The sequence below is a fragment of the Desulfobacter curvatus DSM 3379 genome (genome assembly GCF_000373985.1).
Classification (GTDB): Bacteria; Desulfobacterota; Desulfobacteria; order Desulfobacterales; family Desulfobacteraceae; genus Desulfobacter; species Desulfobacter curvatus.
This window is the reverse complement of record NZ_KB893073.1, coordinates 1-45218: the sequence shown is the minus strand read 5'-3', so window position 1 is coordinate 45218 and position 45218 is coordinate 1. Positions and strand designations below refer to the sequence as shown.

The window sequence follows — 45218 nt, the reverse complement described above, 5'->3', positions numbered from 1 at the left end:
TCAAACTTTTTGCGATGCTGAAAATTTTTCTCATGAGGTTGTTAATCTGAGTAAAGGTGGCAGAGTTAAAGGAGCTTTCCACCTCCAAAATGTCAATGCCTATCACAGCCGATTTAAAGGCTGGCTGCACCGATTCCACGGAGTTGCTACGAAATATTTACAAAATTATCTTGGATGGCGGCGTTCACTTGAGCAGCGCCCAGGTATATTGCCAGAATCTTTGCTGAGTATCTCATTGGAGCAATTTCAACTATTAAAGGGAACATAGCCTTTTTAATTAGCAGCCGTCTATTCAATCACTTCTATTTCAACTCTCCGGTTCATCATTCGCCCCCATACCGTATCGTTGCTTTCAATGGGGTCCTGACCACCTCTGCCCTGGATTTTCATCTGATAGCTTCCAACCCCCAGCCCCAGAAGAAAGCTTTTTACGATATTAGCCCTGAATTCGGATAATTTTATATTATACGTGCCATTTTCCATCGCATCCGTATACCCGGTGATGAGAATTTTTGAATCCGGATGAGCAACCAGGGACTTTGAAATTGTTTCAAGCTTTTTGAGGTCTTTTTCAATAATAGCATCGCCGTTATGCTTAAACCGGACTGTGATTTTATCCTTTGGAAATGGGGGTGGGGAGGTATTTAATTCAGGTGATGGATCGGTTTCCGGGGTTTCAATAGCAAACATGAGCTCTTCCGGATTTTCAGCCTGGTCCTGGACTATGGTCCTTGACGTGGGCGGAGCATGGTTGTCCGGGCGCTCGGGATTTCGGACAATGGGCTGATTTTTTGGCGGGCGCGTTTGATCTGTTTGTTGTCCTTTTATGATTTCCTGTTTTGGGATAACTGGCTGTTTTACCATGGAAAGTATGGAAAAAAAATGGTCAGGGAACATAACACACCAGGCAAAAATTAAAAAGAAGATTAAAATTACCAGCTTGTCCCATGAAAATAGTTGTTTTTGTGGTTGTTGAACTGGGAGAACCGGCTGCTGCCTATATGGTTGTTGGGCAAAAGTCTGGGCACGCAGGTCATCCAGGGGATTTTTTTTATTGTCATGGCGGGTGGTGGGCTCAAATGATCCATTGATGTTACGGTTGCTGATATGGGCAGGAATTTTCAGTTCTTTTGCGCATTCCCTTACAATGCTTGCATCAATAATCCGCTGTTCCCTGACAAATCCGGACAGCAGGGCATGATCGCATAAGATATTGATGCGCCTTGGAAATCCGCCTGAATAGAAAAAAATTTCCTGAACTGCATCCCAGTCAAACAGCCGCTCCTGTGTGCCCGCAATCTTGAGCCGGTGGCGGATGTATTTATCCACCTCTTCCGGGGTCAAAGGATCCAGGTTGTAGTTGAGGGTCATTCGCTGGAGGACCGCTCGGTTCTGGGGCCTGTTCAAAATTTCATTGAATTCGTTTTGTCCGATAAAAAAAATATTGATCAGTTTTGCATCCGGTTTTTCAATATTTGACAGCAGGCGGATCTCTTCAAGCATTTCCTGGGTGAGCAGTTGGGCTTCGTCAATAATAAGCAGCACCTTTTTATTTTTCTCATTGGCGCTGAGTAGGAAATTTTTAAAATGGGCAAGAAACGCACCCTTGGATGTAAATTCCCTGTCCATTCCGAAGGATGCGGCAATATAATTAAAAAAATCAAGTTTGATCAAGCTCGGATCCGGCACAGATGTGTAGATGATATCTTGTTCAAGGTTCTGGATTAATGCGTTGATCAGGGATGTTTTGCCTGTTCCCACATCCCCGGTTAAAAGCAGAAATCCCTTGTTGTCCAGAATGCCGTATTGCAGTGTTGCAAGAGCTTCCTGATGCTTTTCCCCGAACCACATGAATGCGGGATCGCAACTGATTTTAAAAGGGGATGACTTAAGATTGTAGAATTCATTGTACATTTATAAATTATGGAGATATTCCATATCCCTGGTTTGGGTCTGTTTTGTTCCGATCACCACCACCTGGGTTTTATTGGGATGATTCATGAAATAGAGCCTGCCGTTATATGCAAACAATACTTCAAAGCAGGTGGTTTTATGCTTCTTGCCTGAAAATACCTTTCGTTTTACAATCACCGATCCCGGGTCTTGATCCAGCTGGTGAATTGTTTCTTCCGCCTTGATCTGTTGGTCTTCGGTCAGGGTCATAAATCCGTCCAAGGCTTTTCTGCTCATTTCAATATGCTTGTATAGGGTTTTAAAACGTTTGGATATAAAATCAAAATCCCCCCTCTTGGATTTTCCCGCGCTTTTCTTCCGTTCATACTTATCAAGGTTTGATTTGAGTTCATCTATCTCAACGTCCCGCCGCTCCTTTAATTCAATATATGTATTGAGTTGGTCTTCAAGGGCGATGATTTCATTAAACATTTCATCTTCATTTGTCTTTGCTTTTTTTTGTTCCGATTGGTATTTTTTATCTAATTGTTTTATATTTTTAAACAACTCCGCCCGTTCCCGCTTCAGGTCTTCCTCCAGCTTCTCATGGCGCATCTCATTTTTTTTTAAATCCTGGATCAAAGCGTTTTTAGTGTCTCTTTCCTGTTTAGCCCGTTTGCTGCCCTGTCTATAAAACACAAAAAAGATCAAAAGAGAAATACCGGAGTAGAGAGCAAATATACAGTTCGCAAGAAATGAACCATGATCAAGATGCAGTACAGCATGAACCTTGAGTCCGGAATTAAGAATTGAAAAGTTTTTATCTGCAACCGCCTGGGCATCGTAATAGCCCGGTGAATCCTCCTGAAATCCATCTGTTCCCAGGTAGATGGGATAAATAATTTTCCCCCGGCCCTCTGTCACCTGTACTTCCAGGTCAAGTTTAGCCATCCGGATCAGGGCGTCCCCATTTAAAATGGCCTGGATATTTTTTGCTATCTGGTCTTCAATGTGGACCGATCCGTTTAAAAGATCACTGGAATTTCCGATAAACTCGTTTTCTAACTTTAAAAGATATCTTTTTTCCAGGTAATCATGGCAGCCGGCAAGGGTAATCATATACAAAACCGGGATGATAACCAGGCAGAATACAACAACTTTAAATGGAAAATGTTTCATAATGTCAAAAGGAACTGCCCCGCTGCATCAAACAGAGGTCAATGGTCGGCCGAAGGAATGGTTATATCGTAGTAACCTTCTTGTTTTTCAGCCTTGTTGTACTCTATGCCGGCACCTAAGCGGTTTTTTATCAGGAAAAAATCAGGCCCCAGGTCTGATGGGTTTGAAACCGATTCAGAGTCCCGGTAAATTATGCACAGATGATCCTGAACAAGTGATGCATTTATATGTATGACCGGATTTGAATTGCCGGATATGGAACTTAGGATCAGTTTTTCAAATAAAGAAAAAAGCGGATCATAATCACATATAAATGGATTTTCGTCAGACTTGTCAAAGGATAAATGCAGCCTTACATCTTCAAACCGGTTTTCAAGCTGCTTGAATAGACGTTCAATATCGAGTATGCCGGGCTGGAACGTTTCCCGGTTTTCACCATAAAGGGCCTCAATCATATCAGATTCAAAGGCCTGAAGCTTGGCACTTAATTCATCCGACACAACCATGACATCCGTATTCTCTTTATCCAGAGAGCCCACGGTTAAGACACCTTGTTGCTCCTTTATCCAGATTCCTTTTCTGAATATCTCGGTTTCTTGTTTAGCGCCCATATTTTTCCCGTCCATTTGTTGATGAAGTTATGTGAGGATTTAAATTTGGAAACTACAGACTAAAGAGTACCTTCAAAGGCGGAAAATCGCAAGATATTTTGGCTGTTTTATTCCCGTATCTGTTTGGAAAAATGAAAAATTGCATTTTGAGCCCGGCAATGGATCAGTAGCTGTTTAAAGCAACAGTGTCTGGCCAGCATGGCATCTGAATCGGGAATGATTGAGAAAAAGGCTTGACTGCCTATGATGATAAGTTTTTTCCCAGCCCGGGTCATGGCCACATTGAGGCGGTTGGGGCTATTTAAAAAATCGCTGACCAGATGATCCGGGTCCGAGGCAGTGAGACCGAAGATGATGACGTCCCGCTCGGCACCTTGGATTCGTTCCACTGTGTCAACAAGGGGAAGGCGGGTAGGGGAATGATGGCTTGTCATGATTTTCCCCAGCCGCTGGAGGATGGCGTTGTTCTGGGCCCGGTGGGGGGTGATGATGGCCATTTGGTCCGGGGAAAGACCGTGCCCCAGGATCAGGCGGCCGGCCAGGGCGGCAATGAGATCAGCCTCCACATCCGATTGCTGGGCACATCCCTGGTGATCCGTTAAGATCAGCGAAACAGGCTGTTCCGGATTCAGAATGTCGCCGAGTACCGGGTCGTCCCCTGTTGGATTGTATGTTTCGTCCGGCTCATCCAGGCAAAGCCGTGCATTTTCCACTGAAGGGTCCGGGCAAAGCTGGTTGTGGTACCAGGTTTTGGATGGGAATAGGCAGATTTCCTTGTTCATCCGGTAGGTGGTGTCCAGGGTGACCTGGCAATCTTCAGGATACAGGTTCCGGATATTGGCGAGAATGGAATTGTTCAGGCGCAGTTGGTTGCCATTTTCATCAGGGGCATGGAGATCATAATTTCCCATGACAATGGGGGGAAGCTGGTGGACATCGCCCAGGAAGAGAAAATTCCCCCGGCCGTAAATGAGACTGAGCAGGGCCTGGGGCACCGGGATCTGGGATGCTTCGTCAAAAATTATCCAGTCCAGGGCCAGGGGAAAGCCTTTGTCCTTGCTGTGGAACAGAGAATAAAATCCGTATCCGGTAGCGCCTAAAATCAGCCAAGACCGGGTGGGCAGATCCCGGGCCTCTTTTGTATATTCCACTGTCATGGCAGCATCGCCGGGATTGAATGTTTTCGATTCCGGCGTGTTGTCCTCTCCCCATTTCACGCATTGGCCCGGAAAATCACCCGGTAGATACTGGTTGACCAGTTGGACCACTTTTTTCAATACCGTGTCAATGGCCTGGTGGGTGAGGGCGCTGATGCCTATGCGCAGAGGCTTTCCGGCTTCATGGGCTTTAAGAATCAGGGCGATGATGATCCATCCCAGCAGATGGGTTTTCCCCGTGCCGGGCGGGCCCTGGATCATAGCGGTGCGGTATTGGAATGGAAGCCTTAAGGCTTGCTGCTGAGAGGGGTTGAGACCGTGGTTGGCTTGAGCGAGCCATTTTTCCACCCAGGCCTCTGATGCCGGTGTCTGCCTTTCCATGTCTGCCCCGGCAAGAAGCTGTCGAAGGTGGAAATATCTGTCTTCTGAAAATAGGGTCTGGGAAGCGTGGATCAGTTTTTCTCGGTTCCAGTCGTCCATATCTTCTTCAAGGGAGTAGAATAAATTTTTATTGAGATTTATTTTGCCGGACCGGGAAAGCAGCCCAATGTCACCGGCGTCTATATCATATTCCACAATGATCACTGGGAATCCATTCTGGAGGTCGGCCATGCCATGGGGCACCAGCTTGAGGAAATCCCCCTGGCGGAATTTGGCCGGCTGGGTCTGGTCTGTGGGCCGGAAAATATTGATAAAGCGCCCGAAGCTGTCCAGTCTGGTCTGGTGGAATTTCAGGTATCCCAGGGACCTGAACCGCAGCATCCGCTCTTCCAGGGGCTGTTCCTGAAGCATCATGATATCTGCCTCTTTCAGGCGTTGTTCCTCCTGGATAAATGTTGTATAGGGCCGGGCCTTGTTGTCTCCAGGATTGTCTGACGGCCATTCCTTGATCCATTGGCTGTCTAATTGGAACATGGCGACCTGGTACAGCTCTACCATGAGTTCAAGGCATTTTTTTACTTCGGCTGCAGCCTGATCTATATCGCTGATGAATCCGCTGTTGTGGTGGAACAGAGTCGGTGGCGGTGGCGGGGCAGGGGCGGTCCGGCATTTGAAGATGCGGCCCAGGGTGTACAAGGATGCTGTGCCCGGCGCGGGCATATAAAAATGGGCGGTCAGGACCTTTTGTATATCCGTCCAGGAGGAGGGCTGGGTTTGGCCGAGGAATTCCCAGGACGGGTTTTGTGTCTCCCCGATCCATTGATTCAGGACAATGGGTGTCTGGGAGCCAAAATGGAAGAGATGGGGCCCCTGGCCGGCATGGATGCTTTCTACCCACAACCGCGGCAATTCCTTTAAAAATGCTTGCCGAACTGCCTGTCGCTCCGTTTCGGTTTCCATAGTCCATACATTTGATTCAACCGTTGTCCGGCCATCCGTATCCAGGACTTGCCACCCTAGGACCCGGGGCAGCCCATCCAGGGGACCTTTTTCCAGGTGGATAAAGATTCGTCTGGACAGGTTGACCGGAAACAGGTGGGTCTTTTTTTTGTGGCAGCGGATACATTTGGCTAAAAAGGCATCACACCATCCCAATAATTTTTTCTGTTGTCCTGGAGAAAGCTGATTGGTCTCTTTTTCAAGGGCCCCGGGGAGTTTTTCAAGGGTAGTGCAGCCCATCTGCTGTAGGGCAGCCAGCTCGCCTTTGGTCAATTTTGGCAGGAACCGAATATCTTCATGGGCCAGGGCATGGTGGTAGCAGCCGTGGAATCCGGAACAGGCCGTACACAGACTTTGAAGCCTGTAACCCGCATGGGTAGGTAGACCGGAAAGCACACGGCCAAGGTGGTGCAGGAGGGTAGGCAAGGCGGCCATGTAAGGAATTAAATCAAATTCATGGATCTGATACTGTGCTGTTTCCCGGATGCCGCCTAATGGCGGTGGAGTGATGATGAACCCTTTGCGGGAGACCCGGGCAGGCAGCTTGCAGCGGTCAATAATTTGTTCCAGTGCCAGGGCATAGAAGGCCACCTGCCATTTATGGTGGTATCCGGGGTTTTGGCTGCGTTTGATATCTCCGGCTTCAATGATTGTCTGTCCACCTTTGCCCGGGGATAGTTTCAGAAGATCGGGGATGCCGGTACCTGTGATGTGGGGAAATTGATGGATGGGCGATTCAGTCTTGAGATAGCTCTGGGACAGCCAGATTGGCCGGGTTTTTTCCGGATTACGGTTGAGTTGCGAGATTGTTTCTTCCAGCAGCTTAACGGAAGGAGCCCACCGGGGTTCACCGGCTGCTGCTTGTTCCGGGACCGCCAGGCGGTTCCCTTGTTGTTCAAGGGCGGCCAGCACCGCCTGTTCATGTTGGATGCCCTGTTCCCGGGCAAGGGCCATGACATCGTCCTGCGTTGTTACAGGATGAGCCAAGCCAAGGTATGACAGACAGAACCTGCGGTCACACTGGCCGTGGAAAATATAATCACTGATCATGGTAGCGGTTAGAGCGCGGGCGTCGGTGCAGCCTGGATCAATGCAGGGTGCCTGCCATATGGGGGATAAAAAAGGCGAATCTTCCGGCGTTTTTGTCGTCTGTTTTTCTTGGAACAAAAGCGCTGCGCCGGCTTCCATTTCAGAGTCCGGAGATTCATCGGCAGCCATGGGCAAGGGGCCGGAAAGGTCGGCCAGATCCCCGGAAACAATATCCGAACCCAATTCAAGATACCGTACAAAGGTATCTGCCACACGTTGATCAAAGAGGAAATCCGCCACCTCTTCCACCATCTGTTTTTTTGGCAAGGTCCGCCAGAAAATACTCAAAGGAATCAGGCTGCGCAGCACCCTGAAATGGGCGGATACCCAGGTATGGAATGCCTTTTTTGTAACAGGCAGATTCAGTTTTTGAAAATCAATCCAGCAAGCGCATTCCACCCCGGTCTCGCTGGTGGCTACCTCCAGGTCGTCATCCTGGAAATGCTCCCGGACGGCCCATTCCAGCACCAGGTTGCCGGCAGATCCCAGAAAGGTGCGAAAATGAAACCTTGCCCGGGTCCCCGGAACCACTTCAATGCCATTGGCCAGCTTCACCCGGTTTTCAGAATATGACAGTTCCCGGCGGAATAAATTTTTGGTCCGGGCCAGGAGACCACTGTCCCGGGGCAGTGTGCCGGTGCCCAGTATCCGCCCCATGGCCTGGGCCGTTTCCCAGGAGACATGTGCACCTAAGCCCACCCAGACCAGGTCCTTATCATCCTTTTCCATGGCCGGCCGGGCCGTGACCTTGCCAGGATCTCCTTCTTCAATTTTCAGGATTTTAAGGCGCCGGCCCGACAGATAGACCCGGTCCCCTACCTCCATCTGGTCCACAATGGATTGGGGAATGTCGGCAATGGATTCCATATCCACTTCAAGGATGTATTCCTTTTCGCTTTCCGGAAAGTTTCCCCAGATTTTGTATTCCATAAAATGATTCCGGTACTGCCATCCGCCCCGGATCAGGCCGGGGCGCCGGGTTCGTCTGAGCCAGCCCTTTTTTTCAAGGGTCTTGAAAATATCCGGCAGCAGGCCTTCGCGGTTCGGAAACAGGGCTTTCAGGGCATTAAGGGAAATTTCCTTTTTTTCATAGAGGCAGGAAATGACCTGCTGGCTCAACACGCTGGGTAAGGCTTTGGGGGGCGGGGCCTCGATTTTTCCCTGGCGGCCCAGTTCCAGCAGGGCAAGAAATCGGATCACCTGGTTGCCGGCCGATTCCCCGGTGGTGATGCCCCAGAAATTAATGGATTGCCCCCGGCGGTTGGCCCGGCCGATACGCTGGAGAAAGGCCGACACCGAGCCCGGGGGCTGGTAAAGAATCACCGCATCCACATCCCCCACATCAATGCCTAGCTCCAGGGTGGAGGTGGCAATGCACAGGGCATGGGGATTTTTTCGGAACCGGTTTTCCGCTTTTTTCCGTTCCTTTGCCTTAAGATTGGAGTAATGCAGCTCTGTGACATTTTTAAACACCCCGTTGCGCCGGATAATGCCTGACAGCCGGTCACAGGCCGACCGGCTGTTGCAGAAAATAAGCATTTTTCGGTACCCCCATTCCCGGTACAGATCATTGAGCAGGGCGGGCAGTTCGGTGTCCTCTTTTTTCAAATGAAGAATCCGGGCCTGAATCTGCCGGTCCGCATCGTTTGAGATGGCGGTGGCATTGGACCTGAAATTGAAAAATTTCATGACCTCGGGTATACCGGCAATGGTGGCGGACATGGCTATTTTTTGTATGGATCTGCCGGTCCTACGTTCCAGCCGGGTGAACAGATAGACCAGGTGTCTGCCCCGGTACTGGTGGACCAGGGGATGGACTTCGTCGATGATCACGGTGCCCACCCGGGCCAGAAAAGCCTTGAGGTTGGTGTTGCCGCTGCCCAGCATTACATCCAGGGATTCCGGGGTGGTGAACATGATGTCCGGCCGCTGGGTACCGCCTTTTTTGATATCCCCGGTGCGGATGGCCAGGATCAGGTTCAGCCGTTCGGTGATGATGGGCTCAAACCGGCGCATGAGGTCCTTGGCCAGGGCCCGGGTGGGAATGATGTATAGGACGCCGTGGGCCCGGTTCGAGGTGATGACCCGTTCCAGGGCCGGGGCCAGTACAGCCTCGCTTTTGCCCGATCCGGTGGCGGCCTGGACAACGAGGTCCCGGCCTTTAAGGATTGGAGAGATGGCTTCAAGCTGAACCGGCCGCAGACCGGCAAAGGCCCCGTAAAAGGGACGGAAGGTGTTGGGGAGCCTTAAAAGAGGGTCGGGCAGGGGGGCTGATGGCAGATCAAGGTCCTGGAGCATAGGGCTCAGCAGGAGTCTTTCTGCTGTTTCAGGTCCAACTGGTTGACCAGAAGCCTTAATTTCGTCCTGGATTCCGCCCCTTTGTTTTGGGATAGGACCAGCTTCATTTCCTGGGCCAGTTCAGCGGTATCCGGCTCCCATCCGTAGGCCCTGCCGTGGAGGATTTTGAGCTTGCCCGTAAGTGTCTCCCATTCACCGGGTGACAGGTTCTGGAGAGGATGGATATTAATTTTTTCCCAGGCGTTGTGATAATTGCGGGCAAAGCAGGGAATGTCTTCGGTCGGCTGGTCTGTTTTTCGCCGTCCGCCGGGCCTGCGGGTCCGGTCCCAGGGCTCGCTTTCAACCAGGGTGAAGAAATCATGGGTAAAGGCAAATACCGGGTAAAATCCCTGTGTCTGTTTTTCCGGGCACAAGATTTCATGGAGGAGCTCATAGCTTTTGCTGCGGCTGGTGATGCGGGTTTGGCCGATGGATTCGGCTTCGTCAAAAAGGAGAACCCATCCCCCGTATCCCATCTGCCTGAATAACCGGGCCAGCCCCTTTACCATGGCCAGATATTCCTTGGGTTCCCGGCAGACCAGGGAGCGCTCCTTGTAAAACGGCACCTCCCGGTAATGGAAGACTGCGCCAAGCTTGTGGGCCGGGATCTCTTTGCCCATGAGGGCGTTTTTCAGGGTCCATGCAAAGGATCTGGGCTGAAACCGGGCGTGTTTTTTTAGGTCTCGTTTGTTGGCCGGAATCTCCATGTTCTTGTGGGCCATGGCTGCCAGAATGGCCCGGAATCGGTGGGGTATGCCGCCGGGGATGAGATCATTGATGGATTTATCCCTGTTTTCCGGCCGGGCCAGCCATTGGGCGGCGGCGTCCTTCCACACTTGTGATAGGCCGGTTTCCCCGTTTGGAAAGACCATGGCGCCCATCAGGGCCCGGTAGACCGCTTTGAAGTCGTGGAAGGGGATCTGCCGCGGGTCCAGATTAATATAGCTGACCACAAAATTATTTTCCAGGGCTCGCTGCTTCAAATAAGTGAGGCTGTGGGATTTGCCCTGGCCGTATGCGCCGCAGACACAAAGGTGGTGAGATGTTCCCTTGTCCAGGGCTGCAGCCCCCTGGTCGAAGAGTTGCTTGAGCTTTTTTTCCCCCGAGGTGAGCCATTGGACCCCTAAAGGATCGAACAGTCCTTCCCTAAGGCGCTCCACCGCCCTGCGGAGGTAAAAATTTTTGGTGCCGTTGAGCTGATTGTTAAATGCCTTGTCATCCATAGTGTCAATTCCGATTTACGCGGACCGATTTAATTGTCCCAACTGGGCGCCATCTGTTTCATCTTTTCCTCTTCCATCTCTTTCCGGGTCTCCACCATCTGCCGGGCCATGTCCATCTCCTCCGGGGACTGGCCTTGTTCGGCCAGGTCCAGGACGCCGATGAGCTGCTTGATGAAAAGCCGCACCTCGCTGATGACACCCATTTTTTTCTGGCCGGCGCAGATATCCTCTATGACCTTGTCCGTGACCAATTCTTGCGGGGACCAGCGGTAGGCAATGCCGTGCAGAGACAGCAGACACCGGCCCAAATCCACCAGTTCTTCGGTTTGAAGCGGCGTCTGATGGATATCCACAAGGACGCCCCGGTAGTTGAGGCGTTTGGCGTCGCCCATTGATGCCCCGATGGACCGCACCCGGCTCCACAGGGCATCGTAGGATTTAAATCCTTTTTCCGATACCAGCACGTCAGGGATGATGGAAAAGAAGATGTGAAGGTGTTGAGCGGTCTCGCTGTTGTCGATGAAGAGGCGGACATTTTCGTAGGCGGCCTTGCGCACCGAGGCGCTCATGGCCACTACTGTCTCCATTTCATCCATGAGCAGGATCAGACCCTGGTGACCCAACCGCCGCAAAAACAGAATCAGTGAATTCATCAACTGCCGGGCATTGGCCTTGGTCAGATATTCGTAAACTTGGAAGGGCTTGAGTTCCCGTTTGGTGACCTTGCCGCCGTCAAACCAGTGCATGAGGATTTCCCGGTCTGCCTTGCGGCTCTCCTCATCCTCCCCTTCTTCCATGGGAGAAAAACGGTTGCTCACTAGGGCGGCCAGAGCATTGGCAAAGTTGATATCCATGTCCGGGATATCCCTGAGTTCTTCGGCCAGGGCCGTACATTTTTCTGTTGCGGCCTCGGCCTTGGCTCCTTCAAATTCCGGGGACAGGGCGTCCAGCCAGGCGGTCAGCAGATTTCGGATGCCCATGCCGTCAAAATTGCCTTGGAGCTGCCGGACAATGGACTGGTACACGGTTTCAAATTTGTGGATGGGCACATCCCGGGTCAGGACCACAAAGGAGACGGCAAATCCTTTTTCCATGGCCAGGTGCCGGACCACGGACATGAAATGGGTTTTTCCGTCTCCGTAATCCCCGCTGATGAACCGCACCTTGGCCCCGCCCTGGGCAATGTAGTTCTCAAGATCGTCTTCGATATAGGAGAGCCATTTTTGCCGCCCCACGGTAAATACCGGCACATATTCCACAGGCACGCTGCCCTTGCGCAGCTCTTCAATGATGGATCTGGCCTGGAAGGGTTCGAGTTCTTTGAGGGCATCCAATGATATCATGACCAAAAGATCCTTTAAGATTTATGGAAAGAGATGGCAGTGATCTGGCGCAGTTCCCCTTGGGTGTCCAGGAGCCACAAGGCCTTGTTCCGCCCCGGGGTGAGCTGAAGTTCGTACCCTTGGGACGTTCCGCCGATGCCCGCCTCATAGTACCGCCACAGGTCCACGGAAAATTGGTCCAGGCTGTAGCCTTTAAATTTCCCTTTGTCCATGTCCTGAAAAAAGGTTTTGGACTGCAGGGAGATCACATAGGCCAGGTAAAATTGCTGCATGGGGACAGGCCGACCGGCAGGCAGATCTTCTTTTTCAAGAAGTTCCAGGTATACCTCGCACAGGTCATCAATGAATGCCTGGGGATCATAGGGCCTATCGTACAATTGCTTTTTGAACCGGACCACCATGGTCATGATCCGTCGGGGATCAATGGATTTGAGCACCTTTTTATTGATCTTCGTGGAGCGGCTGGCAAAATCGATTTCCCCGGAGATGCCCTTTAAAACCGTGAACCTGGGAAAATCCATCTCCAGTTCAAGACCGGCCTCTTCGCATTGCCGGGTCAGGTCCTCAATGAGGTCCATGCGGTACTGCTCCACCTTTTCATCGGCATAGGCCCCCAGGGTTTCAAATACCGGGGCGCAGCTTTCAAGGGCCTTGTCCTCGCATATGTCCCTGGCCAGTTTGCTTTTAAGCAGTTCATCCAGTTGGAGAAAGTCATCCCTTCCCGCGCACCGGATGCATTGTTTGATCAACTCGGCTTTTTTTTGTCTCTGGTTCAGATCCCGCTGAAAGGGTTGGACGATCTGTTTTAAATTCTCTTGAACATTCTCAAGAAATTCATTGGGTTCCGGCATTTGATTCCTCGTTTGTTTTTAAATTTCAATTGGCCTATTTTCTACACTGGCGCTGAAAAAATTTCAATGGTTAAGGAATAATCTCCAGTAATTCTAAATTGATTCATATTTAGATTGCTGTTGAATCCTGTTACGCATTGATTTATAACCGGCTATAATTTAAGAAGTAACTATTGAAAATTATGGATAATCAGCAATGACGACGGCATGTGTAAGAAAAATTTTGCCCAATGTTAAGGATTTTAAGACGTTCTGGAAGAAACAAGGGCCTTTCCGGTACGCACTGACAAGCAAAGAATACCCGCCTGTACTGCTGGAACCTGAAGAGTGGATATTCGGACAGGATAAACAGGCGCTTCTTAAGGAACTGATGCAGTTTTCCCGTATGAAGATGTCCTTTGTACCGGCTCCGTTCAACCCGGGCAATAAAAGTATCCTACGTCCTGATGATATCTGCGCCTGGAAGATTGTTTATTTTCCGGAAGCCTGGAATGCCATGATATGCGACGGATTTCTGCCCGAAGGCCAGCTCACCCGGGCTGTGGTGGATGAGTGCGTGAGGCTGGGCCTTACCGAGGATAAATCAGGTATTGAACAGGCTTTTTTCAGTCTGCTGGAGAGGCAGTTGGATTATATGGGTTATGTGTGGTTAACGCCCCGGGGGAATGCAAAAACCGCATTTATTCATAAATACCTGGAGGAGTGGCAACAGGATGAGGAAGAGGCCGGGCTATTGTAGTGCCTGACCAAACACCGCAAATTTTGCCGATTACCGCTCTTTAACTACGCAGTATCCACTTGTTTCCCCACCCAGTCCAAAAATGCGTTATTGCCACCGGATACAGCCAACTCAACAATACAGGGACAATCATAGCTATGTATGCCCTTCACCGTCTCCTCCAGTTCAGGCAAACGATCTGCCCGAGTTTTTGCAATCATCACCACCTCACGTTCATCCTGAATGTCCCCTTCCCATTCATAAATTGAGCGCATACCGTCAATGATGTTTACACAGGCGGCCAACCGCCGTTGAACCAATACTTTGGCTATTCGTGACGCTTCATCCATATTTCCGGCTGTCATGTAAATCATTTTGATCGCCATGCGTTCCTCCATTCTTTATCGTTTGTTCGACCTTTTGCGTTTATAGCGCTGAGTTTCAGCGGTGTAATAATACTCACAACGTGTTTGAATTCGGCTAGTTCCCCCCAATCAGGGATTTGATCTGACTGGGTTTTGCCGGAAATTCCCAGAATCCGTTAATACCGAAGGTCTGGAACATCGATGCTAAATTGTTTTTGTCCAGATGCCTTTGAAGGGAACTTACCATGAGCGGGACCTCATCTGCAGGATAAAGCTCTCTGATTTCACGTGCCAGGTCATTGACCCGCATCTGTCTGACAAAAAAATCTGTTATGATTCCGGCCGGCTTTTCACTGACAATGAACTCGAATGCTTCCTGGGGGCCAGAAAAGGTTCGGGCGCAGAATCCGCATCCGTGAATGAGTTTTGAAAATACGTCTGTGTACGGTGCTGATGGATGAATCACCACAACCACCGGTCGGGCTGTCCGGCTTCGATTCTCTTTGATTTGGGTAAATTTTTTGGCGGTTGACGCTTGTTTTCGTTTTTCAAGAATGTCAATCCAGATGTCGATGGATCTGACTTGAGCAGAAGATGTCAAATAGTTTGAGCAGATATATGAAAATGTGTCCGAGGCCATCAGCGCTTCTATCAGCCGGGAGGCGCATGTGTCCAGAATCGTCGTTGCTACCGTTTCTCCCACTTTGGTGCCGGATTCGATTTTTTTTCTGATTTCGGCAACCACATAATCCGAACAGTGATTGTCTAAGGCTCTGATGGCCGCCATACGCACAAAACCAGCCGGGTCTGTAAGCGCCTTTACAATGGGCGCAGTGGATTCCAATTCAGGATAATGGGACAGGGCCGTGTATAAACAAAAACGGGTCGTGTTTTCAATATTTTTTTGTTCTGTGAGCGTCAAAAGGTCGCCCAGGGATTCCTGGGGAATGGTTCTGCTGATCAACCTCAAAAGGTTTCCAAGCAAATCGGGTACCTGGGTGTATAGATTTGCATGCAGGGCCTCTGCCACTTCGGCGCTTTTATCGCTAAAATATTCGAAGGCCTTGAGCCGGTCTTCAATATTTGGTGAAGCCAGCAGTCGGACATTGGGGTCCTCAGGGGGGCGGCAGGACGGTGCAGTTCCAGGGGGATCGGCAGGTTCGGTTTGCCTTGATAGTTGGGGCAGTTCAGGCGGCCTTGTCTTTTCCCGGGCCTGGGGCGCAGGGGATGTTTTTCGTTTACCCTTTAAAAAGGCCAGGGCATCCAGGATATCCGAATCGCATTTGTCGGTTTGTGCAATCTGCTCCAATCGCTGCACAGCCTTGTCCGTGCCGATACGTTCCATGGCCGTGACCGCTTCCTTACGCAGTTCAAGATCATCGAAAAAAACAAATTCGGCCAGATCATCAACAAGAAATTCCATGCCAAGTCGGCCTGCGGCCCGAAAAATGTCCTTGAGCAAATCCTTGTTGGTCTCCTTGCCCAGGATATGTTTGATTAAATGGGTGATGGGGCCGGGACGGTCCGGATTGGTATGGTTGATCAGGATTATGGAAAATTTAAAATTGAGATGTGCCCTGTCCATGATGAGTTGATACAGACGCGGGCGAAGGGGATGGGTAGGTCCCATGGTGTTCATAAGAAACGATAAAATATTATAGGCAACATTGTCCGGCGCCAGGGCAAGCTGTTCAATTACAGCCTGTTGCTGGTCTTCATCAAGGTTTAAAATCGGTTGCAGGGTCTTTGAATTGATCTGTCCTGTTTCGATAATCCTTTCAAATTCCGAAATAAATGATGCCATATATTCTCCTTACGAATCATATCCTTTTGGATTTTTTTGCTGCCAGCGCCATGCATCTTTGCACATATCTTCAATGTCCAGGTCGGCTTTCCAGCCAAGTTCGCGCTCGGCTTTTGAGGGATCCGCCCAGCATGCGGCAATGTCGCCCGGTCTGCGGGGGGCAATTTCGTAGGGGATATTGTGTCCGCAGGCCTTTTCAAACCCTTTGATCATTTCAATTACGGAATATCCCCTGCCGGTGCCAAGGTTGTAAATACCCACACCTGGGGTTTCCATGAGCCTTTGAAGGCAGCATATATGTCCTTTGGCAAGATCGGTGACATGGATGAAATCCCGGACGCCTGTGCCGTCCGGGGTATCATAATCGTTGCCGAAAACACTGACCCGGGGAAGCTGCCCTATGGCCACCCGGGCCACATAAGGCATCAGATTGTTGGGAATGTCCCTGGGGTCTTCGCCAATGTCTCCGGACGGATGTGCTCCCACCGGATTGAAATATCGCAGCAGGGTGATGTGCCATTTGGGGTCGGCTGTGTAGAGATCAGACAGGATTTCTTCAATCATCAGTTTGGTTCTGCCGTAGGGGTTGGTTACGGACAACGGAAAGTCTTCGGTGATGGGCAGATGGGCCGGGTTGCCGTAGACCGTGGCAGATGATGAAAATACAATGGCGGTGACACCTGATTTTTCCATGGCCGCAATCAGGTTCAGGGTGCCTGTGATATTGTTGTGGTAATAGCGCAGGGGCTGTGAAACCGATTCTCCCACGGCTTTAAGTCCTGCAAAGTGGATCACGGCCTCAATCTCTTTATGGGCTTTGAACACGGCATGGGTGCCGCCTTCATCCAGTAAATCCGTTTGGAAAAACGCAAGGTCTTTTCCCGTAATGTTTCTGACCCGCTCAAGGGCCTTGGCAGATGAATTGACAAGATTATCCAGTATAACCACTTCGTGGCCTTGGTTCAGCAGTTCGACGCAGGTATGGCTGCCGATATATCCGGCACCGCCGGTGACAAGAATTTTCATTGGAATTCCTTATAGGGTTTGAACGTTATCTCTTTTTTCCGGGAAGCCTTGTTGAATATTTCAGAACAGATCTTACATGCTTTACACACTTTTGTACAGGAGGTAAGGGTGGTAAAAAATCGGGACTCCAGCCGGGCGTTGTCTATATGCCATTGCCGGGCAAGTATCTCCGGTGTATCCATCAGGTCAAGAAGGTTGCCGTTAAAAGACCCTTTAACATAGGCACTGATGCACCTTTTTAAAAACCCCACGCCCCGGGTACGGCCGCAAAGCTTTATCCCGTCGGCAACGCCCTGATAATGGTGAACGTCTTCGGGCCGGATAAAAGGGGATTTAAGAAACGTGTGGGGTTGAAAATCGAAATAGGCCTGGCATCCCAGATTTTGATTCATCCGAAATGTGGTTTCCCCGGCAAACCCGGTATTTGAAAGGGCGATATGGGCGTCATGGCTGAGCTTGAACGGGCATTGATAAATGCAGCCCTCATTGGCCAGAAGTTCAATGCGTAGGTCCGGGTCGTAATTCTTGATTGCTTTTGATAAGGCGGCCAGTTTTTCAGGGGATCTGTTTAAAGCGCGGTCTGGTACAATCCGGGTCGGCTTTTTAAATCGTGAAAGGGCAAGCAAATCAAAAAAAGAGAAAAATTTTTCCGGGCTGTCCAGCATGGCGTTTATTCCCGGTATCAGTTCAAGGCGAGGGACGATTTCATGTCCTGTCCGGTCAATGGCACGCACAAGATACATATCTGAAATCACAATGCCTTTTATTCCGACGGTATTATCAAGTTGTTCAATCTCATTGAGTATGCCGGATAACATGGCGTTGTTCACATACACATGGGGGGGCATGAAGCGGGTGTTCATTAAAATATATTTGTCAATTGCTTTTAAGGCGGACAGGGTGGCGCATAGATCCCGGGGTTCAGGTACGAGGCCATCACCGATTCGTACCCTTGCATCGGTTACAGGCCCTGAAGGCAATGGGAAATATATGGATGAAAGGCTTGACGCGTGTCCGATGAGAAACCGGGCATAACCTTCGTCCGGGATAAATGGGACAGATAGCTTCATGACGGGTACATTCATAGATAAATCGAAGTCCAAAGAAAAAGGTGACAAAATCTCAATATGTTACAAATGAGTCAAAAAGGCAAGACCAGGATATTGACACGCAATAATGTATGGTTAAACTTGAACTAATGAGCAGGCTAAGGCCTGGAATCCATACACTGAATAAAAGGAGTATTTTTCAATGATTGAACTTACAGATGCTGCGAAAACGCAGATCGATAATTATTTCCAGGGGAAGGAACCCACCCCCATACGGATTTTTCTTAACTCAGGCGGCTGAGCGGGCCCGTCTCTAGCAATGGCTCTGGATGAGCCTAAAGACAGCGATGATTTGTTTGACGTTAAAGGGCTTAAGTTTGTAGTAGACAAAGAGTTTATGGAAAAAGCACAAAAGATTAAAATTGATTTCAACGGCATGGGGTTCAGCCTTGATTCCGGCATTGAGCTGGGCCAGGGCGGAAACTGCGGGGGATGCTCGGGCGGATCCTGCGGATAGACCGGATCAACTCATGGCTGTTATTGAAAAGGCGTCTTTGCATGAAAAAAGCAAAAGACGTCTTTTTAGTTTGTGTTTGAACGAAAGGTCACCCATCTGCGGCGTTACAAAAAAAATGTAAAATCCTCACAACCATGAGGTTGTTCCGGTTTTAAATTTTTTTTGCGCCTTGCACCTGGGTCACTTTTCGTCCAAACATGGGGACATGCCATCCACATTGCACCGGATGAACAGAGTTTCATGTGTCATTGAATTCTTTCTAACGGGGCGTATTCTGCCGGATGGGTCCTGTAACCAGGATGGGGGACGCCTCTATCTTATCTGCGGCCATCAAACTCACCACCCGCTCAAAAGCGCTTATGATCATCATCTGCTCCCAGTCTTCAATATCGGAAAAGTGCTCTGTGAATGTTTCCTGGAGCAGAGGCGGCAGGTTTTGGATAATTTCCTGACCCTTTTCCGTTAGAAAAAGACTGACGGCCCGCCTGTCATCCTCTCTTTTTTTTCTGGCAATGTATCCACGGGTTTCAAGGCGCTTTGTGATATCGGTCACGGTTGCCTGGCTTAAGCTTGTGGCCCGGGACAAGGGGGTGATGGATATTTGACCATGGGAGGAAATTTCCTGGAGTACAATAAGCTGGGGGCCTGTCAGACCAAATTCTTTGTTCAGCTTTCTGGAATGAATGTCAACTGCCTGGATGATTTTACGAATTGATATCAAAAGGGTTTGACATCTTTGATTGCTGAGTTCTGTTACGGTCATGATTATATTATTTATATTGTGTCTGGGTTGTTTAATAGTAATTGGGGGTTGATGATATTCAGTTTTAGGGTACTATTGTATACTATTATCTTGGCAGGAGGCAAGCATCAAAGGTTTTTGTCCCGCTTGACCCGCAACAGCACCCATGGTAGCCTATGCAATCACAAAGTAAAATCAAACGTATTCCAATATCAATTTTCGGGAAAGAGCCATGGCACAACAGGTTAGAAAAATAGTTTTGAACAGGTGGACTGTTCTTTGCACCGTCATGTTTATGGTCCTTGTCGGTATTGCAGGGTGCGGCGGAGAAAAAGAAAAAAAAGATACGGATCTGGTCTTGGGAAACTGGGTTTACTACAGTAATCGCATCTATATTCTTATCGCTATTGATATGAAAGGTACTTGGACCTCTTCGGTCAGGATTGCCGATGTGACCTCTAAAATTGTTGATTCCAGGGGGACAGCCGGCGGCACCTGGCATTTAGATGAGGGGCAGCTCATTATTACTGTCGTGGCGTCGGATATCAACGATGTCTGGGAAAAAGACGGTACCTACTTTTATAAAATACTTGAACTCAACGACCATCTCATGGTCCTTGAAGGCGAAAACGGCCGCAAGGAAGAATGGAAGAAAACGGTTCCCCAAAAGGGTAAAGAAGGTTCAGGTGCCGTTAATCCCATTGTTGGCATGGCGCCCTATGCCGTTAATCTAAACAAACATTCTTCTAATGCCCAGGATCGTTACCTGTGTTTGAGTATGCATCTGGAACTTATGGAACTGATGCCTGAACAGCCGGTACCCCAATTTCATCCCAGGGCCAGGGATGCCGCCATCATGTACCTGTCATCTTTGATTTATGATGATGTCTCTGATTTTGATCGTATTAAGGTTCAAAAAGAAAAGGTTAAGGATGTACTCAATCCCTATATGGAAGGGCTGATTAAAGACGTTGTCATTGACCATGTTATTATTGCCGTTTCTGCAGCCAAGGTGGAAGAATTTATCATTGAACATACGCCGGCACCAAGCGCGGAGGAGCCCGCTGAAGGAGAAGACGGCAAAAAGGACGGAACAGTAAACGACGCTGCAGATAAAGAGAACTCAAAAGACGCCTGACAGGCAAGTGATTAGTTTTCTTCCCTAGGCTTTATAACCAGTACGGCCCCGGAGTTAATACTGATGTCAGCCTTCTTCTGTGTGAATACATTGCTGATACCCATGGTTGATCCCATGCAAAGGTTTTGACCCGTCAATGGGTACTCCAGACCCTCCAGAGTCAGCCCTTTTACATGGTCCGAAACCGGGATGACGGATATCAGGTCTCCGGGGCGTCCCGTGAGCGTCAAGCGAGACACCACAATATGAATATCATTATGTGCATCAATAATNGTGGTTGGGATTTTCCGGTCTGCGATTCTGCGTAGAAGGAAAATATTTGCCAGGGTATGGTCAAGCCGGGTGCTGGTGGCCCCCATAATGAGAAGTTCGGTACATCCATGGTCAATGGCATATTCCATGCACAATTCCATATCTGTCTGGTCCTTGCGCACCGGGTGCTTGAAAATTTTAACCTGTTTTTTCTTAAAAAATGAAAGGATTTCTTTGGGAATGGAATCTAGGTCGCCAATGATAATTTGGGGCACAATGTCCATGTGGTGGAGATGAACCGCTCCTCCGTCTGCGGCAATAACCATGTCCGCCTGTTGTATTCTGGGTAAAAGTCCGTCTGTTTCAGACAGGGTTCCGTTTGCTACAATGACTATTTTCATAATATGGTTTTCATACCAGAAAAATAATATAATGCAAACAATACTATTTATTGACACAATGTTCAGGAATTCTTATTTTCCAAGCCGATGAAGGTTTTTAAACGTATACATACATATCTGTTTTTTGAGCTTATCCCGCCGTTTGCCATCAGCACCTTTTTTCTTACCTCGGTGTTTTTGATGACCCGGATTCCGGATATCTTGAATATGGTGGTTAACTACAACTCCAGTATTACCGATATCCTTCTTCTGATATCTTATACCCTGCCACGGTTCATGGAATTCAGCATTCCTATGTCCGCCATGATTTCGGTGCTTTTGACCATCATGCGCATGTCAGGAGAAAATGAGATCATTGCCCTGAAAGGGGCGGGCATGTCTTTGTACAAACTTTTGCCGCCGGTACTCCTATTCTGTATGATTACCCTTTCGATTACCATGTGGGTGACGGTGTATGGGATACCCAAGGGCAAACTGGCCCTGAAGGTGAAAACCATAGAACTTGCCAGATCCAGTATTGATGCTGCACTGCAGGAGCGACAGTTCAACAGTCAGCTTGACGGGATCATGATTTATGTGGCCCATGTGGATATGGGGACCCGGGATTTGACGGACGTGTTCATTGAGGATCGCAGGACGGCCGACATGGTCTCTATTTCAACGGCGCCCAGGGGGCGCCTGGTGCGCCAGGGAGACCGGGATCTATACACCATCCGCCTGTATGACGGTATGATCAATCAGGTCAATGTTCAGGATCATTCCGTGACCAATATTAATTTCGGGCACTATGACATCAACATCGACCTGAATGCCATGCAAAAAAATGGGGAAAGGACGGTGAGAAAGAGCTTTGATGAAATGAGTCTGCATGAACTGGTCCAGCGTATCCAAACCGGCTTTAAAACGCCGGAAAGGGAGAGTGAGGCCCGTTTGGTGCTGCATGAAAAGTTCTCCATCCCTTTTGCATGTCTGGCTTTGGGTGTGTTGGCATTCCCCTTGGGTGTTCAGTCCACCTCTTTTAGAAAATCCAACGGCTTTGGTATGGGGGTGGGTTTTTTTCTGCTGTATTATTTGCTGCTGGCCTTTGGCTGGTCGGGCGGGGAGGCCGGTCGTTATCCGCCTGTCATTGCCATGTGGTTGCCCAATGTAGTCATGGGAATTGCGGGTATTTTTCTTTTGATCCGTAATGCCAAGGAGCGGCCCGTTCGTCTGCCTTTTTGGATTCAACATCTTCCGGCAGCGGTTGGGGCACGTTTCAGGAAAAGGACAAAACCATGATTAAATGCCTCCACAAATACTGGCTTAAAGAGTTTGTCCGGATTTTTATGATTATCCAGGCTTTGGTCATGGTGCTGTTCGTTTTTATTGATTACCTGTCCCATATGGATAGAATGTTTGAATACGATGTATCCTTGGCCAGAGGCCTTTGGTATGTGTTGCTTAAGCTGCCGTATATGTTTGTTCAGTTCACACCGGCAGGCCTGCTTCTTGCCGTGATTTGCGTGTTTGGTATCATGAACCGGAACCAGGAAATTACAGCGTTAAAGTCTTCGGGGATCTCCGTCTATTTTCTGGTCAAACCGGCCATTGGGGCCGGATGTTTTCTGGCTCTGTTGATGCTGTTTCTGGGTGAAACTCTGATTCCCTTGTCCATGGCACGTTCCAATTACATCCGTTACCACGAGATGTCCGGAGATAAAAGAGCTGTTCACAGTAGAAAAGACATCTGGATTCGTTCGGACAAAACGCTGGTGCACATTAATTTTTTTGACCCGGTTCAAAAGACGGTGGCCGGCGTCACATACACCACCATGGGCGCAGGATTCAAGATTGCCTCGCGTATTGATGCCGCAACAGGGGTCTATGAAAACGGCCGATGGATTCTGGAAGATGTCGCCGAACAGGTGTATGACCCTGCAATTAATGACTATCATGTGAATATAAGACCCAGAAAGGTCGTCACCCTTGACTTGAACCCCGACGACCTTGGCCGCATGGCCCAAAAGACCAACGAAATGAGTTATACCGAGCTTAGACGGTATGTAGGAAAAGTAACATCCGAGGGGTATGACGCCACCACGTATAAGGTGGATATGCATGGGAAACTGGCCTTCCCCTTTATCTGTGTTATCATGGCGTTGACAGGGGCTGCCACGGGCATGAGGGAGTTTGTGAAGACCAATCTGCCTGTGGGCATTGCCGTGGGTGTGGGATTTTGTTTTTTGTATTGGTTTGTTTTCGGATTTACCGCCTCTTTGGGCTACGCAAAGATTCTGCCGCCGGTGGTGGCCGCCTGGGTGGGGAACCTGGTTTTTCTATGCCTGGGGGGTATCTATCTGATTCAGACGGAATAATGTTGGTTTCATGATTTTTTTTTATCATATCATCACCCTGGTGGTGTTTTTTTTCTGCCTGCCTTTTTTACCTGTTGTCTGGATCTTTTCAGCCAAACGGCGGGCCAATCTATTACAACGACTGGGGTTGTTTACACAGATTCCTGAAAAAGAAGCCAATACCCGTAGAATCTGGGTTCATGCCCTGTCCGTGGGTGAGGTGAACTCAAGTTTTCCCCTGGTAAATGCTTTGAAAAAAAAGTATCCGGCACACCACATTGTATTCACGGCATCCACCAAAACCGGATTTGAGCAGGCTTTTGAGATGATGTGTCCGGGCCGGGCCGATTCTCCGGTTACAACGCTGGGTTATTTTCCCTTTGATATTTGGTTTGCAGTGATCCGGGTTGTTTCGCGTATTTCACCGGATATCGTCTGTCTGGTGGAAACGGATTTATGGCCCGGTTTTTTGTCTGTCATGCATCAACGCAGAATTCCGGTGGTCCTTGTGAATGCCCGTTTGTCTCCAAAATCCTTAAAAGGTTATCGACGCATGGGGCCGTTGGCCAATTTGTTTTTTTCGACGCTTTCCTGTGTGATGGCCCAAACCCGGCAGGATGCTCTGGGATTTGAACAGCTTGGCGTGGCTGAAAATCGTATTCAGGTCACCGGGAATATTAAGTTTGATCAGCCCTGTCCCCGGTTGTCCCGGAGAGAGATTTCAAGTCTTGTCCGGGATCTGGGGTTTCAAGCGGATGACCCAATCATGATTGCCGGGTCCACTCATCCCGGTGAAGAGTCCATGGTGGTCCGGGCGTTTATTCAGGCAAGACAAGCAGTGCCTGAACTCAAACTTGTGATTGCGCCCCGGGACCCGGGAAGGTGTACTGCCTTGCTCAAGGAATTGCCCCTAACCGGATTCAAGGTTGCAAGCTATCTGGATCCGCTTGAAAGCAAGCAAGGTGCGGATATTATGTTTCTTAACACCATCGGCGTCCTATCTAAAGCCTATGCTGTGTGTGTGTGCGCGTTTGTCGGTGGTTCCCTGGTAATCCAGGGCGGGCATAACCTTCTGGAACCGGCCATGTTTGGCAAACCGGTCTTTTTTGGACCTCATATGACAGATTTTGGTGAAATGGCCCAGTTGTTTGTCCAGGGAAACGGCGGCATCCAGGTTGAAGACGGAAAAGCCCTGGCCGTTGAACTCGAACAAATGTTGCGCAATCCGGATGATTGCCGCCGCATCGGGCATAATGCCCGGCAAATTTTTAAAGACAACGCAGGGGCGATAAATGCCAGTTTGGGTCACATGGAGGCGTTCATTGATTAAATCCTGGCTCGACCTGATAGAAAAACGGGTATTGCGAACCATGGAAACCCCTGGGCCATTTTCACCGTTTTCCTTTGATCAGGTGCTGGCCGGATGTGCAGGAATTTATAGGGCGGGTGTAAGGCTGCGTTATGCCATGTATGAATCCGGTTTGCTAAAAACCCGGCGTCTTGACTGCCCTGTGATCGCCATCGGCAATCTGGCGGTGGGCGGATCCGGTAAAACCCCCATGGCTGTTTGGTTAGCAAAAATGCTGGTGGAACAAGGGTTGCGTCCTGTGGTGATCAGTCGGGGTTACAGGGGAACACTTGAGAACGAGGTTGCTGTGGTATCTGACGGCCGGGAAGTGTTTCTGGACGCCAAGACTTGCGGTGATGAGCCTTATATGATGGCCATGGAAAAAGCGTTCCCGGTAGTGGTCGGGAAAGACCGGTATAAGGCAGGTCGCATGGCTTTGGAATATTTTGCACCTGATGTGATCATTCTTGATGACGGCTTCCAGCACCTGAAATTGGAACGGGACCTGAATTTGGTGCTTCTGGACTACACACTGCCATTGGGGAACGGGCGCATGCTGCCGGCAGGCCGTTTGCGGGAAACTCTTTGTATGGCAAAGAACAGAATTGATGCAGTCGTGTTTACCCGGTGTCCCGCAGATGCATTTCAATGGGATACGTTTCAGAAATCTGCAGGACGCCATTTTGCAGATGACATCATAAAAAAATTACTGTCTGTGCCTCTTTTTTTCTGTACACATGAGCCTTTTGTAGCGCAATTACTTCCGGCCGGAATCCATAATAATACAAAGGCGTTTCAATCCTGGTCGCTGAAAGGAAAAACAGCCGTTCTATTTTCAGGTCTGGCCCGGAACGATTCCTTTGTACAATCCGTGCAGGATATAGGTGTAACTGTTGCGGATCACCTTGAGTTTTGCGACCATTGCCGATATAACGAGGCTGATATTAAACGGATTATATCCCGGGCGAAGGCCTTGAACACTGACCTTGTTCTGACGACCCAGAAGGACTGGGTAAAGGTGAATCCGGTATGCTTCGGGGATGTGACGGTTGCTGTTATTGGTATCCGGTTGTGTTTTTCCAATCCCCAGGGCATTGAAAGATTTATTTTGAACAATGCAAACGGGTAAAGCAGGGTGTCACGGGGTTGTCTATGACAACTCAATCGAAATTGATCTATGAATGATGATCAGAATTATCGGTTATTTTGTCTTCTGATACCCGTCCCGGTTGATTTTTGCTATAATCAATTTTGCCGTAGGACAGCAGTTCGTTTTTTTCGGCATAGAGGATGGAATTCTCACAAAATGACCGCCAGAACATATCTGCCTGACAATTGTCCAGGTAGTTCAAAAACCGGTGGCCCAGTTTCCCCATGACAGTCCGGGATAGCGTTTCTTTATTTTTAAATTTTTTTAGATCCGAGTCTATCCAGGCAAGTTTGTCTTCACCCGGATGATACATGACATTCCCAAGTCCAAAATCTTTAGGGCAAAGCATTGCATTGAGAATCACTGCCAGGTCCCGGCCGAAGCATCGGATGATGCCAAGGCAATCCGGACGGTGAACAAAATTGGGATTTAAATCGTCGTAACCAGCCAGAAAATCCATCTCATGGATTGATTCCACACCTTTGCGCATTTTCGGGAACAAAGAGAACGCTGAAAAATAAGTTTTCGGGGTGACCAGCCCCAGTTCAGACAGAATGAAGGCACTTTTTGATTCTCTTTCAGCCTGGGACCTTAAGGCGTATTTTCTAAAAATGTCTTTGGGGATTGATTGGCCGTAACAAACTTTTAAAATGTGATTGTCCACTTTGTAAAGGCTGGCATACAATTGCCGCTTAAATAAGAACGCATCCTCGACTTTCCCTGCATTTACTATGCGAGAACGCCCTTTACAAACAAACAAATGGGACACGCCTTCGATGTTTACTTTTTTAAAAAAACAGTTATTCATGATTTTTGTCGATCGACTTCTATCTTATGGCACTGGCTTTGGGGGGTATCTTTATTGATTTTCCATATAATCGTCAGCAAAGAAAAAGTTATAAACTGGATCATATCAATAAAATGTGTGGTCATGACCTGAAACAATCCATTTGTCAAAAACATTATCAAAAGCGCAAGACAGCATCTTGCATGGTTTTGTATGAATGAATCTTTCCCATATAAAATTAAGCGGCAGCAGATAAAAGCCGAAACGACAAATAATCCGGCATACAGTGCCATTCCTACAATGCCTGTTCTAGTTGCCATGCTCAAAAATATACTATGAGGCCTGTAAAACCCATGGTTTCGATATTTTTTTGGTATTCGGGAACGATATGTTTCTTTATTAATGAATTTAGGATTTCGGAAGGCATCAATTGAAAAGCCAGTCCCCAATACTGGATAATCTTTTATTACCTCAATTGAATAAAGTATTAACCCAGCTCTATGATCATCTTGAAAGAGCTTATCCCCCTTAATCCTGTTTTGTATAGGACTCAGTAATATAATTAGACTCATTGCAGCCATCAAAATGCCAAGAGTTTTTTTATGATCCCATAGCAGCACAAAAAATGAGATACACAAAGCTATCGCCGCCCCTCTTGACTGGGTTGCGATAGTGGATAAAATCAAAACAATAATGGCCACTACCAGGAAAAAACGTTGAAATTTATTCTGGCAAATTTTAAATAGCCACACAGCTAGGAAAAGTCCAAGCATAAACCCGAAAGGAATAATATCCGGTGCAATTGCTTTAAATCCATCAAGCATAAAGCGGGAAGATATGTCGTGCCCCAATATGCCATAATATAAAAGTAAAGCGCCGCTGGCAAAAATAAATTCCGAGAGGACAACACACACAGCAAGCAATAATAGCCTTTTTTTTGTATAGAATAAGTTGACAACGACCAGATAGAAGATCATATAACGAATCAGATGGGAGTATAGATCATGGGCACTATCTAACTTATCCAACGCAAAAATCACACTTATTACTGACCAAGAGAAAAATAGGACTAATGGGTAAAACAAAGGAGTCTTATAATAAAAACCATCAAATCCATTTCGTGCCACGACGATCATGGGCAAAATGGCAGCATAAAAAAACAGTTGATCTAAGAAGGTTGTGTGGGGGAATGGATTTAAAAAAATAACAAGCAGCATTAAAAAAATAGAGATATTTTCTAACCTGACGTTTTCCCTATAGTTCCTTTTTTGTGCAGCTGTCGAAGACTGTACTGAGAAAGATATTTTTTCCATAAAATTAAATATATGAGGTAATTTATTTTTTTTAAGCAATGATTTTTATGTAATCTTGAGGCAGAATTTTTTTCATATAATCCAGGGCCTCATAAGGGGAATCGGTGCTGTGTATCAGATATCGTTTAGGTATAGACGGGAAGTTCTCTTTTACATATCCACGTATCTCCTTTTTTATTCTGGCGCATTCTTTGGCCAAGTATTCTGTGTTACTTTCGGTGGTCTCAAAAGAATTGGATTGGCTGACAACAATCGAATAAGGCGCAACCAGATGAAATTGTTTTTTATCCAATTCTACCCAATTTCCTCCACGGGTGAATTGAATGGCACGGTTTATCTGTTCTGCCGTTAATTCCTTTGAAAATAGAATTGAATAATTATCACTGATCGTGTTTTTTATATATTCAATAATATTCTCTGGAGTCGCATCCTCTCTTAAAATAAAAACGACTAAATTCTTTTTATCTGTTGGAAGTTCTTGTTTTAGAGACTGTTTTTCAATTTCTGTGATGGCATCTATTGTTTCATTTCTTTTAGGCCACTTTACAAGCATATCGTAGGGCATGCTGACGTTTTTATTTTTTAAAAATTGATGGAATCCTCTTAGAGAGAGTTCAAAATGATCCTCAAAACCATTGGATTCAATTAACGCCATAATCATATCATAATATTTGCTATCCGGTGTTAGTTTCCCATTATTCCTATTAAATCCTTTGGTAAGGCCTTTATGATAGGTGATATGATATAAAAGTGACATTAAATGATGATAAGCATCCGGTACATAACAGTCCTGATTGTTTTTTATCTTTTTTTCTAGAATTCTTAACGCGAATACAGGCGGGTAATAAGGATAGCATTCTAAACTTTGGTAGGTATCAAAATATACATCACAGGGAAGCGAACCTGGGAAACCGGCTGCTACCCAGATCATTTTCAGAATATGGGAGGCCTTGAGCATGAAGTCTACATCTTCATCAGAACTGGGATTACCGTCATGTAAACCCCTCAATACTACGTAATCTACACCATTCTGATTCAGGGCTCGTATGAAAGCATGAAAGTCGCCGATCCTCAATCGAAGTGCGCCTCCTTTTTTGCGCGCTTTTCTCCACCGTAATCGTATTTTGGGATATTGGTATAAAAAAATCAGGAAACGCTTTAAATTTATTCGTTGTACCATAAAAAAAATCCCAGTCCTTATTGTTCGGGAACTTAGTCTTAATACTGAAAAAAAATTATTTCTATTATGTTTTGATATAATTTTTTTATTTTGCAGACTGTATATCAAAACATGGGAGTCTTTATCTTTTATAGCTGCTGACGCAAGATAACCGGATATCTCACTGAGCAACTCAAACAAGGCACGATCTTTTGTTTTTTCCTCTAAAACCGCGGACATTGCAACTGCATTAATGGGTGTATTAACTTTTTCTCTCATTAAATTAAATTGCTTATATACGTCAGATTGTTTTGAGATATTATCAAATTGAAAACCGATCCTGCGCCGTTCCATATATTTAATTAATAGCCCGAACTGATAAATATTTTTAAAAAAAATAACTGGATCACCCTCTTCAGTGGCTATGGGATATAAAATGTTTTTGTGTTTTTTTAAAATTGCAAACCCGGAAAGGATGTTATCATGCCAGATCGTAACATAAAACAGTTCCTCGTTGCCCTTTCTCCGGAACGACAACGAATCCAATAGATGTGTCCCAAAACCAGAAAGGGTCTCATTCATTAACTTCACAATCTTGCTTCTTACCACAGGTGTCAATTCAGAATAAATAATTATTTCTTTTAAATTGTTATCTATGGCAAAACTAATCCGTTCATTTAATTTGAATTTCAGGCTGTGTAGATCTCTGTAATAATCTTTTCTTTTCCAAAATAATTTTGTTTTGTATGTTGTCCGGCGGTACGCGTACAAATCAAACCCGGCAGGTTGCGTCTCCCGGCTGAACTCAAAATCAATCAAATGCTTTGAATGTAGACCGGTCAAGATATTATTCAACGCAAAATCCCCATGTTCAGGACAAAGAACAATCTCATCATAAGATTGCAGTTGTTCAATGTATTTTAAATATTCTGGTAGATAGCGAATGTAATGATGATATTCTTTTGGCCAGCTGTTTAGAAACGCATTGGTAATCTCATTTACGCTCTGATTTGATATTTTCCGTACCGATGAGTTTTCCTTGTACAACGCCTTTAATATTTTTTCACCATTAAGGTTCGGTTTCCCTGGCGTACTGTCCAGGTAAGGAAAAACAGCAAAATAGATGCCGTCAATTTCATCCACTATAATGGGCATATTTACAGTGGCATATTTTATTATTTCTTTAAAAAAATTTGAATAATGGATGGATCTTTTAAGGTAAAATTTTTGGATGGATCTTTCAGCTAACTCAACAAAATACCTCCTTTTCCCCCCTTTTACAATTATAGACTTTCGGGCACGAGCCCTATTTTTGGGTCTATTTATAGAAATTATGAAAAGTTGTTGCTCAACTCTTTGAGAGATGGCATTTATAATTTTTTTTTCGCTTTCCTCAAGGATAATTTTATCATTCTCACTGGTAATAGACATTTTTAAAATCCAACTTATTCAGAAAATTTATTTGAAGCTCCTGTGGAATATTATAAAAAATATCTTTTTTAAGACCTCTAACATCCCGATTTCTAATATGCGGCAGTTTATACCATCGTATAGGCCGCATATCATCAAAATCCAATAAGTATATTCGGTTATCCTGAAACACCAAATTTGACATTCGTATATCGCCATGAATGACACCCAGTTTTCTGATTCTATCCACAAGGGAGACCACCATATCCATTCCCTGCTCTATCTTTTTAATGGATTTCACATTATTCTTAAAGTACGCGTCTCCAGTGATGCCTTCCACATATTCATAAACAAAATGTGACATGCCGCGCAACACCCCGGCGATTCGTTTTTCAACAAAGGCAACCGGTGTGGGCACAAAAAAACCTTTGGCTATCAAAAAATTGGAATAGTACCAGTTTCGGCTTGAGCGCGTCGGCCTGAAATATCGTTTAAACTTATGCCACTTGGATTTATAATTGTGGCGTTTAATCACAAGCTTTTTACCGTCCAAAACGACAATGCCGACTTTACTTTTAAAATTATTCTGTATGATTTTTGTCTTATTATCATCCAGAAAGGCATCCGGATCATCCAAGAGCCTGCACATATCATCTGACAGAAATTGTTTATTACACATCACTATTGCCGAAAACGTTTTTTTTGAATAGATTTTATCTAACATACGGTCTCTACTATCCAGCCCCCACTTATTCTTTTGGTGATCTCTTTGACATAATTTTTTTATAAAGGCACTCATGAGAGGAACCGACTCTTGACCAGCCGTATTTTTCAGCAGTCTTTCTTGCACAGAAGCCAATTTTTCGTCTTGTCTCCTCTGACTTTACCAACTCCAACAATCCTGTAAGCTCGGATACCTTGCTCATCAAAAAGCCATTTTCACCATGGCGGATCAAGCCGGCAACTCCTGAATTATGACTGACAATTACCGGTAACCCGCATGCCATCCCTTCAAGTACACTCATGCCAAAGGCTTCCGACCGGGAGGGCAGCACAACAACATCGGCAAGGGCGTAATATTTTATAACATTATCCGTAATACCTTCCATGCTGATTCGTTGTCCGCAAGGATGGGCTTTGATCATTTTTGAAAACTTGGAGATATGATCTCCCTTTCCAACGATTATTAAGTGCATCTCTTCGGTAATGGCGGGGATTAACCGATCAAGTCCCTTCCGCTGGAACGCAGACCCGACAAAGAGAACGGCAAGTTCATTTTCATGGATATTTTTTTCTTTTCGGGCCTGCTGACGCATGGCATAAACAGATTTTTCATCAAATATGGTCAGATCAACGCCAGGCGGGATTTCAACAACATTGCCGGTACGATGATAGTTTTCTTCAACATCCTTTGATATTGCCGTTGAGACGGAAATCAGCCAGGGGGTTCTCATTTGCGCCCGTTCAAGCCATAGGTAAAGCCAGCTGCGCAGGCTCAAGTATTTCTGATCAATTTTTCTTAACCAAGTGTATTTTTTTAACCCTTCATAATAAGAAAAGCTGTGTAAAGTCAAAACCTCCTGTGTATAATTACGCTCGTGGGAATGAACAATATCATAGTCATACTCTTCAAGCATCTTTGCCGTTTCCTTCACAAATGAAATGGTGTTCAGAACACTTGAGAATGTCATTCGGTTCGGCACACGGAAAAAACCGATGTCGTTTAAAAGTCGTTGCTCTGCTTCACAGGCAAAAACATCAACCTGGTGTCCAAGGCGGCATAGTGATTTAACCAGTTCTACAACATAACGTTCCTTGCCGCCCGACAAGGTAAACCGCTTTACCAAAACGGCAATTTTCAACGCCTTACCCCCATTGTCCTATTTATAAAAAAGGCTGTGTAACTGACACAGAACTTTTAATTTTTGTTTTGGGTCGAGTCTGGGTGCTGATAGACCAGATCAGCCCATGGCTGTTAGATAAATTAAGGTGACCATTCTTGACTACGACATGTCTTTTATTTATTATGAATGGCTTTTCAATCAAGTTTGAAAAAATATCATAAAAAATATATTTTTAATAGAAAATGAAAAAATCATCTGCAAAAATGACATGGTTGATACTTGCTCACTGCTATAACATGGACGGAAGAGCGGCAAGCCAAACAATAACGGACCGCATTCCGTTTCTCAGAAAAAAAGGGGTTACCCCGGTTGTAATCAGTGCCCCAACCGGCAGGAAGGATGTAGACTACCCACATTACCAGGTGTTTTCTCCGGCACCGTCCGGACTGAAATTTGAACTGCGCCATGTTATGAAAAGCCGTACACAGGATACTCTTCCCGGCAGAATCATAAATTTATTACTGACAATGATCATTCTGCCTTTTTTTCTTATGGAGAAAACGATAATTCACCTGGACAGTCATTGGTCATGGCTTTTATCGGCTTCATTATATGGCATCTTCATCATTCCCAAACATCGTCCGGAGCTGATTTACTCCACTGCCGGCCCCTCTTCAACCCATTATACCGGACTCATTCTGAGCAGGCTTTTTAAGCTGCCCTGGGTAGCGGAACTCCATGATCCGCTGATTTATGACAACCAAACCACCAAATGGCACAAATACTTTTTTCACAAATACCTTGAAAAGTTGGTCTTCAGATATGCTGACAAGATCGTTTATTTTACGGATCAGGCCAGTGCCAAGGCATTGAAACGAAATCCCGGGTTCCCAGATAAATTGATTGTTATCCGTCCCGGTGCATCTCCTGCGGAAAATTGGGCCCAAACCTATCAAAAACAAGAAAAAATTCATTTTGGATATTTCGGTTCCCTTGCTTCCAGGCGTAACCTTAAAAAGGTGTTTAAAGCTTTTCATGACCTGTTGCAGGAAGAACCGGATCTGTCCAGGCAGGTTGCCATTGATATCTATGGAACCACCCTTGATCCGGTGACCAGCCAGGCCATGGAAGTGTATCATTTAAAGGATATTGTAACGGTGCACGGCAGGTTGGAATATGATCCGACGACGGGAAAAACGGGCAGAGAACAGGTGCTTGAAGCCATGAAGAGAATGGATGTCCTCATCCTGGTTCATGGGGATGATATTTTCCGGTGCGATGAGTACATCCCTTCTAAGCTTTATGATTACATGCTGGTCCAGCGTCCTATTCTGGGTTTAACCCATCCGGGCTCCGAACTTCAAACAATGCTGGAGGAAAACAGTTTTTTTGCGGCAGACAGCCAAAAGGAAGGAGAAATAAAATCGACACTACAGAATTTGATTTCCCAATGGAAAGATTCCGGTTTGCCGGATTTTGAGCATGCATCTCCCCTCACGGTTAAAGGTGCTGTTACCAAGCTGATGTCGACAAGAGACGATCTGTTAAAAAAAGCGACATAAAAGAATTTATAATATGTCTGAAAGAATCCCAATGATTTTTTCGGACGCATGGCCATCTCCATAAGGATTCTTTTTTTGGGCCATTGATCTAAAGATGTCTTTATTTTTTATCAGTATTTCTGCTTCATTAACTATTTGATCTGTATCTGAACCGACTAATTTACAGGTTCCCGCATCTATGCCTTCAGGACGTTCTGTAGTCTCACGCATTACCAGTACGGGTTTTCCTAAAGAAGGCGCTTCCTCTTGTATTCCACCTGAATCCGTTAAAATAAAATATGCATGGTTCATCAAATATACAAAAGGAGAATAGTCAAGGGGATCTAATAGAAAAATATTTTTATTGTTGTGTTCACCCAATATTTCAAATGCCGGTTTTTTAACATTCGGATTCAAATGTACTGGGTAAACCAAATCAATTTCAGAATGGCGCCGGGCAATCTCCTTTAATGCCTGGCAGATATTTTCAAATCCTTTTCCAAAACTTTCTCTTCTGTGTCCTGTTACAAGAACAAGCTTTCTGTCTTTATTGTCAAGATTGATTTTCCAGTTATCGTTAAAATAGTCTTTCCAGTACTGATTATCTCCGGTGCGTGACTCCATCAACAAGGTATCAATTACGGTATTTCCTGTCACCCATACACTGTTTTCATTGATGCCTTCGGCAATCAGGTTTTTTTTAGCCATTGTTGTGGGAGCAAAATGGTAATCAGCAATTACACTAATTAAGTGCCTGTTGACTTCCTCCGGAAAGGGAGAGTATTTTTGGTAGGTTCTCAACCCAGCCTCAATATGGCCAACCGGTATACGCATATAATAGGCTGCAAGGCTTCCCACAAAAGCAGTGGTTGTATCCCCCTGAACAAGAATCAAGTCTGGTTTTTCTTTTTTTAGAATCGGTTTTAAACGTGTTAGGATACTACTGGTTAACTCAAAGATATCCTGCCCTTTTTTCATAACATTGAGATCGTATTCGGGAACAATATTAAAGCGAAACAAAACTTGATCCAGCATTTCCCTGTGTTGGGCTGTAACACAAACAACTGGCTGAAACATTGAAGACACGGTAGTTATTTTTTTTATTAATGCTACCATTTTTATAGCTTCTGGGCGTGTGCCGAAAATACAAAAAATTTTTTTCTTATTTTTCATGAAGAATAATTTACCAATTAAAATTTAGATGTTATTTTCCTAAGCCCATTCATGAAATCCTGCTTACGATTTCTTAACCTGTGGGTCAGGCGTTTTTTTTCTTTAAAAAGGGCCCAGTTAGACTGAATACATATGCCAAAATAATTTTTTGCAATGGACGATTCATTTTCACCATTAATTTCGGCTTCAATAAATTCATCGGCATAATCAAAAGCTCTAAACATGTGAGTTCTAGGATATAGAGGAATGCATTGGCTGTGAATCAGGTAATATCCATATAAAAATGTTTCCGTTGGATGTTCTGACAGAAACTCAAAAATAGTTTTATTTCTGGGTATCAAATAATTTCGGTGTAAATGTTTTAAAACCTTTGACGCCCATATAATAGGAGTGGAAATACCAAAATCCCAATTTTGATTCGTATCACCGAAAACAGATTTAAATGCATTGACCTGTTTGGCCCGTCTATAGACACGCTTTTCTATTTCTTTTGCAGGAATATTCTTCCATCTCTCTCTTAAAATTCCAGCATCATGTTTATCCATGATTGTATAAGGTGTTTCATTGTCATACATAAAATCGGATAATCGGAATTTTTTAATAAAATATGAATCAGAATCAATCCAGCCATAATTCTCTGCCATGCCCAGTCGCCAAAATTCCAATTTTATCAATTGTTGATATAAATGGTCATAAAAGAAGCCGGGAATGTCACCAAAAACTGCACAACTTGCATTGATAATTTCTTCATCAGCTACAAGAAAACATTTATTCTCTCCAAGGATATCTTTAAAAAGGTCAAAGTCTCTTTGGGGAACAGACATGACAAAAAGAATATCATCTATGTTGTACTGGTCAATACTATCTGCAAGTCTTTTTGCACGATACACATCTTTATGGTAGGATTTACAAAATAATGCGAATTTTTTCATATGGTTATACTTTGTTTCTATTACCAACACTATAATCTGATACCTGTTCTATTTTATTGATAAAAAAAGAGCTATCCGAACAGTCCAATGTTTGTCTATTATCATTTAAGTCCCATGAGTTTTAAACCTCTTTGTCTCCAATTTTTTCATCCGCAAGGCCGTTAGAACACCAGTAACTTCCGGATCGCTGGGTATTTTCAAGATGCTGATCGTTTCTTTCAAGGTTGCTTCGATTATTTTCTTCATGCCAGAGATGAAAACAAACTGCCATAAACGGATGTTCTCTTCGCCTTAGTCCATAGTTATAAAGTCTAGCTGCAAGTTCCGAGTCCTCCCGGCCCCACCCCTGAAACGCCTGATTAAATCCGTTAACGGCAAAAAGATCTTTCCTGAAAAATCCCATATTGCAACTTCGGATACCTGACATTTTAGTGGTTGTTACTACCGGTACAAAAGGCAGTCTTAGCAGATGATGGGCGTTGGAGACCTGTCCTTTAAGGGCATTGGCAATGAGCCATCGCGTTTTTTGTGTATGGGAAAAATTAAACGAATCTTGAAGCGCCTTTTCCACAAGCACCCGTTTGCCCTGGAAAAAATATCCGGGCTTGGCCAATTGGAGGTGGTCCTGAATAAAATACCGGTCAGGAATACAATCTCCGTCAAGGGAGATGATATAGTCTCCCGAAGATTTCAAAATGGCCTTGTTCCTTATCTCAGCCGCCCTGAACCCCCGGTCCTCATGCCAGACATGTCGCACAGGACAATTTGGAGATGACATGGCCATTTGATTAACAAGATGTGAGGTTTCTTCCAGGGAACCGTCGTCTGCAACAATAATTTCACAAGGCAATCGGGTTTGGTTCAACAAGCCTTCAAGCACCTTTTTCAGACTGTCCGGCCGGTTAAAAGTGGTGACAATAACGGATATGTTCATGGCATCACCCCCATCTGTTTATTTACTGCAGACATGACTTGATCCACGGATATGTCATGCATGCATGTTCTATGCTCACATTCTCTGTTGAAGCAGGGGGAACATCTTCCGGCAGAGCGAACCACCACATGATCTGAACCATACGGCCCGGTCCGCCACGGCGCAGTAGATCCGAAAATGGCAACCACCCGTGTACCGGCGGCTGCCCCAAGATGCATGGGGCCGGTATCAGTGGTGACAAGGACATCTGCCTGTTCATACAGGGCCGCCAGCATTTTCAGGGTGGTCAAACCGGCCAGATTGACACATGTTTTGTTCGTCATAGATATGATGGTGTCAATGACCGGCCTGTCCTCAGGCCCACCTGTGAATACAATCCGGGCGCCGTATTGTTCCTGTATCCGGTCACTTAAATCTGCAAATTTTCCATTGTCCCACAATTTGGTTTCCCAGGTCGCCTGGGGGTTGATACAGATGAATTTTTCTTTGGCAGGGATACCATTTTTTTTGAGCAACGTATGAACTGCCGCTCGAGCCCCAGGCGTAACCGGCAGTCTGTATTCAACCTTATCCGCCTTGACGCCAAGGGCTTGAATCATCATCAGGCCTCTTTTCAGGGCATGGATCTCCATGCTTACCGGTGCAATTCTATGGTTATAGAAAAGATGACTGCATTCGGCATGTTCCATGCCTTTATCAAACCCAATCCTTTTTTTTCCCCGGGCAAGCATGACCATGACACCGCTTTTCAGCAGACCCTGAAAATCAATGATCATGTCATATTCAGTTTCCCTGAGCGCCCGGATAAATGATAAAATTTTTATTAAAGCGCTTGGGAAAGAAGAAGAAAAAAGAGACCTTATCCAGCGTTTGCGCTTTGAGACAATGACATTGTCAACAGACGGGTGCCCGATAACAAGATCCGCGGCAGCCTCTTCCACAAGCCAGGTGATACGGGCTTCCGGAAAATGATCCCTGAGGGCATTCAATGCGGGGAGGGTGTGGATAACGTCGCCTATGGCACTCATTTTTACGATCAGGATATTCATGGGTTTGAACTCTCCATCAAGGCAACAGCCTCTTTGAAAATCATATCAACGGAAATATTATCCATGCATTGATGATGTTCGTACCGGCACTCCGGTTTCATGCAGGGGCTGCAATGAACGGGTACCCTGACGATACGGCTGTTGGGATTGGACGGTGGCGTTGTAATATGGTTGGTGGAGCCGATGATGGCGACCTGGTTTATGCCAAGGGCCGCTGCAGCATGCATCAGGCCTGAATCGTTGGTGATAAATAGAGAACACCGTTCAATCAGGGCAAAGGCTTGGGCCAGGTTTGTTTTTCCTGCAAGGTTCACACAAACATTGCCAGATAATCCGGAAATTATCTCTCCCAGAGCATGATCGCCGGGCCCGCCGAATATCAACACCTTTACACCAAAATATTCGGCAAGCTTTGCTGAAAGTTCGGCAAAACGATCGGGAAACCATCGTTTTGCCGTCCCCCCGGTGGCACCGGGATTAATGGCAATTACAGGTTTTGAAATATCAATACCATTATCCTGAAGAGTTTTTTCAGCTTCCTGCCTCTCGCTGTCGCTGATAAAAAGATCAAGGGTGCCGCCATCGTCATACAATCCTCCGCCTTTAAGGATTCCCCGGTAATAATCAACAAGATGAACCCGTTTGAGCCTGGGGTCGAGTTTTATACAACGGTTCAGCAGAAATCCCCTTGCGTCGGTATCATATCCGAGCCGCTCGGGAATTCCTCCAAGAAAGGTGATCAACGCGGCCTCAAATGCATTTTGCATTAACACCGTAAGGTCGAAATGATACTGTCGCAAATCTTTTGCAAGCCGTATCGTACCCCATCCCTTTTTGTGACGCCCACTGTCATCATAGATCAGTACCTTGTCTACAAACGGGTTGTTGTGAAAAACCGGTGCCACCCATGGTTTTACGAGTATGGAGATTTCAGCTTTCGGAAAGTTTTTCCTGACCGCCCTGATCACGGGGGTGGTCATGATTGCATCGCCGACCCAGTTTGCACCGCGTATCAATATCCGGGACGGATCTGATTTTCTTAGTTTAATTTTTGTCATTGATTGTTAACCCCTTGGCCAAGGGCAGAAATTTTTTGTTTTCCATCGGTTATGAATCCAGAAATACTGGTCGGGGTATTTTTTGACCACGGATTCAATGAATTTACTGTAATTTTCGGTATTGATTTCAAGATCTTTGATGGGGTCATCGGTTTCCACCGTTGGAATTTCCGGTAAAAATTCAATGGTGAATTTTCTATCCTTGCGAATCGTATACAGGGGGACCACCGGGGCCCCGCTCTGTAATGCCAGCATGGCAAGTCCCTGGCTGGTACAGGCCGGCCGGCCGAAAAAATCTACAAAAATTCCTTTATGCCAGCTGACGTTTATGTCCAGCAGTGTGGCTACTATGCCGCCCTGGGATAATGCCTCCTCAACTTGCTTAAAAGCGCCTTTGGTCGGTATTACGGTTACCCCAAACCGTCGGCGAATTCTTTGGATCAGCCGGTCCAGCGGTTTAAAGTCCAATGATCTGTAAATCACATACCCTTTGAGCCCGGTCCCATCAATGGCCGGCGTCAGCATTTCAAAATTACCCATATGGCAGGTCAAAACAAGGACGCCTTTTCCCTTGGCATGGGCTGCACGGATATGTTTAAGCCCTTTAATGGTAAAATGTGATAAAAAAGCCTCCTTGGAAAATTTTTGGCCCCAGGCCACCTCAAAAATGATGGCGGCTATATTTTTAAATACATGCTTAGCCATGATTTCGATTTGTTTGGGCCCCATTTCACTGCCAAAGCAATGGATCAGGTTTTCCAGGGTAACCGCTCGGTGGCGTTTGTCAATTCTGAACCAAAGCAGGCCCAAAAGATTTGAACAAAAATCGGCTGCCCACACAGGCAATCTGCTCAACGCATGTGTCAGAAGCTTCAACAGCCTGTAAATATGGTCATTACTCATATATTTCATATCAATTCTTAAGATTGCCGCAATTGCAAAATGAAATTTTTTAATTTTGTATTGTCGTGGTATTCTTTAGACAGCGCCTTTTCAAATCGATCCCATTTTCTGAGAATTTTTTTATTCCCGAGAAATTTATTATACGTACAAATGGGTATAAAATCCGAGTTGCCGATATTATCGACGATCACACATCTGCCGGTTGTCTGACTCAGTCGTTTGTAAAGGATGTTTCTGGGTTTCAACCCCATGGTTATGATATTGTTTTCCAGAAGGTAGTGCTTAAGTTCACAAAGGCACTGGAAGATGTTTGCGTAGGATACGGTTGTCTCATCGGTTGATTTAAAATATGCATCAAGCGTTTTAGACGCGTTGCCGTCATCATCTCTTACGAAGTCAAAGACTGCTCCTATCCCAAAGTTTGTCTCAACGTTGCCGTGAAATTGCGCCAGCATTTCCCAGGGAATGCCTCTTTTGGCTAAATAACGATAATATTTTTGTTCACGAATGGTTTCGGCCTGCCCCCCTCTGTAAACAATTTTGATACACTGATTGGCATTTTCCGGATGAATATAGCACTTTCGATGTACGCCCTTTCCAATTAAATCAGATGGCTGGATGTTTATCACGATTGCTTCGCTCACCTATGAATTATTAATTTTTGTCTCCCAAAAATTTTCAACAATCTATTTTTGTTCCCTTATATAAACAAATACCGTTATATAAACAAGTACCTTGAAATTGTTCTGACGCTAAGATAGATTTTGTCCTTTTTAAAACATCAAAACAATACATGAAACCTCACAATAAAAACGTGGTCCGTTTCCTTTTTTTAAGAGAAGCGGAAATTTCAAAAATCAGTGTTGTGGGCGACAATGCCAAAATCGATAAATTAGACGTATAGGAAGTCAAGGATGATGGTCTCGTAAAAAGTCAAAAATGGCAAATTCGCCGTCAACAATTTCAGTATGTTACGGCTGAAAAAATGCCAAAATCGGACTTTTTACAGGTTCATCAAGGATGGCGAATAACCGGAAAATAATAGAGCCGCTTACTGCGGTCTATTAATGGATGGTACAATGCCCTGGCCGGCCGGAAGTTGATTGACAACGGATCAAGGGATTACTTGATCGCTGAGTTCAAGGCAGCTGTTGTGCTTCCCGAACTGCTGGATCTGGCCCCCCTGATCATGACGGTAATAGCCATGCTTCATTCCTCTGACGGCCGTCTGCCCGATGATCGGGTGGATCTTTATGAGCTAAACGCAAAAAAGGCTTTCAAGGAAAAATTTTGAAAGCCTTTATTCTCAGTGGCTGGCTGACTAGGATTCGAACCTAGATTGACGGAGTCAGAGTCCGTTTTTAAAACCTTCTCGTTTCTTCATGAATTTTAATAAAATACCTTTAAATACTTGTGGTTAGCTTTTCTTTTCTGTATTGTTTCTTCACAATATTTCATATAAAAAACCTTTATTTCATCCCAAAAGTGGGCAAAAAGTGGGCAAAGAAAAAAGGATCACCAAAATATGGCAAGAGAAAAATGGGAAACCGTTTACAAGGGAATCAAGATAAAAAAGCATCCTTCCAGGAAACATGGGGTTAAACCTGATATCTATTTTTCGGCCAGGTTTCAATTCAATGGCAAAAGAATCAATTCCGGTTTGGGGTGGGCAAGTGATGGATGGACATTAGATAGAGCTATCGTAAGGCTGACCGAACTGAAAGAAGAAGCTAAGGCCGGGGGCGGAATAGAAACCCATCGGGTGAAACAGGTAAAAGCTGATGAAAAACGAAAAGAAGAAGATCTCTTGGAGCAGGAACGTAAGGCGCATGAGATTAAGGAGAACACAACGCTTCACGATTTTTTTTACCAAATTTATTACCCGCAGATCCAGAAGGAAAAAAAGCAGAAAACATACGAACGGGAGGAATCTTTATTCAGGCTGTGGCTTGATAAAAATATCGGCAAGCTGACTTTTTGGGCTGTTGGAAAAGGGGATATTGAAAGCATGTTTTATGGCATGGTGGATTCCGGAAAAAGTGTTCGGACCGCTGAATATGCCATGACCACTTTAAAACAGATCTGGCGAGAGGCCAGGGAAGGGGGTTATGCCCCGCAAATGCCCATGGTATCCAAAACAATGAAAAAAAAGATCAGCCAAAATAATAATGCCAGGATTCGTTTTCTGTCCAGATCAGAAGCCAGGATACTTTTAGATGAATTGTTTATGGTCAGTATCCCCCTTTATGAAAAGACACTAATCAGCTTGCATTGTGGTCTGAGAGCTTCAGAAATATTTAATCTGACTTGGTCCCAGGTGGATCTTGAGCACGGCATTTTTAATATCATTGACTCCAAGGGCACTGACAGATCCGTGAACATGACAAAGGATGTTTTGGAATTAATGCAGCAGAAAGAAAAGGGACTATTGAATGAACTGGTTTTCCCAGGACGGGAGGGCAAGCCATCAACGCAGATAAGCCAGAAGTTCAGGGAAATTGTAAACCGGTTGTTTAATCAAGGTGTGACGGATCGGCGGGAGCGGGTCACGTTTCACACCTGCCGGCATACTTGCGCTTCATGGATGGTGAAACAAGGTATCAGTCTTTATCTGGTTCAAAAGGTCCTGGGACATTCAACAATTCAGGTAACGGAAAGATATTCCCATCTTGCTCCTGATCAACTGCAATTAGCCGCCGATGCCATTGACCGGGCAGTGGGAGAACATCGGGAAGAAAATGTCCTGCCATTCAAGAAAAAGGCATAATACACGTAGCTAATCGTCATGAGATTATTGTGAGAACCCCAAAAGAATTAATTCATTTATACTGATACTATCGGTTGACAATAGTATTGTGGGATATATAATTAAGACATGATCAAATCATTTAGAGATAAGGATACCGAAAAGGTTTCTAACCGGATCTATTCAAAAAAATGGTCAAAGGAATTGCAGCAAGCAGCATTCAGAAAATTAAAAATGCTGAAGGTGTCAGAAACTTTAGATGATTTGAGAAGCCCACCGTCTAACCATCTTGAAAAGCTGTCAGGTGATAGGCAGGGGCAATATAGTATCAGAATAAATAAGCAATGGCGTCTTTGCTTCACCTGGAAAGGGGGAAATGCTTATGACGTCGAGATAATAGATTACCATTGACCATGGAGGTACTAATGGAAAAAATACCTGCTGTTCATCCGGGGGAGATTCTGCTTGAAGAATTCATTAAACCTTACGGGCTGACTCAATACAAATTGGCAAAAGCTATTGGTGTTTCCCAGATGAGAATATCCGAAATCGTAAACGGTAAACGAAGCATTACCACAGACACATCTTTGCGGCTATCGAAATACTTTGGTTTATCCCCTTCATACTGGGTAAAGCTTCAGATTGAATATGATATTGACATGGCTATGGATAATGAAGAACTGACCTCAACCATAAGTAAGATTGTCCCTGTCAATGCTTGAAAATTTTGCGGTTGACTGTCTGTTGAAGATCAGCCTTGAGCCGAAAAGGGAACACTTCATTCCATTCTCAAGCAATCCGGAACAGACCGCAACGTATTTGAATAATTCTGTCTTCCTGGGATAGGCGCGGGGTCATGACCCGAACTGAACCGGCGGTAGTCCTGAATCGCTTCTCCCAGGCTTCAAAAATTAGGATGTTGTGTCAGAAGATATTAAGATGAATATGAAAGAGCAGCTTCCAAAAATTGGTTCAGATATGCCTGATGGGTCAGTGATGATTGACGTATATAGGCTAAAAGACTGCCCATACTTTTCAAGACCTGATTATGAAAAATTCAAAGAGAAAGAGTATAATACAGAAACTGATTGTGCTTCGGTCTTATTGGGATGTGATGATGCGAATACATTAGATAAGGTGGCAGAAACCCAAGGAAACAGGAGAAAAGAAATAGTTCAAAAAAGAGTTTCTGACCCAAACGATGAATTTCCGAACATACGGTATCTTTCAGATGAGGAATGGAGGGCGTATAGTGATATTCGTAGTCTAATATTGGAAATCAAAATGATGTTAGTTGACGGCGCTAAAATGGGTGAAATAAAGGGGTATTCATTAAGAGAAGACAATGATCCAATAAGCCCAAACGATAATCTTTTTGATGGGTTGACTAAGTGCCACAGTCTTTGTTTTTTAGCGTGGGCAGAAAAAAATTCTTTTCCGTTACCAGATGAACTAAAAATCGTTAGAAAATTTGATAACACTCTTTGTTATTTTAGAGACTTCGTATTAGATATTGGCGGCCAGGCGGCCCTATTGTATGGGAATAATAGAGAAGCGCCCACCTATAAAGAAATGCTTGAAAGATATTTAACCTATAAAGGTTTATTTCCAGATATTATTCAGATGGATGTCGAGTCAACCGAGTTCTGGTTTGATTCTGGGCAGCAAGCCCGTGATGTAAAAGGGCAGCTTCTTCTTAGTATCGCACAAAGGATTATCCCTGCTGCAATCGGAAAGGAACTGCCGAGTGTTAACCAAAAAATGTTCGGGTTTTATTCCAAATTAAAAAAAATAGTCGTCTGACGTCGCATACCCCCCTATATTTACCCATCCGTATTAAGACGCCGTCGTGTTGATCGTTATATAACTCCTTATAAATGATGATTAACTATTTATAAGGATGGATTATGAAAAACAAGAACACTTCAGAATTAGAACAATCTCAAACCAACCCGTTTGTTGAAGGGATCATTCAAAACATTAAAGAGTAGAATCCGTATGGGTTTATCCTGAGGCCAGATCTAAGAGAGAAGACCGGTGGCCTGCTGCATGGCCGTACCATGGCAAATATGGATAGCCTTGGTAAGGGTATCAAGGATCGTTTTCTTGTAGGCAAGGTCACTGCCTACCCTATCGAATCAGTCATAGAATTCCTGAGAAGAAAAATTGTTATTGCTCCGGCATCGGTACGACCTTGTAAGTCTCAAAGGCATCGCATCCCCACAAGGTTTTGCTCTGTAAGCGGTGTATGAACCACACCTTTTTAAGCCTGGCTGGGTGTTATATCGTTGAATTCCAACAAATTTTTATCTAAGTTTTGTGGCATCAAGGCTTTAAATTCGTCTGCTGTCATTGCTTCCGGTAAATTTTCAAAAAGAAATTTGAGGTACCAATAAGGTTCAAGTCCACTGGCCTTGGCGGTTTCGATTAGGCTGTAAATGCAGGCACTGGCCCTGGCGCCCT

The 45218-nt window shown here is 45.6% G+C and carries 39 protein-coding genes and 1 pseudogene; 14 read left to right on the top strand and 26 right to left on the bottom strand.

What is annotated here, in order from left to right; genetic code table 11:
• A pseudogene (locus B147_RS31515) lies at nt 1-268 on the top strand (IS1595 family transposase); the annotation flags it as partial.
• Between the two features lie 20 nt (nt 269-288).
• Here the strand turns inward: B147_RS31515 and B147_RS0117170 are convergent.
• The 7 genes from B147_RS0117170 to B147_RS0117140 all read right to left on the bottom strand — a co-directional run bounded on the left by B147_RS0117170 (nt 289) and on the right by B147_RS0117140 (nt 13063).
• A complete protein-coding gene (locus B147_RS0117170) occupies nt 289-1914 on the bottom strand; it encodes an AAA family ATPase (RefSeq protein WP_020588437.1) in 1626 nt (541 codons plus the stop codon).
• Entirely contained in the window at nt 1915-3072 is a 1158-nt protein-coding gene (locus tag B147_RS0117165) for a coiled-coil domain-containing protein (RefSeq protein ID WP_020588436.1), read from the bottom strand. It abuts the gene before it with no gap.
• Between the two features lie 38 nt (nt 3073-3110).
• Nucleotides 3111-3683, bottom strand: a complete 573-nt coding sequence (locus B147_RS0117160) for a hypothetical protein (RefSeq protein ID WP_020588435.1) — start codon at nt 3681-3683, stop codon at nt 3111-3113.
• Between the two features lie 107 nt (nt 3684-3790).
• Entirely contained in the window at nt 3791-9607 is a 5817-nt protein-coding gene (locus B147_RS0117155) for a DEAD/DEAH box helicase (protein ID WP_020588434.1), read from the bottom strand.
• Between the two features lie 5 nt (nt 9608-9612).
• A complete protein-coding gene (locus B147_RS0117150; protein WP_020588433.1) occupies nt 9613-10869 on the bottom strand; it encodes a BREX system ATP-binding domain-containing protein in 1257 nt (418 codons plus the stop codon).
• A 29-nt stretch (nt 10870-10898) separates the two neighbouring features.
• A complete protein-coding gene (locus B147_RS0117145) occupies nt 10899-12212 on the bottom strand; it encodes a BREX system ATP-binding domain-containing protein (protein ID WP_020588432.1) in 1314 nt (437 codons plus the stop codon).
• Nucleotides 12213-12226: 14 nt separating this feature from the next.
• Complete coding sequence (locus B147_RS0117140; protein WP_020588431.1) at nt 12227-13063, bottom strand: hypothetical protein; 837 nt, start codon at nt 13061-13063, stop codon at nt 12227-12229.
• A gap of 196 nt (nt 13064-13259) precedes the next feature.
• On the opposite strand from B147_RS0117140, the gene B147_RS0117135 reads away from it, so the two are divergent.
• Nucleotides 13260-13802, top strand: coding sequence for a hypothetical protein (locus B147_RS0117135; protein ID WP_020588430.1), 543 nt, complete (start codon nt 13260-13262; stop codon nt 13800-13802).
• A 44-nt stretch (nt 13803-13846) separates the two neighbouring features.
• On the opposite strand, the gene cutA is transcribed toward B147_RS0117135, so the two are convergent.
• The 4 genes from cutA to B147_RS28715 form a co-directional block, all read right to left on the bottom strand.
• Complete coding sequence (gene cutA / locus B147_RS0117130) at nt 13847-14167, bottom strand: divalent-cation tolerance protein CutA (RefSeq protein ID WP_020588429.1); 321 nt, start codon at nt 14165-14167, stop codon at nt 13847-13849.
• Nucleotides 14168-14261: 94 nt separating this feature from the next.
• Complete coding sequence (locus tag B147_RS0117125; RefSeq protein ID WP_020588428.1) at nt 14262-15950, bottom strand: HEAT repeat domain-containing protein; 1689 nt, start codon at nt 15948-15950, stop codon at nt 14262-14264.
• A gap of 9 nt (nt 15951-15959) precedes the next feature.
• Nucleotides 15960-16976 (bottom strand): UDP-glucose 4-epimerase GalE, encoded by a 1017-nt coding sequence (galE, locus tag B147_RS0117120; protein ID WP_020588427.1) that lies wholly within the window; start codon nt 16974-16976, stop codon nt 15960-15962.
• On the bottom strand, nt 16973-18046 hold the full coding sequence (locus tag B147_RS28715; RefSeq protein ID WP_033397561.1) for a hypothetical protein: 1074 nt from the start codon (nt 18044-18046) through the stop codon (nt 16973-16975). Before B147_RS28715 ends, galE begins: the two co-directional genes overlap by 4 nt.
• 298 nt (nt 18047-18344) lie before the next feature.
• On the opposite strand from B147_RS28715, the gene B147_RS33640 reads away from it, so the two are divergent.
• On the top strand, nt 18345-18542 hold the full coding sequence (locus B147_RS33640; RefSeq protein WP_020588424.1) for a hypothetical protein: 198 nt from the start codon (nt 18345-18347) through the stop codon (nt 18540-18542).
• A 259-nt stretch (nt 18543-18801) separates the two neighbouring features.
• Here B147_RS33640 and B147_RS28710 read toward each other — a convergent pair whose 3' ends face one another.
• The gene (locus B147_RS28710; RefSeq protein WP_020588422.1) at nt 18802-19263 is read right to left on the bottom strand and encodes a MarR family winged helix-turn-helix transcriptional regulator; all 462 of its coding nucleotides are present in this window, start codon (nt 19261-19263) and stop codon (nt 18802-18804) included.
• A 253-nt stretch (nt 19264-19516) separates the two neighbouring features.
• Here B147_RS28710 and B147_RS0117090 point away from each other — a divergent pair, with 253 nt between their 5' ends.
• Nucleotides 19517-20422, top strand: coding sequence for a flagellar basal body-associated FliL family protein (locus B147_RS0117090; RefSeq protein ID WP_033397558.1), 906 nt, complete (start codon nt 19517-19519; stop codon nt 20420-20422).
• An 11-nt stretch (nt 20423-20433) separates the two neighbouring features.
• Here the strand turns inward: B147_RS0117090 and B147_RS0117085 are convergent, their stop codons facing one another.
• Nucleotides 20434-21075 carry a thiamine diphosphokinase gene (locus B147_RS0117085; protein WP_020588420.1) on the bottom strand — a complete coding sequence of 214 codons (642 nt, stop codon included), beginning with the start codon at nt 21073-21075 and terminating at the stop codon, nt 20434-20436.
• Between the two features lie 87 nt (nt 21076-21162).
• Here B147_RS0117085 and lptF point away from each other — a divergent pair, with 87 nt between their 5' ends.
• The 4 genes from lptF to lpxK are packed head-to-tail and all read left to right on the top strand — an operon-like array spanning nt 21163 to nt 25885.
• On the top strand, nt 21163-22353 hold the full coding sequence (gene lptF, locus B147_RS0117080) for an LPS export ABC transporter permease LptF (protein WP_020588419.1): 1191 nt from the start codon (nt 21163-21165) through the stop codon (nt 22351-22353).
• Nucleotides 22350-23429, top strand: a complete 1080-nt coding sequence (gene lptG, locus B147_RS0117075) for an LPS export ABC transporter permease LptG (RefSeq protein ID WP_020588418.1) — start codon at nt 22350-22352, stop codon at nt 23427-23429. Before lptF ends, lptG begins: the two co-directional genes overlap by 4 nt.
• Nucleotides 23430-23439: 10 nt before the next feature.
• Nucleotides 23440-24738, top strand: coding sequence for a 3-deoxy-D-manno-octulosonic acid transferase (locus B147_RS0117070; RefSeq protein ID WP_020588417.1), 1299 nt, complete (start codon nt 23440-23442; stop codon nt 24736-24738).
• Entirely contained in the window at nt 24731-25885 is a 1155-nt protein-coding gene (lpxK, locus tag B147_RS0117065) for a tetraacyldisaccharide 4'-kinase (RefSeq protein ID WP_020588416.1), read from the top strand. The genes B147_RS0117070 and lpxK overlap by 8 nt, the downstream gene beginning before the upstream one ends.
• Before the next feature lie 46 nt (nt 25886-25931).
• Here the strand turns inward: lpxK and B147_RS0117060 are convergent, their stop codons facing one another.
• From B147_RS0117060 to B147_RS0117040, 5 genes are all read right to left on the bottom strand, one after another.
• Nucleotides 25932-26714, bottom strand: a complete 783-nt coding sequence (locus B147_RS0117060; RefSeq protein ID WP_020588415.1) for a hypothetical protein — start codon at nt 26712-26714, stop codon at nt 25932-25934.
• The gene (locus tag B147_RS0117055; protein ID WP_020588414.1) at nt 26711-28045 is read right to left on the bottom strand and encodes an O-antigen ligase family protein; all 1335 of its coding nucleotides are present in this window, start codon (nt 28043-28045) and stop codon (nt 26711-26713) included. Before B147_RS0117055 ends, B147_RS0117060 begins: the two co-directional genes overlap by 4 nt.
• Nucleotides 28038-30596 carry a hypothetical protein gene (locus B147_RS0117050; protein WP_020588413.1) on the bottom strand — a complete coding sequence of 853 codons (2559 nt, stop codon included), beginning with the start codon at nt 30594-30596 and terminating at the stop codon, nt 28038-28040. Before B147_RS0117050 ends, B147_RS0117055 begins: the two co-directional genes overlap by 8 nt.
• Nucleotides 30580-31254 (bottom strand): lipopolysaccharide kinase InaA family protein, encoded by a 675-nt coding sequence (locus B147_RS0117045; RefSeq protein ID WP_245569037.1) that lies wholly within the window; start codon nt 31252-31254, stop codon nt 30580-30582. The genes B147_RS0117050 and B147_RS0117045 overlap by 17 nt, the downstream gene beginning before the upstream one ends.
• Nucleotides 31255-31324: 70 nt before the next feature.
• Nucleotides 31325-32437, bottom strand: a complete 1113-nt coding sequence (locus tag B147_RS0117040) for a glycosyltransferase family 4 protein (protein WP_020588411.1) — start codon at nt 32435-32437, stop codon at nt 31325-31327.
• Between the two features lie 224 nt (nt 32438-32661).
• Here B147_RS0117040 and B147_RS0117035 point away from each other — a divergent pair, with 224 nt between their 5' ends.
• A complete protein-coding gene (locus tag B147_RS0117035; protein ID WP_020588410.1) occupies nt 32662-33981 on the top strand; it encodes a glycosyltransferase family protein in 1320 nt (439 codons plus the stop codon).
• 6 nt (nt 33982-33987) lie between these two features.
• Here the strand turns inward: B147_RS0117035 and wecB are convergent, their stop codons facing one another.
• The 7 genes from wecB to B147_RS28705 form a co-directional block, all read right to left on the bottom strand.
• Entirely contained in the window at nt 33988-35133 is a 1146-nt protein-coding gene (wecB, locus tag B147_RS0117030) for a non-hydrolyzing UDP-N-acetylglucosamine 2-epimerase (protein WP_020588409.1), read from the bottom strand.
• Between the two features lie 17 nt (nt 35134-35150).
• Nucleotides 35151-36065, bottom strand: a complete 915-nt coding sequence (locus B147_RS0117025) for a DUF6492 family protein (RefSeq protein WP_020588408.1) — start codon at nt 36063-36065, stop codon at nt 35151-35153.
• Nucleotides 36066-36186: 121 nt separating this feature from the next.
• Nucleotides 36187-36999 carry a glycosyltransferase family 2 protein gene (locus B147_RS0117020; protein WP_020588407.1) on the bottom strand — a complete coding sequence of 271 codons (813 nt, stop codon included), beginning with the start codon at nt 36997-36999 and terminating at the stop codon, nt 36187-36189.
• A complete protein-coding gene (gene waaC, locus B147_RS0117015; RefSeq protein ID WP_020588406.1) occupies nt 36996-38048 on the bottom strand; it encodes a lipopolysaccharide heptosyltransferase I in 1053 nt (350 codons plus the stop codon). The genes B147_RS0117020 and waaC overlap by 4 nt, the downstream gene beginning before the upstream one ends.
• Nucleotides 38045-39106 carry a lipopolysaccharide heptosyltransferase II gene (gene waaF, locus B147_RS0117010; RefSeq protein ID WP_020588405.1) on the bottom strand — a complete coding sequence of 354 codons (1062 nt, stop codon included), beginning with the start codon at nt 39104-39106 and terminating at the stop codon, nt 38045-38047. Before waaF ends, waaC begins: the two co-directional genes overlap by 4 nt.
• Nucleotides 39107-39112: 6 nt before the next feature.
• Nucleotides 39113-40018 carry a lysophospholipid acyltransferase family protein gene (locus B147_RS0117005; protein WP_020588404.1) on the bottom strand — a complete coding sequence of 302 codons (906 nt, stop codon included), beginning with the start codon at nt 40016-40018 and terminating at the stop codon, nt 39113-39115.
• Between the two features lie 8 nt (nt 40019-40026).
• Complete coding sequence (locus B147_RS28705; protein ID WP_020588403.1) at nt 40027-40638, bottom strand: YrbL family protein; 612 nt, start codon at nt 40636-40638, stop codon at nt 40027-40029.
• 470 nt (nt 40639-41108) lie between these two features.
• Between B147_RS28705 and B147_RS31840 the strand changes: the two genes are divergently transcribed.
• The 5 genes from B147_RS31840 to B147_RS0116970 all read left to right on the top strand — a co-directional run bounded on the left by B147_RS31840 (nt 41109) and on the right by B147_RS0116970 (nt 44558).
• Nucleotides 41109-41303, top strand: coding sequence for a hypothetical protein (locus B147_RS31840; protein WP_157237930.1), 195 nt, complete (start codon nt 41109-41111; stop codon nt 41301-41303).
• A gap of 231 nt (nt 41304-41534) precedes the next feature.
• The gene (locus B147_RS28700) at nt 41535-42776 is read left to right on the top strand and encodes a tyrosine-type recombinase/integrase (protein WP_020588400.1); all 1242 of its coding nucleotides are present in this window, start codon (nt 41535-41537) and stop codon (nt 42774-42776) included.
• Nucleotides 42777-42884: 108 nt separating this feature from the next.
• The gene (locus tag B147_RS0116985) at nt 42885-43166 is read left to right on the top strand and encodes a type II toxin-antitoxin system RelE/ParE family toxin (protein ID WP_020588399.1); all 282 of its coding nucleotides are present in this window, start codon (nt 42885-42887) and stop codon (nt 43164-43166) included.
• 14 nt (nt 43167-43180) lie between these two features.
• Nucleotides 43181-43477: a HigA family addiction module antitoxin gene (locus B147_RS0116980; protein ID WP_020588398.1), complete on the top strand. Its 297-nt coding sequence runs from the start codon at nt 43181-43183 to the stop codon at nt 43475-43477.
• A 199-nt stretch (nt 43478-43676) separates the two neighbouring features.
• On the top strand, nt 43677-44558 hold the full coding sequence (locus tag B147_RS0116970) for a hypothetical protein (protein WP_157237929.1): 882 nt from the start codon (nt 43677-43679) through the stop codon (nt 44556-44558).
• 460 nt (nt 44559-45018) lie between these two features.
• On the opposite strand, the gene B147_RS28695 is transcribed toward B147_RS0116970, so the two are convergent.
• On the bottom strand, nt 45019-45218 hold a 200-nt coding region (locus tag B147_RS28695; protein WP_020588395.1), incomplete at its 5' end, for a transposase domain-containing protein.

Coding starts and splice junctions, on each gene's coding strand:
- B147_RS0117155 (WP_020588434.1), bottom strand. CDS start 9,607: ATGCTCCAGGACCTTGATCTGCCATCAGCCCCCCTGCCCGACCCTCTT.
- B147_RS0117005 (WP_020588404.1), bottom strand. CDS start 40,018: ATGAAATATATGAGTAATGACCATATTTACAGGCTGTTGAAGCTTCTG.
- B147_RS0117135 (WP_020588430.1), top strand. CDS start 13,260: ATGACGACGGCATGTGTAAGAAAAATTTTGCCCAATGTTAAGGATTTT.
- B147_RS0117070 (WP_020588417.1), top strand. CDS start 23,440: ATGATTTTTTTTTATCATATCATCACCCTGGTGGTGTTTTTTTTCTGC.
- B147_RS0117170 (WP_020588437.1), bottom strand. CDS start 1,914: ATGTACAATGAATTCTACAATCTTAAGTCATCCCCTTTTAAAATCAGT.
- B147_RS0117140 (WP_020588431.1), bottom strand. CDS start 13,063: ATGCCGGAACCCAATGAATTTCTTGAGAATGTTCAAGAGAATTTAAAA.
- B147_RS0117050 (WP_020588413.1), bottom strand. CDS start 30,596: ATGTCTATTACCAGTGAGAATGATAAAATTATCCTTGAGGAAAGCGAA.
- lptF (WP_020588419.1), top strand. CDS start 21,163: ATGAAGGTTTTTAAACGTATACATACATATCTGTTTTTTGAGCTTATC.
- lptG (WP_020588418.1), top strand. CDS start 22,350: ATGATTAAATGCCTCCACAAATACTGGCTTAAAGAGTTTGTCCGGATT.
- B147_RS0116985 (WP_020588399.1), top strand. CDS start 42,885: ATGATCAAATCATTTAGAGATAAGGATACCGAAAAGGTTTCTAACCGG.
- B147_RS28700 (WP_020588400.1), top strand. CDS start 41,535: ATGGCAAGAGAAAAATGGGAAACCGTTTACAAGGGAATCAAGATAAAA.
- wecB (WP_020588409.1), bottom strand. CDS start 35,133: ATGAAAAATAAGAAAAAAATTTTTTGTATTTTCGGCACACGCCCAGAA.
- B147_RS0117035 (WP_020588410.1), top strand. CDS start 32,662: ATGAAAAAATCATCTGCAAAAATGACATGGTTGATACTTGCTCACTGC.
- B147_RS0117025 (WP_020588408.1), bottom strand. CDS start 36,065: ATGAAAAAATTCGCATTATTTTGTAAATCCTACCATAAAGATGTGTAT.
- B147_RS0117150 (WP_020588433.1), bottom strand. CDS start 10,869: ATGGATGACAAGGCATTTAACAATCAGCTCAACGGCACCAAAAATTTT.
- B147_RS0117125 (WP_020588428.1), bottom strand. CDS start 15,950: ATGGCATCATTTATTTCGGAATTTGAAAGGATTATCGAAACAGGACAG.
- B147_RS0116980 (WP_020588398.1), top strand. CDS start 43,181: ATGGAAAAAATACCTGCTGTTCATCCGGGGGAGATTCTGCTTGAAGAA.
- B147_RS0117045 (WP_245569037.1), bottom strand. CDS start 31,254: ATGTGTAATAAACAATTTCTGTCAGATGATATGTGCAGGCTCTTGGAT.
- B147_RS28715 (WP_033397561.1), bottom strand. CDS start 18,046: ATGAAGCTATCTGTCCCATTTATCCCGGACGAAGGTTATGCCCGGTTT.
- B147_RS0117160 (WP_020588435.1), bottom strand. CDS start 3,683: ATGGGCGCTAAACAAGAAACCGAGATATTCAGAAAAGGAATCTGGATA.
- waaF (WP_020588405.1), bottom strand. CDS start 39,106: ATGACAAAAATTAAACTAAGAAAATCAGATCCGTCCCGGATATTGATA.
- B147_RS0117165 (WP_020588436.1), bottom strand. CDS start 3,072: ATGAAACATTTTCCATTTAAAGTTGTTGTATTCTGCCTGGTTATCATC.
- galE (WP_020588427.1), bottom strand. CDS start 16,976: ATGAAAATTCTTGTCACCGGCGGTGCCGGATATATCGGCAGCCATACC.
- B147_RS0117060 (WP_020588415.1), bottom strand. CDS start 26,714: ATGAATAACTGTTTTTTTAAAAAAGTAAACATCGAAGGCGTGTCCCAT.
- B147_RS0117090 (WP_033397558.1), top strand. CDS start 19,517: ATGGCACAACAGGTTAGAAAAATAGTTTTGAACAGGTGGACTGTTCTT.
- waaC (WP_020588406.1), bottom strand. CDS start 38,048: ATGAATATCCTGATCGTAAAAATGAGTGCCATAGGCGACGTTATCCAC.
- B147_RS33640 (WP_020588424.1), top strand. CDS start 18,345: ATGGCTCTGGATGAGCCTAAAGACAGCGATGATTTGTTTGACGTTAAA.
- cutA (WP_020588429.1), bottom strand. CDS start 14,167: ATGGCGATCAAAATGATTTACATGACAGCCGGAAATATGGATGAAGCG.
- B147_RS0117145 (WP_020588432.1), bottom strand. CDS start 12,212: ATGATATCATTGGATGCCCTCAAAGAACTCGAACCCTTCCAGGCCAGA.
- B147_RS0117020 (WP_020588407.1), bottom strand. CDS start 36,999: ATGAACATATCCGTTATTGTCACCACTTTTAACCGGCCGGACAGTCTG.